The 57671-nt window shown below is 66.6% G+C and carries 46 protein-coding genes and 1 pseudogene (2 of these 47 cut by a window edge); 40 read left to right on the top strand and 7 right to left on the bottom strand.

Annotated features, from left to right (window positions below):
- Window positions 1-569, bottom strand: the beginning of a protein-coding gene (gene recD2 / locus ACWPN7_RS33285; RefSeq protein ID WP_443623239.1) for an SF1B family DNA helicase RecD2. 1165 nt of this gene lie to the left of the window's left edge; the window shows 569 of its 1734 coding nt (coding positions 1-569); the start codon lies at window positions 567-569; its stop codon lies beyond the left edge, outside the window.
- A 146-nt stretch (window positions 570-715) separates the two neighbouring features.
- Between recD2 and ACWPN7_RS33290 the strand changes: the two genes are divergently transcribed.
- The 4 genes from ACWPN7_RS33290 (at window position 716) to ACWPN7_RS33305 (ending at window position 3657) form a co-directional block, all read left to right on the top strand.
- Window positions 716-1216: a DUF6878 family protein gene (locus ACWPN7_RS33290; protein WP_247891898.1), complete on the top strand. Its 501-nt coding sequence runs from the start codon at window positions 716-718 to the stop codon at window positions 1214-1216.
- 11 nt (window positions 1217-1227) lie between these two features.
- Window positions 1228-1587 (top strand): DUF6915 family protein, encoded by a 360-nt coding sequence (locus ACWPN7_RS33295; protein ID WP_200526768.1) that lies wholly within the window; start codon window positions 1228-1230, stop codon window positions 1585-1587.
- Window positions 1588-1765: 178 nt separating this feature from the next.
- Entirely contained in the window at window positions 1766-2713 is a 948-nt protein-coding gene (locus tag ACWPN7_RS33300) for an ArdC family protein (protein WP_200526769.1), read from the top strand.
- The gene (locus ACWPN7_RS33305; RefSeq protein WP_200776479.1) at window positions 2713-3657 is read left to right on the top strand and encodes a hypothetical protein; all 945 of its coding nucleotides are present in this window, start codon (window positions 2713-2715) and stop codon (window positions 3655-3657) included. The genes ACWPN7_RS33300 and ACWPN7_RS33305 overlap by 1 nt, the downstream gene beginning before the upstream one ends.
- A 319-nt stretch (window positions 3658-3976) precedes the next feature.
- Here ACWPN7_RS33305 and ACWPN7_RS33310 read toward each other — a convergent pair whose 3' ends face one another.
- Window positions 3977-4165, bottom strand: coding sequence for a hypothetical protein (locus tag ACWPN7_RS33310; protein ID WP_372441632.1), 189 nt, complete (start codon window positions 4163-4165; stop codon window positions 3977-3979).
- Between the two features lie 210 nt (window positions 4166-4375).
- On the opposite strand from ACWPN7_RS33310, the gene ACWPN7_RS33315 reads away from it, so the two are divergent.
- From ACWPN7_RS33315 to ACWPN7_RS33390, 16 genes and pseudogenes are all read left to right on the top strand, one after another.
- Window positions 4376-6460, top strand: a complete 2085-nt coding sequence (locus ACWPN7_RS33315) for a ParB/RepB/Spo0J family partition protein (protein WP_200776480.1) — start codon at window positions 4376-4378, stop codon at window positions 6458-6460.
- A 61-nt stretch (window positions 6461-6521) separates the two neighbouring features.
- The gene (locus ACWPN7_RS33320; RefSeq protein ID WP_200526772.1) at window positions 6522-6911 is read left to right on the top strand and encodes a hypothetical protein; all 390 of its coding nucleotides are present in this window, start codon (window positions 6522-6524) and stop codon (window positions 6909-6911) included.
- Between the two features lie 71 nt (window positions 6912-6982).
- A complete protein-coding gene (locus tag ACWPN7_RS33325) occupies window positions 6983-7213 on the top strand; it encodes a DUF6117 family protein (RefSeq protein WP_200526773.1) in 231 nt (76 codons plus the stop codon).
- Between the two features lie 92 nt (window positions 7214-7305).
- Window positions 7306-11679, top strand: coding sequence for a strawberry notch-like NTP hydrolase domain-containing protein (locus ACWPN7_RS33330; protein ID WP_459197891.1), 4374 nt, complete (start codon window positions 7306-7308; stop codon window positions 11677-11679).
- A 13-nt stretch (window positions 11680-11692) separates the two neighbouring features.
- A complete protein-coding gene (locus tag ACWPN7_RS33335) occupies window positions 11693-12718 on the top strand; it encodes a DUF7146 domain-containing protein (protein WP_200526775.1) in 1026 nt (341 codons plus the stop codon).
- Window positions 12719-13018: 300 nt separating this feature from the next.
- A complete protein-coding gene (locus tag ACWPN7_RS33340; RefSeq protein WP_200474794.1) occupies window positions 13019-13951 on the top strand; it encodes a DUF2493 domain-containing protein in 933 nt (310 codons plus the stop codon).
- A gap of 354 nt (window positions 13952-14305) precedes the next feature.
- Complete coding sequence (locus ACWPN7_RS33345) at window positions 14306-14956, top strand: DUF3732 domain-containing protein (RefSeq protein ID WP_200474795.1); 651 nt, start codon at window positions 14306-14308, stop codon at window positions 14954-14956.
- Between the two features lie 223 nt (window positions 14957-15179).
- Window positions 15180-15309 (top strand): annotated as a pseudogene (locus ACWPN7_RS33350) (IS256 family transposase); the annotation flags it as partial.
- 513 nt (window positions 15310-15822) lie between these two features.
- Window positions 15823-16899, top strand: a complete 1077-nt coding sequence (locus tag ACWPN7_RS33355; protein ID WP_200777155.1) for an IS5 family transposase — start codon at window positions 15823-15825, stop codon at window positions 16897-16899.
- 259 nt (window positions 16900-17158) lie between these two features.
- Window positions 17159-17353, top strand: coding sequence for a hypothetical protein (locus ACWPN7_RS33360; RefSeq protein WP_200474797.1), 195 nt, complete (start codon window positions 17159-17161; stop codon window positions 17351-17353).
- A 265-nt stretch (window positions 17354-17618) separates the two neighbouring features.
- Window positions 17619-18455 carry a protein NO VEIN domain-containing protein gene (locus tag ACWPN7_RS33365; RefSeq protein ID WP_200474798.1) on the top strand — a complete coding sequence of 279 codons (837 nt, stop codon included), beginning with the start codon at window positions 17619-17621 and terminating at the stop codon, window positions 18453-18455.
- A gap of 54 nt (window positions 18456-18509) precedes the next feature.
- Complete coding sequence (locus ACWPN7_RS33370) at window positions 18510-19652, top strand: hypothetical protein (protein ID WP_456525975.1); 1143 nt, start codon at window positions 18510-18512, stop codon at window positions 19650-19652.
- Between the two features lie 345 nt (window positions 19653-19997).
- A complete protein-coding gene (locus tag ACWPN7_RS33375) occupies window positions 19998-21812 on the top strand; it encodes an ATP-dependent nuclease (RefSeq protein WP_200474800.1) in 1815 nt (604 codons plus the stop codon).
- Window positions 21805-23295, top strand: coding sequence for an ATP-binding domain-containing protein (locus tag ACWPN7_RS33380; RefSeq protein WP_200474801.1), 1491 nt, complete (start codon window positions 21805-21807; stop codon window positions 23293-23295). The genes ACWPN7_RS33375 and ACWPN7_RS33380 overlap by 8 nt, the downstream gene beginning before the upstream one ends.
- A 137-nt stretch (window positions 23296-23432) precedes the next feature.
- On the top strand, window positions 23433-24815 hold the full coding sequence (locus tag ACWPN7_RS33385) for a transposase (protein WP_200474802.1): 1383 nt from the start codon (window positions 23433-23435) through the stop codon (window positions 24813-24815).
- 498 nt (window positions 24816-25313) lie between these two features.
- Window positions 25314-31472: an ATP-binding protein gene (locus ACWPN7_RS33390; protein ID WP_200474803.1), complete on the top strand. Its 6159-nt coding sequence runs from the start codon at window positions 25314-25316 to the stop codon at window positions 31470-31472.
- Window positions 31473-31614: 142 nt separating this feature from the next.
- Here ACWPN7_RS33390 and ACWPN7_RS33395 read toward each other — a convergent pair whose 3' ends face one another.
- On the bottom strand, window positions 31615-33216 hold the full coding sequence (locus ACWPN7_RS33395; RefSeq protein WP_247891427.1) for a winged helix-turn-helix domain-containing tetratricopeptide repeat protein: 1602 nt from the start codon (window positions 33214-33216) through the stop codon (window positions 31615-31617).
- 223 nt (window positions 33217-33439) lie between these two features.
- On the opposite strand from ACWPN7_RS33395, the gene ACWPN7_RS33400 reads away from it, so the two are divergent.
- The 11 genes from ACWPN7_RS33400 (at window position 33440) to ACWPN7_RS33450 (ending at window position 45006) form a co-directional block, all read left to right on the top strand.
- Complete coding sequence (locus ACWPN7_RS33400; protein ID WP_200474805.1) at window positions 33440-34180, top strand: SDR family oxidoreductase; 741 nt, start codon at window positions 33440-33442, stop codon at window positions 34178-34180.
- 94 nt (window positions 34181-34274) lie between these two features.
- Window positions 34275-34721 (top strand): carboxymuconolactone decarboxylase family protein, encoded by a 447-nt coding sequence (locus ACWPN7_RS33405; protein ID WP_200474806.1) that lies wholly within the window; start codon window positions 34275-34277, stop codon window positions 34719-34721.
- A 70-nt stretch (window positions 34722-34791) separates the two neighbouring features.
- A complete protein-coding gene (locus ACWPN7_RS33410; RefSeq protein ID WP_200474807.1) occupies window positions 34792-35904 on the top strand; it encodes an HlyD family secretion protein in 1113 nt (370 codons plus the stop codon).
- Window positions 35901-37505, top strand: a complete 1605-nt coding sequence (locus ACWPN7_RS33415; protein ID WP_247891423.1) for an MFS transporter — start codon at window positions 35901-35903, stop codon at window positions 37503-37505. Before ACWPN7_RS33410 ends, ACWPN7_RS33415 begins: the two co-directional genes overlap by 4 nt.
- A gap of 237 nt (window positions 37506-37742) precedes the next feature.
- The gene (locus tag ACWPN7_RS33420) at window positions 37743-38069 is read left to right on the top strand and encodes a site-specific integrase (RefSeq protein ID WP_247891424.1); all 327 of its coding nucleotides are present in this window, start codon (window positions 37743-37745) and stop codon (window positions 38067-38069) included.
- Complete coding sequence (locus ACWPN7_RS33425) at window positions 38066-38365, top strand: tyrosine-type recombinase/integrase (RefSeq protein ID WP_443623216.1); 300 nt, start codon at window positions 38066-38068, stop codon at window positions 38363-38365. Before ACWPN7_RS33420 ends, ACWPN7_RS33425 begins: the two co-directional genes overlap by 4 nt.
- Window positions 38366-38619: 254 nt before the next feature.
- Complete coding sequence (locus ACWPN7_RS33430) at window positions 38620-40755, top strand: AAA family ATPase (protein WP_200474808.1); 2136 nt, start codon at window positions 38620-38622, stop codon at window positions 40753-40755.
- Entirely contained in the window at window positions 40755-42560 is a 1806-nt protein-coding gene (locus tag ACWPN7_RS33435) for a UvrD-helicase domain-containing protein (RefSeq protein ID WP_456525969.1), read from the top strand. Before ACWPN7_RS33430 ends, ACWPN7_RS33435 begins: the two co-directional genes overlap by 1 nt.
- Window positions 42561-42761: 201 nt before the next feature.
- A complete protein-coding gene (locus ACWPN7_RS33440) occupies window positions 42762-42944 on the top strand; it encodes a GNAT family N-acetyltransferase (RefSeq protein ID WP_200474809.1) in 183 nt (60 codons plus the stop codon).
- Window positions 42920-43288, top strand: coding sequence for a GNAT family N-acetyltransferase (locus ACWPN7_RS33445; protein WP_200474837.1), 369 nt, complete (start codon window positions 42920-42922; stop codon window positions 43286-43288). The genes ACWPN7_RS33440 and ACWPN7_RS33445 overlap by 25 nt, the downstream gene beginning before the upstream one ends.
- Before the next feature lie 335 nt (window positions 43289-43623).
- Window positions 43624-45006, top strand: coding sequence for a transposase (locus tag ACWPN7_RS33450; RefSeq protein ID WP_200474802.1), 1383 nt, complete (start codon window positions 43624-43626; stop codon window positions 45004-45006).
- A 137-nt stretch (window positions 45007-45143) separates the two neighbouring features.
- On the opposite strand, the gene ACWPN7_RS33455 is transcribed toward ACWPN7_RS33450, so the two are convergent.
- Window positions 45144-50378, bottom strand: coding sequence for a RecQ family ATP-dependent DNA helicase (locus ACWPN7_RS33455; RefSeq protein WP_200474810.1), 5235 nt, complete (start codon window positions 50376-50378; stop codon window positions 45144-45146).
- A 281-nt stretch (window positions 50379-50659) separates the two neighbouring features.
- Window positions 50660-50929 carry a helix-turn-helix domain-containing protein gene (locus tag ACWPN7_RS33460; protein WP_200474811.1) on the bottom strand — a complete coding sequence of 90 codons (270 nt, stop codon included), beginning with the start codon at window positions 50927-50929 and terminating at the stop codon, window positions 50660-50662.
- Between the two features lie 247 nt (window positions 50930-51176).
- On the opposite strand from ACWPN7_RS33460, the gene ACWPN7_RS33465 reads away from it, so the two are divergent.
- Window positions 51177-51791, top strand: coding sequence for a hypothetical protein (locus ACWPN7_RS33465; protein WP_459197892.1), 615 nt, complete (start codon window positions 51177-51179; stop codon window positions 51789-51791).
- A gap of 345 nt (window positions 51792-52136) precedes the next feature.
- Window positions 52137-52679 carry a flavin reductase family protein gene (locus ACWPN7_RS33470; RefSeq protein ID WP_200474813.1) on the top strand — a complete coding sequence of 181 codons (543 nt, stop codon included), beginning with the start codon at window positions 52137-52139 and terminating at the stop codon, window positions 52677-52679.
- Between the two features lie 487 nt (window positions 52680-53166).
- On the opposite strand, the gene ACWPN7_RS33475 is transcribed toward ACWPN7_RS33470, so the two are convergent.
- Window positions 53167-53367 carry a helix-turn-helix domain-containing protein gene (locus ACWPN7_RS33475; protein WP_200474814.1) on the bottom strand — a complete coding sequence of 67 codons (201 nt, stop codon included), beginning with the start codon at window positions 53365-53367 and terminating at the stop codon, window positions 53167-53169.
- 455 nt (window positions 53368-53822) lie between these two features.
- On the opposite strand from ACWPN7_RS33475, the gene ACWPN7_RS33480 reads away from it, so the two are divergent.
- Both ACWPN7_RS33480 and ACWPN7_RS33485 read left to right on the top strand, forming a co-directional pair.
- A complete protein-coding gene (locus ACWPN7_RS33480) occupies window positions 53823-54119 on the top strand; it encodes a DUF736 domain-containing protein (RefSeq protein ID WP_200474815.1) in 297 nt (98 codons plus the stop codon).
- Between the two features lie 356 nt (window positions 54120-54475).
- Window positions 54476-54652 (top strand): hypothetical protein, encoded by a 177-nt coding sequence (locus ACWPN7_RS33485; protein ID WP_200474816.1) that lies wholly within the window; start codon window positions 54476-54478, stop codon window positions 54650-54652.
- A gap of 494 nt (window positions 54653-55146) precedes the next feature.
- Here ACWPN7_RS33485 and ACWPN7_RS33490 read toward each other — a convergent pair whose 3' ends face one another.
- Window positions 55147-55419 (bottom strand): helix-turn-helix domain-containing protein, encoded by a 273-nt coding sequence (locus tag ACWPN7_RS33490; protein WP_200474817.1) that lies wholly within the window; start codon window positions 55417-55419, stop codon window positions 55147-55149.
- Between the two features lie 113 nt (window positions 55420-55532).
- Between ACWPN7_RS33490 and ACWPN7_RS33495 the strand changes: the two genes are divergently transcribed.
- The 5 genes from ACWPN7_RS33495 to ACWPN7_RS33515 form a co-directional block, all read left to right on the top strand.
- Window positions 55533-55802, top strand: a complete 270-nt coding sequence (locus ACWPN7_RS33495; protein ID WP_200474818.1) for a DNA -binding domain-containing protein — start codon at window positions 55533-55535, stop codon at window positions 55800-55802.
- Window positions 55803-56016: 214 nt separating this feature from the next.
- Complete coding sequence (locus ACWPN7_RS33500) at window positions 56017-56319, top strand: transcriptional regulator domain-containing protein (RefSeq protein WP_200474819.1); 303 nt, start codon at window positions 56017-56019, stop codon at window positions 56317-56319.
- Entirely contained in the window at window positions 56303-56791 is a 489-nt protein-coding gene (locus tag ACWPN7_RS33505) for a DUF2285 domain-containing protein (RefSeq protein WP_307832509.1), read from the top strand. Before ACWPN7_RS33500 ends, ACWPN7_RS33505 begins: the two co-directional genes overlap by 17 nt.
- A 136-nt stretch (window positions 56792-56927) precedes the next feature.
- Window positions 56928-57170, top strand: coding sequence for a helix-turn-helix transcriptional regulator (locus ACWPN7_RS33510; RefSeq protein WP_200474820.1), 243 nt, complete (start codon window positions 56928-56930; stop codon window positions 57168-57170).
- 12 nt (window positions 57171-57182) lie between these two features.
- Window positions 57183-57671, top strand: the 5' portion of a protein-coding gene (locus ACWPN7_RS33515) for a replication initiator protein A (protein WP_247891425.1). The gene runs 528 nt beyond the window's last position; only the first 489 of its 1017 coding nucleotides appear in the window; its start codon is at window positions 57183-57185; its stop codon lies off the right edge, out of view.

A 57671-nucleotide genomic window follows, 5' to 3' on the forward strand; every position in this document is an offset into this window, starting at 1 on the left:
GGGATGGCGTCGGCGCCGTAGGTCTTGAAGATGCGCACGGCGCGCGACGTGCCGACGCCGTGGCTCTGCAGGAAGACCATGATCTCCCGCACGATCTTCTGCTCGGCCCAGGCGCGGGTGATCTTCGCGATGCGCTTGGGGCCGATGCCGGGCACCTCGATCAGGCGCTGCGGCTGGGTCTCGATGACGTCGAACACCGCCTCGCCGAAGGTGCGGGCCAGCTTGCGGCCATAGACCGGGCCGATGCCCTTGATGAGACCGGAGCCGAGGTACTTCTCGATGCCCTCCAGAGTGGTCGGCGGGGCGGCGCGCAGGAAGGCGGCGCGGAACTGCGGGCCGTGCTCGCGGTGCTGCTCCCAGCGGCCCGACGCCTGGATGTATTCGCCGGGGGAGACGGAGGCGGCGTGCCCGACCAGGGTGACGAGGTCCTTGTGGCCGCGCACCTTGACCCGCAGCACGCAGTAGCCGTTCTCGGGGTTGTGGTAGGTGACGCGCTCCACCAGCCCGGACAGCGGTTCGCGCTCCTCGGCGGCAGGGTGGGGCGGGGTGGTGTGTGAAGGCCTCGGCATGGTCCTCAAGGATGGGGCAGCGGCGGTGCGCTGTCATCCGTTCCCGCCGGCGGCCGGGGAAAGAGAGAGGGCCGAGGCGGTGTTTGCGACGGGTTGAAGGGCGGGAAGAGAGGCTTCCGGCCGGCCTGTCGCGGAGACCAGAAGATATGTCCGCTTCCAACCACGACGACATCGGCGGGGTGCCCGCCGCATCACCGGCCGAAGCCGAACCGGCCTTGTGGCAGGCTCGGGCCGAGGCGCACGGCCGCCTCGCCGCCGAGGCCCGCATCCTCAACAAGGACGCCGTCCTGGCGGCGCTGGCCGTGGCGGGGCTCTCCATCGTCACCGTCACCTTCGACGGCTATGGCGATTCCGGCCAGATCGAGGCCATCCACGCCCAGGCCGGCGAGACCGAGGTGCCGCTGCCCGACGGCACCGCCGAGATCGCCACCCCGCTCTGGGACGGTTCGGCCCTGGAGCGGCGGCCCCTGCCGCTGGGCGAGGCCGTCGAGGCGCTGACCTACGACCTGCTCGCCGCCACCCACGACGGCTGGGAAGACGGCGACGGCGCGTTCGGCACCCTCGTCCTCGACGTTGCCGGGCGGGCGGTCCGCCTGGAATACAACGAGCGCTATACCGCCAACGACTACTACGAGCATGATTTCTAAGGGAGGTCGCCATGGCGCACGCGTATCATCATGCCCTGTCGTCGGCGCGCACCTGGGGAGGGACGGCGGACGAGTACATGGCTCTGCACCAGTGGATCGACGGCTCGAAAGCCATAACCGCTGATTTCCGCCATCGGGCCTTGCGCCATCACGCCGAGGGCATTTTTCTGCTGGAGACGCTGTACGGCGTCACGCTGACGCTGTCCACCGGCCGCGTCGTGCCGGTGCGGCTGATCGGGGAGCAACACGTCCGCGAAGATCTCGGCTTCATCCCCAGCTTCGCCGACTGGGTGCGCTGCATCCGGCCGGAGCCCTGGATGGGCCGGGCCCAGCCCCTGCACCCCGGCGTCGATCCCGGCGACGGCAGCTGACGGCTCGTCCCCTTTCCATCTCGACCGGCCCGGCGTCAGCGCCGGGCCATTTTTTTGTTTGGCCGTCCTGTCGGCCGGGAGGGGGCGGGCGCGAAGAGGGAGAGGACCGAGACGGTGTTCGCGACGGGCTTGAGGGCTGGAGGACAGGCTTCCGGCCAGCCCGTCGCGGAGACCCGCCATGCCCGACACCGTACCAACCGCCCGCGCCGGCGCCGACCGGACCAGTCTCTACGCCGAGATCACCGCCCGCATCATCGCCGAGCTGGAAGCCGGCCGGCTGCCCTGGGTCCAGCCCTGGGGAACCCCGGCCACTTCCGCCCCGCTCGGCCTGCCGCGCAACGCCGCCACCGGCCGCGCCTACACCGGCGTGAACGTGCTGATCTTGTGGGGCGCCGTCGTCGCCCGCGGCTTCTCCGGCCAGGGCTGGCTGACGTTCCGTCAGTCCCTGGCTCTGGGCGGCCACGTCCGCAAGGGCGAGCGCGGCACCACCGTCGTCTACGCCGACCGCTTCATCCCCGACGACGAGCGCCGCCGGGCACGGGACACCGGGGACGAGCCCCAGGCGGTCCCCTTCCTGAAACGCTTCACGGTCTTCAACTGTGACCAGTGCGAGAGCCTGCCCGAGGGCATCGCCGTGGCGCCGCCGCCGATCCCGGAGGGGCTGATCCTGCCGCGGGCCGAGGCGCTGATCCGGGCCAGCGGCATCGAGTTCCGCATCGGCGGCACCCGGGCCTTCTACAGCCCCCAGCACGATTACGTGCAGGTGCCGCCTCCGCAGGCCTTCTTCGAGCCCGTGAACTGGCACCGCACCGCCCTCCATGAGGGTGCCCACGCGACAGGACACTCGTCAAGGTTGAACCGCGATCTGTCCGGGTCCTTCGGCTCCCGCAAGTACGCCTTCGAGGAACTGATTGCCGAAATTTCAGCCGCCTTTCTCTGCGCGGCGCTCGGCATCGTCCCCACCGTGCGCCACGCCGATTACCTTGGGGCGTGGTTGGACGTCCTTCGCGCGGACGATCATGCCATCGTCCGCGCCGCCAGCCAAGCCAGCAAGGCGGCCGACTATCTGCTCGGCTTCCTGCCCGAAACCGTTCCCGCAGCCGGTGACGAGCGGGAGTCCGTGTGATGGGCGCGCTCTCCTCATGGTGCCCGCCGCCTGAACTGGCGGTGGAGGCAATCCGGCTGCGCGTCCTCAGCCTGGGGGCCGGCGTCCAGTCCACCACCCTCGCCCTGATGGCCGCCCACGGCGCCGTCGGCCCGATGCCCGACTGTGCCGTCTTCGCCGACACCGGCTGGGAATCGCAGGCGGTCTACCGCCACCTCGCCTGGCTGATGGCGCCGGGCGTGCTGCCCTTCCCGGTCCACGTCGTCTCGGCCGGCGACCTCCGGGCCGACCTCCTGGCCGGGGCGCGGGGGCAACGCCGGGTGTCCATCCCCGCCTACACCCGCACCGTCATCCCGCCCGGGACCGTGATCCCGCTCGTCGGCGAGGACGGCCAGGGCGGGACCGTCGTCGTCGGCACGCGCGTCCTGCCGGCCGGCCGCGTCACCATCGGCATGATCCGCAGACAGTGCACCGGCGACTTCAAGGTGGTGCCGATCCGCCGCAAGGTGCGCGACCTGGCCGGGATCGCCGGCCGGCGCTCGCCCAAGACCCCGGTGGTGGAGGCGTGGCTGGGGATTTCGCTCGATGAGGCGGCGCGCATGAAGCCGTCGGCCGAGGGCTGGCAGGTCAACCGCTGGCCGCTGGTCGAGCAGCGGATGACCCGGCGCGACTGCCTGCTCTGGCTGGCCCGGCACGGCTATCCGGAGCCGCCCCGCAGCGCCTGCATCGGCTGCCCCTTCCACGCCGACGCCCACTGGCGGCGGCTGCGCGATGGCGACCCCGACGCCTGGGCCGACGCCGTGGCGGTGGACCGGGCCATCCGCACCGGTTTCCGCGGCATCCGCGGCGAGGTCTATCTCCATCGCTCCGCCGTGCCGCTCGACGAGGCGGACTTGGCGACCGATGCCGACCGCGGCCAGCTCGATCTCTGGCCCAACGAATGCGAGGGCCTGTGCGGTGTGTAGGCGCCCGCTGCCGATCCTTCACCGACAGCCGGCCCGGCCTTCTTCCCCGACGCAACCCTTGCCGGAGGATGTGTGATGACCCCTCTGAAACAGCCTGTCGCGCCTCGTTTCGTGGTCGAGGTCGTGTTCTCGAACGCCGGTACGATGTACGGGATCGAGACCTATGTGGTCGAAGCGGCCGGTCGCGCCGAGGCGCGCGGGATCGCCCTGCGGCAATCGGAAGACAGCCCCTACGACGACACCCGCATGCATCCCCGATCGCCGGCGCACGGCGCGGGTGAGGCGGTCCATCACGACAGCGCGGTGACGGATCGGGCGTTCAGGCGGGTGGCCGCCTGGACGCCTCCGGAGAGCGGCGCCACGAGGCGATGGTCCGCACCACCCGCAGGGCCTCGGCGTTGTCGTCGATGCACACGTGGCGCCGCAGTTCCGTCACCGCCGGCCATTCGCCTCGTTCGTCGAAAGCCCGGCGCACCGCCGCGGCCATCGCCTCGTCCACCATGAACACCAAAAACCCTCCCCGGACGGCTCCGCCGAACCTGGCCGGGATGATGCGCGTGGCGGGGCTCTCCGGCAAGCGGCCGTTCGGGCAGGAGAGGGAGCGCCGGCCGCTTGCGGAACTGTGCCGCAGGAAGAGGGAGAGGAGGGCGGACATCGGGATGACGGATGAGGAGGTTGGGAGAGAGGCTCCCGGCCGTCCGTCGCGGAGAAGTTCGATATGGCCACGCCCAAGATCGTCCTCAACACCTCGCGCGACATCCCCTTCAACAAGCTGGTGCTGTCCCAAGCCAACGTCCGCAGGGTCAAGGCCGGCGTCTCCATCGAGGAGCTCGCCGAGGACATCGCCCGGCGCACCCTGCTGCACAGCCTCGCCGTCCGCCCGGTGCTCGACGCCGAGGGCAACGAGACCGGCGTCTTCGAGGTGCCGGTCGGCGGTCGCCGCTTCCGGGCGCTGGAGCTTCTGGTCAAGCAGAAGCGCATGAGCAAGACCCAGCCGGTGCCCTGCGTCGTGCGCACCGCCGGCCTCGCCGAGGAGGACTCGCTGGCCGAGAACGTCCAGCGCGCCCCGCTGCACCCGCTCGACCAGTTCCGCGCCTTCCAGACCCTGCGCGAGGCGGGGCTCGGCGAGGAGGAGATCGCCGCCCGCTTCTTCGTCGCCCCCGGCGTGGTGAAGCAGCGCCTGAAGCTGGCCGCCGTCGCGCCGGCGCTGCTCGACGCCTACGCCGAGGACCGCATGACGCTGGAGCAGCTGATGGCCTTCACCGTCAGCGGCGACCACGCCCGCCAGGAGCAGGTGTGGGAGGCGCTGTCGCGCGCCTACAGCCGCGAGCCCTACCAGATCCGCCGGCTGCTCACCGAAGGCGCGGTGCGGGCGTCGGACAAGCGGGCGCTGTTCGTCGGCGTGGAGGCCTACGAGGCGGCCGGCGGGGCGGTGATGCGCGACCTGTTCCAGCACGACGACGGCGGCTGGCTGCAGGACCCGGCCCTGCTCGACCGGCTGGTGGCGGAGAAGCTGGAGGCCGAGGCCGCCACCGTCCGCACCGAGGGCTGGAAGTGGGTGGAGGTGGCTCTGGCCTTTCCCTACGGTCACAGCCGCGGGCTGCGCCGTCTGGCCGGCGAGCCGGTGCCGCTGAGCGAAGCGGAGCAGGCGACCTACGACGCGCTGCACGCCGAGGAGCTGGATCGGGTGGCGCGGCGTCTGTCCGAGATCGACGTGGAGCTGCGGGGGCTGGAGGAGCGGCCGCTGGTCTACGAGACCGCCGAGGTGGCGCGGGCCGGGGTGTTCGTCAGCGTCGATGTCGAGGGCCAGCTCCAGGTCGACCGCGGTTACGTGCGGCCGGAGGACGAGGCGCCGGTCGAGCCGGTGGTTTCGGCCGGTGGCGAGGAGACGTCCGCCGGCCCGGCCAACGGCGGGGGCGGGGCGGTGGCCGCCCAGCCGGCCGCCATCGCCGGCGGTGCCAGCGTGTCGGCCCCGGTGCCGGTCGCCGGGGCCGCGACCTCGGAGGACGACGAGGGGCTGCGGCCCTTGCCCGAGCGGCTGCTGATCGAGCTGAGCGTGCACCGCACCTTGGCGTTGCGCGACGCGCTGGCCAAGGATCCCGACACCGCCTTTCTGGCTATGTTGCACACGCTGTGCCTGCGTACCTTCACCCAGCGCCCCGGCGCCTCCTGCCTGGAGCTGGAGCTGAAGAGCGCCGGCTTCGGGGTGCAGCCGCCCGACCTCGCCGCCAGCGCCGCGGCCCGGGCGATCGATGCCCGCCAGCGCGCCTGGAGCACCCAGCTGCCGAGCGGACCGGCCGCCCTGTGGGAGACGCTGGTGGGGTTCGACGGCGACAGCCGGGCCGCCCTGTTCGCCCATTGCGTCTCCTTCGGCGTCAACGCCGTGCACGAGCCGTGGAACCGGGCGCCGCAGCGCGCCGCCCATGCCGACCTGCTGGCCGAGGCGGTCAGCCTCGACATGGCGGCAGCCGGCTGGACGGCGACGGTGGACAGCTACCTCGGCCGGGTGCCGAAGGCGCGCATCCTGGAGGCGGTGCGCGAGGCCCGCGGTCCGGAGGCGGCGCAGCTGATCGACCATTTGCGCAAGCCGGACATGGCCAAGGAGGCCGAGCGGCTGCTGGCCGGCAGCGGCTGGCTGCCCGAGCCGCTGCGCCGGCCGCTGGAGCCGGCGGCCGGCGGTGATGCCGGCGCGGCGGGCGATGCGGAGGGGGAGGGCGCCTCCCTGCCGGCCTTCCTGACCGGTGACGGGGAGATCCCGGACGCCGGGGGCGACGCGGACCGCACCGAGGCGGCCGCCGCCTGACGCGCACGCTGCGGAGCGGCTCCGGCCGCTCCGTCTCCGTCCTCGTTTCTGGAGGTTCGTCATGACCGAGCCCGTCGTCACCATGGTCGTGCGTCTGCCGGCCGCCGCTCTCGCCCACGGCGTCCCGGTTCTCGTGATCACCGCCGAGGCCGCCTTCGTCGTGATCCCGGCCAGCCAGGGAGCCGTTCTCCTCGACCCGGACGTCCCGCGGGAGCACGTCCTGCTCCGCCTGGCCGAAGAGGAGGTCCGGGAGGAGATCCGCACCGTGATCGAAACCGACGGCACGCTGACCCGGCTGGCGCCGGAGATGGTCGGCGATGCCGACATCCACGCCGCCTGCCGGGCCGTGGCTTTGAGCACCGACCTCGGCGAGGAACACGGTGCCGTGCGGTTCCGGGCGGCGCTGGCCGCCATCCGCGCGGCGGAACGCCGCCTCGGCTCCTCCGCCTGATCCGTGCTCGCCATCCCATCCTTCGTCGAGCCCGGCCACCGCGCCGGGCTCCTGTCTTTAGGAGCCTCCCCATGTCGATTCCCGATTTCGTGAAGGCGAATTTCGCGACGCTGCTGCGCGCCGCGGTGGCCGGCGACCTGGCGCTGGTGCAGGGCACCGACGCCCACACCGGCGAGACCCGCTTCATTCTGTGCGCTGTCGCGCAACGCAGTGGCGAGGTGGTGCTCACCCCCTTCGGGCATCTGGCCGACGGCAACCCCTATGAGCTCTACGACCCGCCGTTCGATCCCGGCGGCGGGTAGAGGGCGAGGAGGGCGGGGGCCGGGGTGAGCCGGAGCGGATCGAGAGAGCGTCCGCCGGCCGCTGGTCTCCCCGCTCTCCCGGATCCTCCGCCATGACCCTGACCGCCGACCTCCGAACCGATGCCGCCGCCCCCTGTTCTCCGCCCCTGGTGGACACCGCGGCGGCCCTGCTCGCCGCCGCGGAGCGGCCGCTGCCCGGCCTCGAACGCGGCCGGGCCATCGACGCCGGCACGCTGCGCGCCGCGATGGCCGCGGCGTTCGGCGGCTCCGACGCCGAGGGCGCCTGGAGCTGGAAGCTGGCCTACGACGCCGGCGAGGCGGCGCAGGTGCTGTTCCTGCGCCGCTTCGGCCCGGCCATGCTGGCCCGCGCCGCCAGCCCGGCGGCGTTCCTGGCCATGCTGGAGCGGCTGGCGGCGCTGCTGCCCAGCCAGACCCGCCGCTCCGAGGAGAGCAAGGCCCGGCAGCAGTTCTCCACCCCGCTGCCGCTGGCCGGCGTGGTGGCCGCCGCCGCGGCGCTCACCCCGGCCGACCGGGTGCTGGAGCCCTCCGCCGGCACCGGCCTGCTCGCCGTCTTCGCCGAACAGGCGGGGGCGGGTCTCGCCCTCAACGAGTTGGCGGACACCCGCGCCGGCCTGCTGGAGCGCCTGTTCTCCGGTGTCCCGGTGGCCCGCTTCGACGCCGCCAACATCCACGACCATCTCGACCCCACCATCCGGCCGACGGTGGTGCTGATGAACCCGCCCTTCTCGGCGCTGGCGGCGGTGGACGGCCGCGTCGCCGACACCGCTCTCCGGCACGTCACGTCGGCCCTGGCCCGCTTGGCGGAGGGCGGGCGCCTTGTCGCCGTCACCAGTGCCGGGCTGGCGCCCGAGCATCCGGCATGGCGCGATGCCCTCGTGCGCCTGCAGGAGCGGGGCCGCGTCGTCTTCTCCGCCGCCATCGACGGCCGGGTCTACACCCGCCACGGTACCACGGTGGACACCCGGCTGATCGTCATCGACCGCGTGCCCGCCGCCGACCCGGCGGTCTTCCCGGCCTCGCCGGGCACAGCCCCGGACGCCGCCACGCTGCTGGATTGGGTCCGGCGCGACGTGCCGCCGCGCGCTTCTGTTTCCGCCTCGGCAGCGGCTCCGCTGCCGGTGCTGGCCCGCGCCATGATGGCACGGCCCGTGCGCCGGGCGGCGGCTGCGCCGACGGTGTGCACGCCAGCGTCCGGCCCGGCGGTCGCCGAGTTGGAATACGAGCCGCGCGACTGGGCGCCGGAGGTCGGGGCCCGCCTCACCGCCGCGCTCTACGAGCCCTACACGCTCCAGTCCATCATGATCCCCGGCGTCCGGTCGCACCCGACGCCGTTGGTGCAGTCCGCCGCCATGGCCGCGGTCGCCCCGCCCAAGCCCCGCTACCGCCCGCACCTGCCCGCCGTCCTGGTCACAGGCGGCATCCTCTCCGACGCCCAACTGGAGAGCGTCATCCTCGCCGGCGAGGCGCACGCCGGCTACCTTGCCGGCGCCTGGACGGTGGACGAGACCTTCGACGTCGTCTCGGCAGCCTCGGAAGGGGCTGAAGATGCGGTGCGCTTCCGCCGCGGCTGGTTCCTCGGCGACGGCACCGGTGCCGGCAAGGGCCGGCAGGTTGCCGGCATCCTGCTCGACAACTGGCTCAAGGGCCGCCAGCGGGCGCTGTGGATCTCCAAGTCCGACACCCTGATCGAGGACGCCCGGCGCGACTGGTCGGCGCTGGGCCAGGAGCCCCTGCTGGTCACCCCGCTGTCGCGCTTCCGCCCCGGAACGCCGATCACCCTGGAGCGCGGCGTTCTCTTCACCACTTACGCCACCCTGCGCGGCGACGGCGGCGAGGGCGCCGTGCCCCGCGTCCGGCAGATCGTCGACTGGCTCGGCCGGGACTTCGACGGCGTGATCGTCTTCGACGAGTCCCACGCCCTGCGCAACGCCGGCGGCATCGCCGGCTTCGGCCGCGACGGCGGTCCCGTCACCCCCTCGCAGCAGGGCCGCGCCGGCCTGCGCCTCCAGCACGCCCTGCCGGATGCCCGCGTGCTCTACGTCTCCGCCACCGGCGCCACCACCGTGCACAACCTCGCCTACGCCCAGCGCCTCGGCCTGTGGGGCGGGGCGGACTTCCCTTTCGCCACCCGCGCCGAGTTCGTCCAGGCCATTGAGGCCGGCGGGGTGGCGGCCATGGAGGTGCTGGCCCGCGACCTCAAGGCCCTCGGCCTCTACAGCGCCCGCTCGCTCTCCTTCGAGGGGGTCCGCTACGAGATGGTCGAGCACCGGCTGACGCCGGGGCAGGTCGCCATCTACGACGCCTACGCCGCGGCCTTCCAGGTCATCCACACCAACCTGACCGCGGCGCTGGAAGCCGCCAACGTCACCGGGGCCGGCGGCACCCTGAACCGCGCCGCCAAGGCCGCCGCCCGCTCCGCCTTCGAGGGCGCGAAGCAACGATTTTTCAACCATCTGATCTCGGCGATGAAAACGCCGACCGTGCTCAAGTCCATCGAACGTGACCTTGCCGCCGGCCACGCCGTGGTGGTGCAGCTCGTCTCCACCGGCGAAGCATTGATGGAACGCCGCCTGTCCGACATCCCCACCGAGGAGTGGGATGATTTGTCGATCGACGTCACGCAGCGCGAACTCGTCCTCGAGTACCTCGCCCACTCCTTCCCGACCCAGCTGCACGAACCCTTCACCGACGCCGACGGCACCCTGTCCTCCCGGCCGGTGTGGCGGGACGGCCAGCCGGTGCCGTGCCGCGAGGCGGTGGAGCGGCGCGCCCGCATGATCGAGCGGCTGGCGGCGCTGGAGCCGGTGCCGGGGGCGCTCGACCAGATCGTCCAGCGCTTCGGCGCCGCCATGGTCGCCGAGGTCACCGGCCGCTCGCGCCGCATCGTGCGCAAGACCGATCCCGGCGGGGACGACCGGCTGGCGGTGGAGAGCCGCCCCGGCTCGGCCAACCTGGCCGAAACCCAGGCCTTCCTCGACGACGACAAGCGCATCCTGGTCTTCTCCGACGCCGGCGGCACCGGCCGCAGCTACCACGCCGATCTCGGGGCGAAGAACCAACGGCTGCGGGTGCACTACCTGCTGGAGGCCGGCTGGAAGGCCGACGCCGCCATCCAGGGACTGGGCCGCTCCAACCGGACCAACCAGGCGCAGCCGCCGCTGTTCCGCCCGGTCGCCACCGACGTGCGGGCGGAGAAGCGCTTTCTCTCCACCATCGCCCGCCGGCTCGACACGCTGGGCGCCATCACCCGCGGCCAGCGCCAGACCGGCGGGCAGGGCCTGTTCCGCGCCGACGACAACCTCGAATCCATCTACGCCCGCGCCGCCCTGCGCCAGCTCTACGGCCTGCTGCATGCCAGCAAGGTGGAAGGCTGCTCGCTGGGCGACTTCGAGGCGGCGACCGGCTTGGCGCTCTGTGACCGCGACGGGACCTTGCGCGAGGAGCTGCCGCCGATCACCACCTTCCTCAACCGGCTGCTGGCCCTGACCATCGGCTTGCAGAACACGCTGTTCACCGTGTTCGAGCAGCTGCTCGCCGCGAAGATCGAAGGCGCCATCGCCTCGGGCACCTACGACCGCGGCGTCGAGACGTTGGTGGCCGACAGCTTCACGGTGACGAACCGGCGCACCCTCTACACCCACCCGGCGACCGGAGCGGAGACCCGGCTGTTCACCCTGGCACGGCGCGACCGCAACCAGCCGATGGGCCTGGAGGAGGCGCTGGAGAAAGGATCCGCGCCGCAGGCACGGCTGCTGGTCAACGCCCGCTCCAGCCGGGCGGCGGTGGCGGTGCCAGCCGCCGGGCTGATGCTGGACGACGGCACGGTGGGGCGCCGGGTGCGGCTGCTGCGGCCGCTGGAGCGCCTGACCGTGACGGTGGCCGAGCTGGCGCAGAGCCACTGGCGCCCGGCTGAACAGGAGGCTTTTACCGCCGCCTGGGAGGCGGAGGTCGCGGCGGTGCCGGAATTCGCCACCAGCACCCTGCATCTGGTGACTGGGCTGCTGCTGCCGGTGTGGCAGCATCTGCCGGACACGAACCCGCGGGTGGTGCGGTTGCAGACCGACGACGGCGAACGGGTCATCGGCCGGGTGGTGGCGCCGGACGCCCTGGCCGAGGTGGAACGCAATTTCGGTGCCGGCGCCGGTGCCGCGCCGGTGCCGTCGGCGGAGCAGGCCTGGGCCTCGGTGTTGGAGGGGCGGGCGGTGCTGCATCTGGCCGACGGACTGCGGCTGCGCCGGGTCACGGTGATGGGCACCCACCGGATCGAGCTGTCCGGCTTCAGCGAAGGGATGGTGGAGCGGCTGAAGGCGCTGGGGCTGATGTCCGAGATCATCGCCTGGACGTTGCGTCTGTTCGTGCCGGTGGGCGAGCGCGGGCCGGCGGTGTTCGCCGCCCTGCTGGCCCGCCACCCGCTGCTCCGTGCTGTCGACCGGACGGGGCCGTGAAGGGGCCGGCGCCATGTCCGTTGCATCGGAGATGGCGCAGCGCCTCGCGCGGGAGGCCGAGGCGGTGTGCCGCCATTACCTGCCGCATGGGCGGCGGGAGGGGCGTTACTGGCGGGTCGGTGACGTCCACGGCACGCCGGGGGAGAGCCTCTACGTCCGGCTGCATGGGGGTGCTATCGGTAGATGGGCCGACGCTGCCACCGGCGAGCACGGCGACCTGCTCGACCTCATCGGGCTTAACCGCGGTCTCGGCCGGCTGGCCGCGGTGCTCGACGAGGCCCGTGTTTTCCTCGGTTCGTCGCGGGCGCCGCCGGAGCCGCGGTGGGAGCCTCCAGCCCCCATCGGATCGCCGGAGGCCGCCCGCCGCCTGTTCGCCCGCTCCCGGCCGCTCGCCGGCACGTTGGCCGAAGCGTATCTGCGCAACCGCGGCATTCCGGATGCCCGGAAAGACGGCTCCCTGCGCTTCCAGCCGCGCTGCTGGTACCGCGACGCCAATGACCGGCTCGCCCAAGGCCCGGCGCTGATCGCCGCGGTCACCGGTCTGGATGGCGGCCTCACCGGCGTGCAGCGCACCTGGCTCGACCCATCCGGTTGCGGCAAGGCGGCGATGCCGTCGCCGCGCCGGGCGCTGGGCCACCTGCTCGGCAACGGCGTCCGCTTCGGCGTGGCCCGCGACGTCCTGGCGGCGGGGGAGGGTGTCGAGACCATGCTGGCGCTGTGCACCGTCCTGCCGGCCCTGCCCATGGTCGCCGCGCTCTCGGCCGGCCACCTCGCCGCTCTGTACCTGCCGCCGTCGCTGCGCCGCCTCTACGTCGCCCGCGACAACGACGCCGCCGGACGCCGGGCGACGGAGCGCTTGGGGCTCCGTGCCGAGGCCCTCGGCATCGAGGCGCTGGTCCTGGCACCGGTGCTGGGCGACCTCAACGACGACCTGCTGGCGTTCGCCGTGCCGGCGCTGCGGGCGCATCTGCGGGCCCAGCTCGCCCCGGAGGATGTGGCGCGCTTCTGGACGGGAGGCGGCTGGCCGTGGGGAGCCTGAGCCTCGGCGCACGGGCGCCGGTCGGAGCGGGCGGATGCCGGTCCGGCCAGCGGGAGGCCGCGGCCACGGCCTTCCAGCGGGCGATCGGGCGGCAGCCGGGCCGGTTCCGCAACGGCGGAGAGCACCTTTCTTCCCCGGCCGGCCAAGCCGGCCTTCCTCGCGAAACAAGAAAGCCGCCCCCCGCCGTCCTCCGCTGGCGCTGCGGCCCAAGAGGGTGCGGACCCGCCCCGCCCGCCGCTGGGAGATCGCCACGAAGGCCGCGGTGGGCGCGGCCGATCCTCCAGCTAAAGGGCAACCGCCATGATCGCCGACACCGACGCCGCCGCGCTCCACCACGCCGCCTCCCCCACCGACCATGCCCTGATCGAACTCCAGCTCTACGGCCACCGGCCCTTCGAGGACGACCCCGATCCTCGCCCGCTGCCCGACGAGACCGCCATCCGCGCCGCCCTGGCCGACGTCTTCGACGCCCTGGTGGTCACGCTGACGGACACCCGCCTGGAACCCGACCTGGCCGACCTGCTGTGGTCCACCGTCAACCTGTTCCACCGCGCCGCCGACCGCGTGCAGCGCGAGCTCGACGACAACGAGGACGCCCAGAAGCGCAGCCAACGTGAGCAGGACGGCTCGGAGATCCGCTCGGTCGAGCTGGAACGGCTGCTGGCCGAAGGACTGACGCTGATCGAGCGCCGCACCGCCATGGAGGCCTTCCGCGACCACGCCGCCGAGCTGTTCGAGGTCCACACCGGCTCCGGCTGGCGACCGCGCGCCGGCTCGCTGGTCAGCCACCGCACCCTGACCGCCGCGCTGATCGACAGCCGGGATTTCCTCGCCGCCAAACGCCGGGCCGAGACCGAGCCGCTGCTGCCGGCCGGCCCGCGCATCGCCTTCACCGGCGGGGTGGAGTGCAACGATCACCATCGTATCTGGGCGGCGCTCGACAAGGTGCGCGCCAAGCACCCCGACATGGTGCTGCTGCATGGCGGCAGCCCGAAGGGGGCCGAGCGCATCGCCGCCTGCTGGGCCGAGCACCGCAAGGTGACACAGGTGCTGTTCCGTCCCGACTGGGCCCGCCATGCCAAGGCGGCCCCGTTCAAGCGCAACGACCGTCTGCTGGAGGCGCTGCCCATCGGCATCGTCGCCTTCCCCGGTTCGGGCATCGCCGCCAACCTTGCCGACAAGGCCCGGCGCCTGGGCATTCCGGTCTGGCGCTTCGGCGACGGCGGCGCTTGAGCACCGCCATTCCGGCGATCCGCAGCGGCGGATCGCCGGCTTTCCGTAAATCCGTTACCCTGGACAGCCGGATCGGCGCCAAGAGCTGCCGTTCAGCCTACTCCAATACCTAGACAGTAGCGCATTCGATGTTCACCAGTTTGCGGTGCCAATGCGAAGCGGCAAAATGGCGCCGCCTGAACCGCAACCGATAGTGGACACAGCGCTTCCAGTTGGTCACAATGCGTACCGCCCATCTCGTCTGGGTATCAGTGCAAGGCCAAGACACTCTGATATTACAATCAGATAAGCGTGGTTAGCGTTGCTTAACTCAGGATCTCTAGGCTCTTTGCACCGAGGCTGGTTGGGATAGGGATGACAGTCGCGCAGATCAATAAGCCGAAAACGTCGGTCCCGGGGCAATACCTCGGCTATGCGCTGCAACCCGTACGTCTCTGCTTTCATCTGCTCGACGCCCCTCTCGACGCCCAAGTCTCTATGGAGCATCTCGACGACGTCGCGGTCCACTATGCCGACGGCACACACTTGCTAGAGCAAACCAAGAGTGCACTATCCGGGAATCCTGCCTCGGACCGCTCAGTTGAGCTCTGGAAGGCGATGGCCAATTGGGCGGACCTTTGCGTCGCCAATACGGTCAGCCCTCAGTCGACTCGCTTTCGCTACTATGTGACCCCTTCAGCTGGCGGCGCTCTTGTCAAGCGGCTGCATAGCGCCCACGACAAGACGGCGGTTGTGGACCTCTTGAAGGAGATTGCCAGCGCGAAGATCAAAGGCAAGCCGGAGTCGACGGCCTATCCGCATATCGCACGCTTCCTTGCGGCCGGCGACGAGATCTTCCAAGCCATCGGCGACGAAGTGGTGGCGGCTAAAGGCAATCTCCAGGTCATCATCCTGGACCACGCTGGCTTGGATGTATGGGGCGAAATCCCAGGTGTCGTTTTGACCGAGGAGTGGCGCGACAATGATGCGCTCGTACCGCTGCACTGGCTGACGCGGCGCAGCTAGGCCGGCCAAGTTGGCTCGCTGAGAGCGTCAGGCAATGACTGTAAAAGACGGCGAAGAATGTTTGGTTTGCACCAACTGCTTCGCCGAAGACTACCTATGCGGCGAGGGCAAGAAGACCGAAGCGACTCTCTCCTGCGAGTTCTGCTCGAGTGCCAGTCCAGCGATCACGGTGGAGGAGTTGGCGGCCTGGGGCGACGGCGCTTTTGAGACCCTTGAGAAGGGCATGGATGCCGACGTGCTGCGCGAGATGATCGGCTTTGCGGCCGAACGGCTGATGGAGTTGGAGGTGCAGGGCCTGATCGGCGCCGTGCACGGAGTGCTCGGGCGAGCGGCTGGTCCAGCACAATAGCTATCCGTACAAGGCAGGCCTCAACATCAATCCAAGCGCATATCGAGAGCGGACATTGCTGTGTGAATCCTTCTTCTCTGGCCGTTTTGTTTTCTAGATATTCCTTGTTAGTTCTGATATTTTGCCTTACTTATTGATGATCAAAGGGAGGTGTGCGTGACTACAAGTCGCCCTTTTCTCGGCGAAACCACGGATCGGGAGAAAGCCTTTCCCGACATAGAGTCGCTGGAATTAAATGTCGTTCAGGATCCGTACGAGCAGTATGCTCGCCAAGCATGGCAACGGGAGGGGCGGTACACTAAGGCAAACATCCCGCGTCACCTCGCCTGTCTGAACCCACGTTGCCAGCAAGGTGGGCTCGACCTGCAACAGGCCGTCCTGTTCTCGTCTCCCGGTCAGCACAGCTACTACTGCAATGGCCATGAGGGCACGCCTAACAGGCCGCGGAAAAAGGCTGTGCCCGGCCGTCTGGTCGTGATTCTCTCTGGTGGAAGAGAAAGCGGCCGGCGAGGGGACGATGCGGGGATCGGACGAGCACAGCGATGGTCTGTTCAGCTATGTGAGCTGCGAGGCTCGGGTTCCGGCCGATCATCCGCTGCGGCCGATCCGTGCCATCGTTGATGAAGCGCTGGAGGTGATGTCGCCGGCGTTCGAGGGTCTGTACTCGACGCTCGGCCGGCCGTCGATCCCGCCGGAGAAGCTGCTGCGGGCTTTGCTGCTCCAGGCCTTCTTCTCGGTGCGCTCGGAACGCCAGCTGATGGAGCAGCTCGACTACAACCTGCTGTTCCGCTGGTTCGTCGGCTTGTCGATGGACGCCCCGGTGTGGGACGTCACTGTGTTCACCAAGAACCGTGAGCGCCTGCTGGCCGGCGATGTGGCGGCCAAGTTCCTGGCCGCCATGCTGGGTCAACCCCGGGTCAAGGCGCTGCTGTCGGACGAGCATTTCTCGGTGGACGGCACGCTGATCGAAGCCTGGGCCTCGGTGAAGAGCTTCCGGCCCAAGGATGGCAGCGGCGAGCCGCCGGGGCCGGGGCGCAACGGCGAGCGCGACTTCCATGGTGAGAGGCGGTCCAACGAGACCCATGCCTCGACCAGCGATCCCGAGGCGCGGCTGTACCGCAAGGGCAACGGGCAGCCGGCGAAGCTGGCCTTCATGGGCCATGCATTGATGGAGAACCGCCACGCCCTGGTGGTCGATGTCCGGCTGACGGCGGCCACCGGTCTGGCCGAACGCGAAGCGGCGGTTTCCATGGTCGAGGCCATCCCCGGCCGTCACCGCATCACGGTGGGCGCCGACAAGGCTTACGACACCAGGGATTTCGTGGCGACCATGCGCGAGTTGGGCGCCGCTGCGCATGTCGCGCAGAACACGAGCAACCGCCGCTCGGCGATCGACGGCCGGACCACCCGTCACCCCGGCTACGCCGTCAGCCTGAGAATCCGCAAACGGATCGAGGAGCTGTTCGGCTGGATCAAGGGAGCCGGCTTGCGCAAAACACGTCATCGCGGCACGGCCCGCGTCGGTTGGATGTTCACCCTGACCGCCGCCGCCTACAACCTGATCCGCCTGCCCAAGCTGCTGGCGGCGGCATAATCACGCCCGGAATCCGCCTGAATGGCGGTTCCAGGAGCCGCGCAGCGCGAAAAACCGCTCCATTCCGATAAAAACGGGCTTCAGAACCCCCATTCTCAAGCCTCAGCGGAGGCAAAAAGCCAGAATATGTTCGTTTTTCCGCGACCTGCTAAGGGCCGTCATAAAGGCGATCCGTGCGACAACCGCTTCGACGTGACGCTCACCATCGTCCGCCGCCCAGTGGGAGAGCGCTGACGTGGTCCGATCTAGGGAACAGCGGTTGGGCTATCTGCGCGGCAACGCTGCCGACGGCACTGCGGCCGTGGTTAGCGTCTCGAAGATTGGACGCGACTATCAGATCGGCTACGGTAACCGGGATCACCTGTGTCATCCCTCGGTGCGCGATATCGAGGGGGTGAAGCGCGAGGCGCTTCTCGTCTTCCATATCCAAAACCCAGTCTTCGAGCCGCTTTGACGCCAGAGGTTCGGGAGCCATGAGCGACCTGGCGGCAGATCTCGGGCAGGCAAGAACGTCCACTTAGGGTCACGAGTACCGCCACACTCGCGGACTCGCACGGTCGCCGGCGGGCATCGGCGTCACGGCCAAGGGGCGACTCTGCGTCCAAGGGCGCGCCGGCTCGACTGTCGAAAACTCGTCACCGTTGAATCCCACGGATAGATTCGCGGCCGAGAAGTTGGCATAGTGTTGTCATCTCTATGGAAGCATGCGGCAGCAAGGGATGGCCGACGAGGCGAAGATCGGGACAACTTGGCAGGCCGACGAGCTGGATGCCATCGTCGCCGACTACTTCGCCATGCTTGAGGCCGACCTTGCGGGAAAGCCCTATGTGAAGAGTCGCCACAGCGCCGTGCTGGTGGCGCGGATCGGCCGGACCCACCGGTCCGTCGAGTTCAAGCACCAGAACATCTCGGCCGTCCTCGACGAGCTCGGGATGCCGTGGATCCCCGGGTACAAGCCCAAGCGCAACCATCAGAACGCCATCTTCGACGCCATCGACCGCTATCTCACCGCGCGGCCGGCCGTCCTGGATGCCCTTCCCGCGACAACTCCGGCGATCGTCGGTCCCGCCTCCGTCTTCGTGCAGCCCCCGGTCCTGATGGCCGCCGATGGGACGTTGCCCGAGCGCGTGAGGCGCTTGGTCAGGAAGTTCGATCCCGTGGAGCGGGACCACAGGAACCGCGCCCTGGGGAAGGCCGGGGAGGCCTTCGTCCTCGACCTGGAGCGGCGTCGGCTAGCTGACGCCGACCGCCTGGACCTCGCTCGGAAGGTCCGGTGGGTCGCCGCCGAGGACGGCGACGGTGCTGGGTACGACATCCTCTCCTTCGACCCCCAGGGCCGCGAGCGGCTGATCGAGGTGAAGACCACCAATGGGTCAGCCATGACGCCGTTCTACCTGACCCGCAACGAGCACGACGTGGCCTGCGAGAGGCTCGCGGACTGGCGGATCTATCGCGTCCACCTGTTCGCGAAGACCCCCCGGATCTTCACCCTTGCGCCTTCTCTGGAGCAGGTGGTCAACCTGCGCACCGAAAGCTGGTGCGCGTCGTTCGCCTGAGTGCCGCTTGGGCAGCAGCATTAGGAACTTTGCCTCCAGGGAGGACGCATAAACGTGTTTATTTCGGTCACTTTCCCTTTTGCGGATTACCGGAGCTTGTGCGAGGAAAGCGCGGGCCGACTGGAACGACCTTGCTGGGGTAGCGCTGACCCAAGAGCTACATTTGCCAGAGGGTTTGGAAGCATTCACACACGAACCAAATCGGCAAACGGATTTGTAGGTGAGAATTATTACGCAGATTGCGATAACCTGATCAGATATCCAGCGCAGCTGTTTTTGCAGCCATTGTGCGGCGGATCTCGCCGCATACTTTCATATCCATTCTACCGGAGATTTTTTTTTGACGGCGAGATGTCTGGGCGCTTTGAGCTCGGCTTTCGCCTTAACGAAGCGTCAATACACGAGATTGCCCAATCTTCACCCGCGGCTGAGTACGATGTAGTCACGCTGGCAAAGCAAATTCTCACATCAGAAGCAGAAATAAATCTTCTGGATGGGAGAATCTTCAAAGGCCCACTACACAAAGCGCCAATCGCCCTCAGAGACGGTTATATCCTGAGCAGCACAAGGAACAACAAGCTCAACATATATGATATCGAAACCGTTGGATCAAATTACGTCAGCGTTGGAGCGCCATTTGTATTTATCCGATCTAGCCAAGCAACGAAAATTTCCAGAATACAGCAGAAGAGAATGCTGATAGATGAACATAACCTCTCCTTGATTGCTACTCGATCTGGCGTGCGCAATCAACATTTCGATACCGTGGTCATGCAATCAAGAGAAGATTTGGATGCAGAGACTGCACGCGAGCGCTTTGCCAGACTTTTCTACACTCAGATTCGAGCCTTGAGCTTCGCGCATTCATTCTACTTGAAACAAGTTGATGGAGGAAGGATTGCGGGCTCAAGCCGCTTGGAACCAGCGATCGAAGCGTTGATCGAGCGCCTGAAAGGCTTGGTCCCCATGGAGAACGACACGAGAGATAAGAGCACCTGCAGCACAATGCGAGAGATAATAAGCAACATGGACATCGACCCCTCGGGCCTGTCCAAAGAAATACAGAAGCGGCTCAAGCCGGGCTGGATTCGGAAGCAGTTGTCCCGCGTTTTTTCATACGTTGACAAGAAGGCCGACAAAGCAATTGAAGCCGCCGCCAGCACCGCTACAAAGCACGTGCTGACCGGCGGCTCCTAAAGATATAGGGCAGCACCGAATGCTCAGCCCGTCTATGCCGTTGGGAAGTACGCTTCCCGTAGCGATGAAGGTAGGCGAAAGGGGTAAAGTTGTCAAGGTTGGGTCGGGCGAGGGAGTGTCCGGAATTTCGTGCTCGGCGGGGTTATCCTGAACCATCGGACCGGGCCGCCATGGTCGACCAGAGAGTGCTGCAAACGACATAGTCGGTCGCAAGCTTGCTTCGCGCTGGCGCTCCCCGCAGGGCGGCCATCGGCGTCTTGTGTAACGTGCAGCTTGAGCTTAGCATCACAGCGCGATCGGCATGATAATTGGAAGCCGGATCAGGCGGAACCTGAGATTCGGTGGATGGACGCGATGGCGCGGAATGCTACGAACACTTCGGTCGGCGCCAGCGGCGCGACGATCCTCCGTTTGAAGATCGACCGGTTTCGCGCCTTTCAGAAGTTCGACTGGTTCCCGAAGGCGGGCCTGAACGTCGTCCTGGGTGGCGGCGACGCCGGCAAGACCACCATCCTTGAAGCGATCGCCCTGTTGCTGAACCCGAGCAACGCCGCCCTCGTCTCCGACAACGACTACTGGCGGCGCCAACGCAAGGACGGCTTCTTCATCGGCGCGATCATCAGCCTGCCACCGGATAGCAGCATCAGCACTCAGACGCGTCCGGCATTTCCGTGGGAATGGGACGGCAAGCAGGCCAGGGCACCGCAGGACCCTGAGGACGGCGAACCTGTCCTCCCGGTCGGGCCGCCCGTCTACAAGGTGTCGGTCAGCGGCTCCGAGGAACTCGACCTCACCTATGCGATCCATAATCCGAACGGGACGACCGATATCTTCTCGCCCGCCCTGCGCCGGGAAATCGGCTTGGTCCGGCTGGGCGGAGATGATCGGCATGATCGCGACCTTCGCCTGGTCCAGGGCTCCGCGCTCGACCGCCTGCTCGGTGACAAGGCTCTTCGGTCGCGTCTGACCGCGAAGTTCTCTGATGTCGACGTCAAGGCGGAGCTGCAGAGCGAAGCCCAGAAGGAGATCAACCAGCTGAACACCACATTCGGCGAACGCGCCCTGCCGCATGACCTTGGGCTCGGATTAAGCGCCGCCCAAGGCCAATCAATCAGTGCGCTAATCGGTTTGACCGCCGCCATCGAGGAGAGCCGGCTGCCGCTGTCGAGCTGGGGATCGGGGACCCGGCGCCTGGCCTCTCTGGCGGTGACCCAGGCCTGCCGCTCAGGCTGCCCAATCACCCTGGTGGATGAAGCCGAGCGAGGGCTTGAACCTTACCGCCAACGCAAGCTGGTCACCGAGCTTGCCGAAGGGCCGTCGCAGGTCGTCATGACGACACACAGCGCGCCCGCCCTGGCCGCAGCCGAGCCGGCGACAATCTGGTATCTCAGCCAGGGCCATGTCATTGCCGAGCTGTCCAGCGCCCGGGTCGTCCAACTCCAGCAGCGGGACCCCGAGGCGTTCCTGTCGCGCCTGACCCTGGTCGGGGAGGGTCCGACCGAGGTCGGGTTCATTCAGGAGGTCCTTGCCCGGGAGGTCGGGACCGACCTTCTCGACCTTGGCGTTCGCCTCTGCGACGGGCAGGGTAACACCTTCACGCTCGAGCTGCTGGAGGAGTTCAACAAGGCCAAACTCGGCCTAGCCGCGTTCGTCGATTGCGAGGGCGACAACACCAAGCGCTGGGCCGACCTCAAGGCCACCATGAGCGACTTTCTGTTCCAATGGCCGACCGGCTGCACCGAGGCCAACGTCATCGCACACATCGACGACGACAGGTTGGAAGCCCTGCTCGTCGATCCCGAAGAGACCCAAACGCAACCTCGCTTGGCCAGCCTAGTCGAACGGCTGAGGGTTCTCGAACCCGAGACGACCTTCCCCAAGCACGATTTCACCACCATTGCCGCGGTAGCCGGTGATCGTTTGCGAGCCCTCATCGTCGCCGCTGCCAGTGGCGACTCCGACGGTGCGCCGGAAGGACAGGCTAAAACCTGGAAAAAACACGGCAGGCGCTGGTTCAAGAGCCTTGAAGGGGGCCGAGAGCTGGCGGACAAGGCTTACGCCTTGGGCGCGATGATGGCGGTGAAGCCTCAGCTCCAACCCTTCATCAACGCGCTCGCCGCCTTGACCGCGACGACGCCCAAGGCGACCCAAAATGGCTGACGCGGCGGTGGCCGCCGCCTTGCGCTCGACCGCGAAACTGGTTGTCATCGAGGCTCCCGGTGGCTGCGGAAAAACCTACCAGGGCGCATCGTTCGCCGCCGATGTCTGCCCGACCCTGGGTTCTGGGCGGTTGCTGATCCTGACCCATACCCACGCCGCCTGCGACGTCTTCCGCGACCGCACCCGCGGCTTGACGGGTCTGGAAATCCGCACCATCGACAGCCTGATCGGACAGATTGCCGAAGCCTATCCCGAGCCGGGCGTCATCCTTGGCGTGATGCCGGACTATGACCGCAACGGCCGGTGGGCGGCGGGCCTCCTTAGGCGCCGCCCCTTCATCGCCGACATGCTGGCCCGCCGCTATCCGATGGTGATCTGCGACGAGCATCAGGACGCCAGTCCCGAGCAGCATGCAGTGGTCGAGGCGCTGCACGGCGCTGGTGCGAAGGTGCGCGCCTTCTTCGATCCGATGCAGCGCATCTATGGCGTGGGGGCCACGACCGCCAAGGGCCAGGCCGATGACGAACGGCTGGCCGCTTTTCGGGCCGCCGCCGATGTTTCGGAGCCGCTCAACGTGCCACACCGGTGGAGTGGCGGCGGCGAAGACCTCGGCGCCTGGATCCTGGAAAACCGGGCACGCCTAGCCGCCGACGGCAAGCTGCGCCTGACCGGCGCGCTTCCGCGCGGCCTAAGCGTCGTGATCGCCGACAACACCGCGCAACGGAACCTTGGATTTCAGCTCGACGACCGTGGGCGTCGCGCCCTCAATGCCGATCTCAAGGGCGTCCAACCCTTGCTGATCTTGTCGCACCATAACGAGACGGTGCAGGCCATTCGCGCCGCCCTAGGGCGCTCCATGCCGATCTGGGAGGGCCACACGCGCTCTGCCCTGCCGGCACTCGCGGAGCGGCTGGCCAACTGCACCGACGCCATGGCGGTCGCTGAGGCTGCGATTGCCTTTGTGCAGGAAACCTGCACCGGTTTTTCCGACAGCCAGTTCGCCACGCGGCTGCGTAGCGAGGTGGCTGGCGGCTGCGCCAAGCCGGCGCGGGGAAAGCCGGCGCTGATTCAGGCCTTGGCGCGCCGGATCATCGACCAGCCCGACCATACGGGCGTTGGCACCTTCCTCCAGGCCTTGCACGGCGCGATCAAAGGGCAAGCGGACTTCACCGGCGTCCACATCGACTATCCCCGGGAGTACTGGGAGGCCGTGCGCCTAGGCGCTGCGACGGACCCGCGGTCCGGCCTCGCGGAGCAGGCGCGCCACAATACGCATACCCGTCGGCTGCCGCCGCCGCGCGCGATCAGCACGATCCACAAGGCCAAGGGCTTGGAAGCACCGAATGTCATAATCATGCCGTGCGATAGCACTACCTTTCGCGAGAAGGATCGCCGCCTGCTCTACGTCGCGATCAGCCGCGCGAGCCGGCGCCTTACCCTCGTGGTTTCCCACTCGAATCCGAGTCCGATCATAGAGATTTGAAACGGCTGCGGCCGCTCCCTTCGTCATGAAAACGGACATGCCGAACGTCAGCCAAGCGCCGATAGTGTTGAAAAAGTCGGTGTTGCCAGCCGCTTGAAGTCCTGATTCAGTTCTCCTGGGCAGAGGAGGACGCAGCGATGATGGGCGAGCGGACGGTGATGCAGGAGGCGCTGTTCTATGAGTTCAGCCTCGAACGCCACGTCCCGTCGGACCACCTGCTTCGCTCCATCGACCGGTTCGTCGACCTGTCCGGTATCCGTGCGCATCTGCAACCCTTCTACAGCGCACTCGGACGCCCCTCGATCGATCCGGAACTGATGATCCGGATGCTCATCATCGGCTACTGCTTCGGCATCCGCTCGGAGCGCCGGCTGTGCGAGGAGGTGCATCTGAACCTCGCCTACCGCTGGTTTTGCCGGCTCGGCCTGGAGGGCGACGTGCCGGATCACTCGACCTTCTCAAAGAACCGTCACGGCCGCTTCCGCGACAGCGATCTCCTGCGCAAGCTGTTCGAAACGACAGTGCAGCGCTGCATGGAAGCCGGGCTCGTGGGCGGCGATGGCTTCGCGGTCGATGCCAGCCTTATCCGGGCCGACGCGAACAAGCAGCGCTCGGCGGCGGGATCGGACGCCGTCGATTGGGAGGCGATGGCAGCGACCCGCCGTTCGGTCCGGGAGTATCTCGACACGCTGGACGAGGCTGCCTGGGGCGCTGCCAGTGAGGTGACGCCAAAGTTCGTCTCGCGTTCGGATCCGGCCGCGCAGTGGACGGGGGCACAGAAGGGTCATGCGTTCTTTGCCTATGCCACCAACTACCTGATCGACCTCGACCACGCCGTCATCGTCGATGTCGAGGCGAGCCGGGCCATCCGCCAGGCGGAGGTCGGCGCCGCCCGCACCATGCTGGATCGCACCCAGGACGGCTTCGGGCTGTATCCCGAGCGGCTGGCCGCCGACAGCGCCTACGGCTCGGCCGAGATGCTTGGCTGGCTGGTTCATGAGTGCGGGATCGAGCCGCACATCCCGGTCTTCGACAAATCCGAGCGGCGCGACGGGACCTTCGAACGGGCCGACTTCACCTACAATCGCGAGGCCGACGCCTATGTCTGCCCGGCCGGCAAGGAGCTCCGGCCGCGGCAGAAGACCTATCGGACGCCGCGCCCGCTTGCCGACGAGGACGGCCTGATCCGCTATCGCGCCAGCACGCTGGACTGCGCCCCTTGCCCGCTCAAGCCGCGCTGCTGCCCGAACACGCCCGCCCGCAAGGTCCCGCGCTCCATCCACGAAGGGGCCCGCGACCTGGCGCGCGCCATCGCCGCCACCGAGGCCTACGCCACCTCACGGCGTGAGCGGAAGAAGGTCGAGATGCTGTTCGCCCACCTCAAGCGCATCCTGAGGCTCGACCGGCTGCGATTGAGGGGGCCACAGGGTGCTCGCGACGAGTTCCACCTCGCAGCCGCCGCCCAGAACCTCCGCAAACTCGCCAAGCTCATCCCGATGCCGGAGCCCAGGCCGGCATGAGGGAGCCTCTGCCCGTTCGGTCCTTACGATCGGCGCAGCAGCACTCGATCAGCACCTGACTTTTTCAACGATATCCGCCAGGAGCGGACTTTCTGCGACAATGGTTTAAAATTATCCGGGCGCATGCTGAACCAATGGCACATCTGAACGGCGTCTATGTGGATTTTCGCACGCGAAGTAAACAGACAGACAATACCTTCATTGATTTGTTCCACGCGAGACCACGTCAAGAATGCCCGAATGCATCCTATTCGCGACCGATTCGCTAGAGCTGTCTACGCTCGGCTCACGCCCGACCTAATGCTAATCTTGTACTTTACCCTGCCTGACGCCGAATCATCAATAATGCTGTTGACGCCTACTGCTGATTTTAAGTTGAAGCACGGACCGACGGTTCCGCCGACTGCGGTACACGCTTGGGCGGTGCCGTTCCCCTGTTGTTGTGATCGGTGTATATTGGACCATCTAAAACAAGCGCGCTGATGGGTGAGAGAGCCGATGTCGAGCAATGCCCCTTCTCAAGGTGAGCGCAACGCTGCCCGAGGCTTGTCCGCACAGTACCGGGTAGCAGCAGACCTAATCTATGCGCGCTTGCTCGAAGGAACGCTCGAGTGGATACGTGTTGCCGATCCCGAAGCTGGACGCGTCGATGACATCCAGATCGCGACGCCAAGCCGTATTGACGCCTACCAAGTCAAATGGAGTGAGTTCTCGGAGAACATTACGTTCGCAGCTCTCCGGGCCGAAGAGATCGCGGACGGCAAGGTGAAAAAGCCGAATCTTGTTAAACAACTCGCCGATGGTTGGCGCGCGATATCGACTCTTCATCCTGGGTCGGAGGTTCATGTTCACCTCACGACCAACTGGGTTCCGTCCACCAATGATGGTGCTAGCGTTCCCAAGGACGATACACCGCCGCCTGGCAAGCTACATTTCCAGCGTTTTCTGCGTGATGCATGGGGTCCCTTCGCTGCCGGAGCCGCCTCGCCGCCCGGATGGGTAAGCGCCGTCGATGCCCTTCGTCAAGCCGCCGGGCTGGACCCAAACGATTTCCGACGCTTCGCTTCTCGTTGCCACTTCGACTTTGAATGGCGGCTTCCACCGACTGTGGACGACACACGCGAGGAGCGACGACGGGCAAAGGACATTCAGGCGCTTGCTGATTTTCTTTTCCGACATGTCGCCGATGGCGGCTCCATTGTCGAGCTTCCTCGCGACGACCTTCTGCGCCGGCTTGGTTGGGAGGATCGGTTCCGACTTCGCTTTGTTCATGAATTTCCAGTGGACGATGCGCTGTACCAGCCGATCGCAGAAACCGTCGCCGAGCTTGAGGTCCTGTTGGAGCGCATCGACAGTGGCTACGTTGCGCTCGTCGGTTCCCCAGGTTCGGGGAAGTCAACGACTCTTACCAAGACGTTCCGTTATCGCAAAGGCTTCCGGATAGTGCGCTATTATGCCTTTGTCCCCGACGGTGGTGTGGGACGTGGCGAGGCGCTGAATTTTCTGCACGATTTGGTCCTCCAGTTGCGTCGCCACGGCATCCGCGGGGCCGGTCGGAGCTTGGGGGAGACACGCGAAGAGTTGCTTTCCCACCTTGCGGAGCAATTCCGAGAGCTTCACAGCCGTTATCAAGATGACGGGGTGAAAACCCTGATTCTCGTCGACGGTCTTGACCACATCGAGCGCGAACAAGCGCCAGAGCGGACGCTGCTGTCGGACTTGCCAGCCCCACAGTCCGTGCCAGCAGGCGTCATTTTCATACTCGGTTCGCAAAAACTACAACTCACTGGTTTGCCGACTGGCATCTCTGTCCAGCTTCGACCAGAGAACCACAGGACATTGACCGTTCGGCCCTTACCGCGCGCGGCGGTACGCGCAGTTGCTGCCAAGGTGTGCGCTGCCCGGCCGCTGAGCGAAAAGCAGATCGACACGGTCTGCGCTCTTTCGGGTGGGCACCCGTTGGCACTTGCGTACCTGTTGAAACGACTACAGGTCGCTCCCGACGCAGAGTCTATCGACGCCATCCTGTCGTCCGCCGACGTATATGGCGGAAGCATCGAGGAGCTATATCAGCATCATTGGCAGGTGTTCGAAGATCAAGAGGATCTGCGTGGACTGCTCGCACTGCTAGCGCGCTTGAGGGGGCCGTTCAATCCAAAGATCGCCCAGACATGGGCTACCCTAGAAACGTTCAAGAGATTCTTGAAACAGGCTCGTCACTATTTCCGAGAAGATTCGTCCGATTCCTGGAGGTTCTTCCACAATAGCTTTCGACAATTCATCCTGCATGAGACTGGCCGCGACCTATTCGGCGACATAGACCCGGAGGCGCACCGGCGTCACCATGCACGTCTTGCCGATCTCGCGATTGCGGCGTCGCCATGCAGCCCATTTGCATGGGAGGAATTGTATCATCGCGCGCAAGCCGGCGATTATGAAGCGGTGCTTCGTCTCGGCACCCAGACGCATTTTCGTCGGCAGTTCTTCAATTGGCGCTCGCTCGATGATATCTCGGAAGACCTTACGCTCTGCTTCCGCGCGGTGGCAGAGCGGTTGGACCCACTCGCCATCGTGCGCCTCCTGCTGATCGAACACGAACTGGATGAAAGGGATGAACATCTCCGCGAAGCCGACCTTTGGAAGGTTGTGCTGGCGCTCGACGGCCCGGAAGCGCTCGAACGATATGTGCTCCGGGATGGAAGGCTCCTTATTTCCTTGGAGGCGCTGGAGCTGGCTGGGGAACTCGCAGAGATGCAGGCGGAGCCGGTTGCAAGGCGTATTTTTGAAGCGGCGGAACCGTTGGAGGTCCTGAGTGGATCGAAGCCGGTTGGTGGTTTTCATGACGAACATCGTGGGCTGAAACGTTGGGCGCGTGCCGCCCCTAGGTTCCGTCCTCTCAGCGAAATTCTAACCGTTATTGCGAATCTCGAGCCGGATTCGCAGGATCTCCTTCCGCAGGAGGGGGTGGACGACGCGCGGCAAAAGCTTCGGATGTCGCTGCTCACCGCGGTCGTCGACGCTGTTTATGCTATGGCGGACCCTAAGCTTCTTGAGCAACTGCGGCAGCAATGCATTGTGGAAGGAGCCGACGCGGTGATTGCCGGGCGGATCGATTGGCTCGACGTTCTGCTCGGTGACGAGAAGGCCGAACATACTCACGCCGCCTTTAACCGCCTAAACACCGCTCACCAGAAAGCGCCGTTTGCGGCGGTTGATCGGCTGGTTTTGGCCCGGTTCGCGCTGATGGGGCGTCAAGATAAACAGCTTGCCGAGGATCTGCTCGAGGGAATCGAGCAACCGGAGTGCGTTGACGCTCTTGGCCTTAGCGACCGAGCCGGTTTGTGGGCCTTTTCTTACCGCATCCGCTTCAATCGGCTGCTGGCCGCCTTGGGAAGGCCGGTTGCGCCGGCGCAGGCCGTGCCTAACGCCGAGAACGAGCGGGACCAGGGAAGTGTCCTGTTCGAACGGGTGCTCGTGCTTCTTGCAACCATCCAGGGGCGGCAGTGGTTTGGCGCATCAGTTTCGCCCACCGAGTTCCTGCGGACGATCCGCCCCGTCCTGCACCTCTACTGCCGCGAGTGGCGCGAAACGCAGAGCTGGACTTCGTGGCACGTGTTCCAACGGCTAGCACCTGAGCTGTTCGATTTCGCTATCGATATCGCCGCGGGGCTCGGCGCCGAAACCGTTGCGCTTCTTGCTGATGTGTTCGACGCGGAATGGGACAGTGCCGAGCGTGGCCGATACTGGAGGCTATCCCTGCGTCGGCACATCGCACTTAGCCTCTTCGGTCATAACAACGATGCTGACGCATTGCGCCGACGACTGGAAGCGATCGAAGCGTGGCTCGCGGAAGATGATGATCTTCACGATCGTGTTAATGGCTTGGTCGAGCAGATCGTCTCGTGGGGCAAAGCTGGAGATATCGCTCGCGGTCGGGCGCTGGTTGCTCGGCTCTTCGAAACGTCGTTTGGCGTCTACCATGACAAGGACTATCAGATCGAGAACTGGGCCGAATGGCTGGGGAGAGTGAATGAGGTTGCTCCGGTCGGCGCGGTGAACCGAATACAACGTTTCGTCGGAGCCCTCGCCATCCTCAAATCGGCGCACCGGGGGAATGGAGTTTCCGAAGCCACGCGACTGGTTCTGGAATCGGCGGCAAGGTTGAACCCAGGGCTGGGCGTGGTGCTGCGCCGATGGCTGCTCGACCAGCATGGCGCCGATTTCGACACGTCGTTGGAGGGTCTCCTGAGAGGTTTGGTCGTTCGACCGGATGCTTCGTCCGAAATGGCGGCCATGGTGGCCGGAGACCTTCTGATTCCGTTCCAGGGATCGGTCGATGAAATCAGTGCTTGCCGGTTGGCTGAGGCGGCGTATCTCAAGCTCCCCGTTGACAAGGCGGACGCCGTGCTACGGCAGTTGTCCGCAGTGGTCGCCACTGAAGCCTGCCCCTCCAACCGGTTCGCTTGGCGGTCGGCACTGGCGGATGGATGCCGGAAAGTAGGAGCTGTTCCGGCGTGGCTCAATGAACTGCTTTCCTCGACGCCGCCACACCGTGATACGGCGACCCGCCCCTCAATCACGCTTCGTTCCGGCGAAACGCTGACAGACGAGAATGTGATGGAGCGTGTTCATTCATACCGGGACCTCGTTGCCTTGCTCGAGGAGGTGGTTGAGGACGCATCGTTCCCATGGCACAAGGCCGTCGATGTGATCGTAAGCAACCTTTCGGCCGACGAAGCACGCGATCTCGCACAGCGGCTCAACGCAGCCGCCAAGGGCCGTGTTTCGCGGGCGTTGCTGGCCCGCAGACTTGCCATATTAGGTCATGGTGAGGAGGCTTGGCGCATCGCCGAACCCCTGCTCGCGAAGTCCAAACCTGGCGGATGGGATCCGCGGTACGACGGCGGTTCGCGAGTAACGGCGTTTGAAGCGCTGGTTGCCGTCGATCCCGTTGCCGGGCGCGCCCGGGCGATCCGGCAGTTCGTCGCCGACTTTATCGGCGAGTACAGATACCCGCGGGAGCTGATTTGGCGCTTAGACCGGATCGCCCCGCTGCTTTTTGAGGAGGTACCGGTCGCCAGCATATGGAAGGAGTTCGAGGAGCACATCTACCAACTCCATGAATTTTCCATGGCGACACCGATCCCCGATGTTCCGGCCGATTTGTCAATGACTTCTGAGCAGGCTCTGGTTGCGATCACCTTTGATGCCCTGGCGCTACCCGTCCCGGATGTCCGCGATCGGGCCTTCCGAACTCTCTGCACAATGCTGGGCGAAGGAACGGCGAGCGCCGAGATCGACGCGCACCTGGACCGACTGTTGAACGGCGCTTCCAACGACGAAATGATGGCCTTCGCCATGATTGACGCCGTTCAGCCGTTGCGTCCGGATGTTGTCAGTCGGTTCGCCGACCGCATCGTCAATGCCTGCATCGCTCCATCGATGTCCGTGCGTATCATTGCGCGCCGACTTGCTCAATGCATCAATATTACCCCCATGGAAATTCCTGCGGAACATGGAACCCTGCCAGCGGTTTACAGTCTCCGGCTACCCGATCTGGCGGGGTCCGTCACCCGACCGCACCGGCTTCTCAAGCCGGGAGAAGTCTTGTCCGACACCGACGATCCTCAAGAACTCCTGCGCCCGTTCGTGGGGCTGTTCGCGTTCCTGTCAAGATGTAGCAACATCCCGGTTCACAACCTGCTATCGCGCGCCGCGACCTTCATGCGACAGGAAGGGGGGACGGACCACTGGGGCAAAGCGGCAGAGAAGACTTTTCAGGACTGGCTTAGTGGTGCCGACTTGGAGATCACTTACACCCGCCTGCGACCCGCAGCCGCACTTCGGGCTTTTGACCGGGTAGTGGCAGAAATGCTCGATGCCGGCGCACTAGACGATCAAGTCTTGCGAGTTTTAGGTGATGATCTGCTCATCCATGAAAGGGTTTTGTCTCTGCGCCGGGCGGAGGAACGTCCCCACGCGATCGCCTTGCCAGCCGTTGACGGAATGCGCTCTTACCCGCGCAAGGACTGGGTCGATGCCAGCGCGGAAGCCGCACATCATCTGGCGCGCCGCCTGGCGGACGGGCGGATCGTTCTCGGTGAAATGTCGGCATTCAAGAAACTGGACTGGGAGCAACCAAGGGAAATCCGACTATCCATGATGGCGATGAGCGGTTCTGAGTGCCCTGCCAACCTGGGCGATGCGCCATGGGAGTTTTTCCCGGGTAGGACGTGGTGGTCCGCATGTGACTATCCTCGACTGGGCGGCTCCGAAGATATTCCCGCCACCGTGGTCAAGGGGCGCGCATGGCGGGCGATCGGTGGCACAGCATGGCTGGCGCTGAATCCAGCGCTCGGGTTCCACCTGGGCTGGCGTTTCGACCGTAACGGTTTGTTCCGCTGGATGGACAAACGGGACCGGGTAATGGTGGAAAGCCACTTCTGGCGCGACGGTCCGCTGTTCCGCCAGAAGCCGAACCATCGTGACATCTGTGGCGAGGGCTGGCTTGTCGTTGCAGCTCCCGCCGCAGCGGAAGCCATACTCGGTGCGATGCACGGCGGCTTCCGAGCCATCGCCATCGCGCGTGCGTACACGGATCAGGAAACCAAGGTAGTTCGCACCTCCGTCCACGCCGCAGAGATCGCACCGTTATAGATACGCCTCACAGCTAGAGAGTTCCCCCACTCCCAACAGAGCGAGGTGATGTATGCCCCCTTGTCTTGTTCGACGGTCACGACATCAGCTTTCAGAACACGGTATAGGGCCGCTCTTGGCGCGCTTCAGACAACGGCTGCGCTCACTCGGGCAACCCAGCCAGCCGCAGCCCCTCCGCAAACCGCGCGAGATCCTCAGTACGATGGATCGGCAGCCACTCCTTGAGGGTGGAGACGCGCAAGGACGGGTCGAGCGCGCGCAGCTGCCGCATCGCCTGCCGCGCCTCCTCCGTCCGCCCACCGAGCGCGTGGCTCGCCGCCGTCAGGGCCATGGCGGACAGGAGGATAGGCAGGTTCCCCAGCGCCTTGTCCGCCCAGGCCACGGCGGCGTCGAAGCGCCCGGCGAAGAAATGCGCCAGCGCCGTCCCCGCCTGCATCCGGAACATCTCCGGGTCTAGCGGGCTCAGGCGGGCGGCATGGGCGAAATGCTCGGCCGCGCTTTCCGCTTCACCGCGGAAGACGCGCAGGTAGCCGCCGAGGAACCAGGCGGGGGCGAAGTTGGGGTTGAGCAGCACCGCCCGGTCGATGAGCGCGATGCCTCCGTCGAGATCACCGACGAAGTGACCGAGCGCGTGCCCGGCCCTCGTCAGCGCGACCGCGTCGTCGCGGCCGAATTCCACCGCCAGCCGCGCCAACCGCACCCCCTCGCCGATCTCCCGGGGCCGGTCGGTCATCCAACCGTTCACCTTGCGCCAGAGATGGCACCAGGCCGCCCCGCCATAGGCCGAGGCGAATTCCGGATCGAGTTCGGTCGCCTTATGGAACAGGGGCAGCGCCGCGTCGATCGCCTCGCGGGTTCCGCTGTGCAGCTTTGCCATGCCGCGCAGGTAGTAGTCGTAGGCACCCAGGCTTTCCGTCGGCTTGCGCTTGGCGCGCTCGATCTCCGCCCGCTCGAGCTGCGGTGCGATGGCACCGACGACGCTTTCGGCGATCCGGTCCTGCAGTTCGAAGAGGTCGTCGAGCGTGCCCTCGAAACGCTCCGCCCAGAGATGCGTCCCGGTGGTCGCGTCGATCAGCTGCCCGGTGATGCGCACCTTGTTCCCGGACTTGCGCACGCTGCCTTCGAGCACGTAGCGGACGCCCAGCTCGCGGCCCACCTCTGTCACGTCCACCGCCCGGCCCTTGTAGGCGAAGCTCGAGTTGCGCGCGATGACGAACAGCCAGCGGAGGCGCGACAGGGCGGCGATGATGTCCTCCACCACCCCGTCGGCAAAATAGTCCTGCTCCGGATCGCCGCTCAGGTTCTGGAAGGGCAGCACGGTGATGGAGGGCTTGTCCGGCAGGACCGGCCCGGACGGTGTCTCCCTGCCTTCGCTGGAGGCGCGGCTGGCGATGCCTGACCCGCCGGGCTGGGGTGTCTCCCCGATCGCACCGACCCCGGCCGCCCCGACTTCGATCGCCCCGACGAAGCGGAAACCTTTGCGGGGGACCGTGCGGATCAGCCGCTGTTCCTCGCCGTTGTCGCCGATGGCCTTGCGGACCGCGTTGATGTGGCTGGTGATGGTCGATTCCGAGACGATCCGTCCGTTCCACACCGCCTCCAGCAGATCGTCCTTGCTGACGACGCGGTCGCGGTTGCGGACGAGATGCAGCAACAGGTCGAAGACCTGCGGGCCGACGCCCACGATCCGACCGCGCAGGGTCAGTTCCCGGCGCTCCTGATCGAGCTGATAGTCTCCAAACATGAAGCGCAAGGCCGGCTTCCCCCTGGGCCGTGCGCTCTCGGCTCCCTGTGTCCGGGACGACGGGCGAACGGTGCGCGCCCTTGATAGCACGGCAGCGCGTGGACGGAAAACCAAGCATCCTTGGAGGGCAATTCAAGCCCGCCGCAAGGACTTCCCCGGCGCGCCCGGGCACTCTCCCTTCCATCGGCGGCGCTGGTTTCCGTCGAGAGAAACGGAGAGCCCCATGAAGATCGTCGTCATCGGAGGCACCGGCCTCATCGGATCGAAGCTGGTGAAGACCCTCCGCGAGCACGGCCACGAGGCGCTCGCGGCCTCCCCGAACACGGGCGTGAACACCATCACCCGCGAGGGCCTGGTCCAGGCGATGGATGGAGCCGCCGTCGTCGTCGACGTGGCGAACGCGCCGGTCTGGGAGGACAAGGCCGTCCTCGACTTCTTCGAGACCTCGGGCCGCAACCTGCTCGCCGCCGAAGCGGCCGCCGGTGTCCGCCATCACGTCGCCCTCTCGATCGTCGGCAGCGAACGGCTTCCCGACAACGGCTATTTCCGGGCGAAGGTCGCCCAGGAGAATCTCATCAAGGCGTCCGGCATCCCCCACAGCATCCTGCGCGCCACCCAATTCTTCGAATTTGTCGGCGGCATCGCGCAGTCGGCCACCGTCGGCGAGGAGATCCGCCTGTCGCCGGCGCTGATCCAGCCGATCGCCTCCGACGACGTGGTGGCGGCGCTCGCCGACGTCACGCTCGCACCGCCGATCGACGGCACGCTCGAAGTCGCCGGTCCGGAGGCGATCCCGCTCGACGAGCTGGTCCGGCGCTTCCTGCAAGCGACGAAGGACACGCGCAAGGTCGTGCCGGACATCCACGCGCGCTACTTCGGCGACGTTCTCAACGATCAATCGCTGACCCCCGGCCAGAACCCGCGCCTCGGCGCCATCCGGTTCGCGGACTGGCTCGGCCGGTAGGCCGCGCCCTGAAGGGCTTTGAAACCACCCGACGCCGGCCATGGGCCGGTGACGCGGAAACCGTCCTCCTTTGTTGTCTGGAAAGGCAAACATCATGACACGCATGGCTTGGCACGAGGTCGCGCCCGACGGCGCGAAGGCTCTGTTCGGCGTCCATCATTACGTCACGACGCGCACCAGCCTGCCCGAGGAACTCATCCATCTCGTGTTCCTCCGGGTCTCGCAGATCAACGGCTGCGCCCACTGCATCGACCTGCACAGCCGCGACCTCCGGAAGACCATGTCGGTCGACAAGGTCACGCTGGTGCCGGTGTGGGAGGAGGTGCCGCACCTGTTCTCCGACACGGAGCGCGCGGCCCTGGCCTGGGCCGAGGAGGTGACCCGCGTCAGCGAAACCCACGCGTCCGACGCCGCCTACGCGACGGCGGCGGCCGCGTTCGAGCCGAAGGATCTGGTCGATCTCACCATCGCTATCGCCGCGATGAACGCCTTCAACCGGCTGGGTGCCCCCTTCCGTCTCCCGGTGGCCGCCAAGGCATGAGCGGATGCCGACGGGAGCTGTGGCGATCGGCGGCGGCGACGCTGGGACACCCCCAATAGGGAATGAGGGAATGGACACGCTCGAGGACAGGGGGGCCGTCATCGCCGGAGCGAACGTCACCGGCGAACGCTCCACGGTCGGCGCCGCTGCGGCGCCCCCCAACAAAAGAAGGACGGCCGGCGTGCTGCTGTGCCTCGGCGCCGTGCTGGCCGCGGCGGGCGGGTGGAACTGGGCCCGTTCAAACGGCGGGACGGCGACCGACAACGCCTATGTCCGCGGTGACGTCACCTCGCTCGCCCCGAAGGTCGCCGGCTACGTCACGGCCGTCGAGGTCGCGGACAACCAGACCGTCAGGGCCGGCGATGTCCTGTTCCGGATCGACGATCGCGATTATCGCGCGCGGCTTGCCCAAGCGGTGGCCAATGTCGAGGCGGCCCAAGCCCGGCTTACCAACGTTGATGCGGAGACCCGGCTTCAGCATGTCCTGATCCGGCAGGCCGACGCCCAGAGGCGGTCGGCCATGGCCGAGATGACGCTCGCGGCCAAGGCCTACGACCGCCGCCGTGAGCTGATCCGCGGCAACGCCGTCAGCCAGGCCCACCTGGATGAAAGCGACGCGGCGCGCTTGAAAGCGGAGGCGGGCGTATCGGCCGCCTCGGCGACGGTCGAGGCCCAGCAGCAACGCCTCGCCGTCCTTGCCGCGCAACGCGACGCGGCCGTCGCCGCCGTGGCGCAGGCCGAAGCCGCGCGCGACCTCGCCCGGATCGATCTCGAGAGCACCGTGGTGCGCGCGCCGGTCGGCGGCGCGGTCGGCAACCGTCAGGTCCGCGTCGGCCGCCTCGTCGCGCCGGGCGCCTCCCTGCTCGACATCGTTCCTCTCGACACTGTGTGGGTGGTGGCGAATTACAAGGAAACCCAGCTCGAGCACATCCGGCCCGGCCAGCGCGCCCGCGTCACCGTCGACGGCTATCCGGGCGGGACGCTCGACGGTGTGGTCGACAGCCTTGCGCCCGGCAGCGGGTCCGCCTTCAGCCTGTTGCCCGCAGACAACGCGACGGGCAACTTCGTTCGCGTCGTCCAGCGCGTACCGGTGAAGATCCGGCTCGCCAGCAACCCCTTGCCCGGCCGCCTCGTGCCCGGCCTGTCGGCGCGTGTCGAGATCGCCCAAGGAGGCAGCCAATGACCGCCACCTCCACCGCCACGCCGGGCCGTGACGGGATCGCGGCCGACATCCTCCTCGTCGCCGGCATCTTGCTCGCCGCGCTGACGGAGGCGGTCGCCGGCACCATCCTGTCGCTCGGGCGCGGCGGCATCATGGGCGACACGCACGCGACCCCCGACGAATTCGCCTGGCTGGACATCGGGTACACCACGCTCAAGCTCCTCGGCTTCCTGGCCGCCCCCTGGCTGATGAGCCGCCTGCCTCCGCGCGGTCTGGTCGTCGGCTCGACCCTGGCCATGGGCCTGGCGTGCGGCATCGCCGCCGTGACCGATCGGCTGGACCTGCTGGTGCTCCTTCGGACCGTCCAAGGCTTCGCCGGCGGCACCCTGCTCGTCGGCGGGCAGGCGATGCTTTTTCTCGCCGGGCCGCGCTCCCGCCAGCCCGCCCTGCAAGCCCTGTTCGCCATGGGGGCCGTCGTCGCTCCCGCGACGATCGCACCGGCCTTCCAGGGGGCGCTGCTCGACAGCCAATCCTGGAACTGGATCTTCTTCAGCGTCGCTCCGCTGGCCCTGGCGGCAACGGGACTTCTGCTGATCGCCGACGGACCGATGCCCGCCAAGGCCGCCTCCTGTCCTTTTGATGGAATTGGTTTCGCCCTGATCGCTATCGCGGTCTTCTGCGTCACCTGCGTCCTCAGCCAGGGCAGCCGGTGGGACTGGTTCGAGGAGCCCCGCATCCTGTGGCTGACCGTGACCGGCGCAGCCGCTCTGCTGGCCTTTCTTGGCCAACAGGCGTTGATGAAGGGCCAGGGCCTGCTCGACGCTTCCCTGTTCGAATCAGACGCCTTTTCCTTCGCCTTCATCGTCAGCTTCGTCGCCGGCGCCGCTCTGTCCGGAAGCGCATTCCTGATTCCGTCGTTCGCCCTGTCCGTCCTCGCCTTCACGCCCACCGAGGCTGGCCTGCTGCTGTTGCCGAGCGGCGCGCTGTTCATCGGCTCGCTCCTGATGGCCGCCTTTCTGATTCAGGTGCGCCGCGTCCCCCCATTCACCACGGTGCCCTTCGGCATCCTGACCATCACGGGCGCCATGTGGATGCTGTCCGGCTCGACCGCCGAGAGTGGTGCCGACGACATGATGGCGGCGATTCTGCTGCGCGGTCTGGGCCTCGGCTTCCTATTCCTGTCGATCACCCTCATCGCCTTCGGCAGCCTCGACCGCCGGACTTTGGCAGCCGGAATCGGCCTTTTCAACACGGGTCGACAGCTTGGCGGCCTGATGGGAGTCGCGGCACTCCAGACCCTGATCGACCACAACGTCGCCGCCAACGTTGTGGCCCTCGGCGCCAACGTCACTGCGGGAGGTTCCATGCCCCTCGAGCGGCTGATGACCACCGCAGCCACGCTAACGGTGAAGGGGCTGGAGGCGGCGGCCGCGAGCCGGGCCGCGACGAGCCTTCTGAGCCGGACCGTGACGGGTCAGTCCACGGTGATCGCCTACGACACGGCGTTCACCGCAATCGCCCTGCTCTTCGTCATCGCCGCGCCCGTGCTGATCGGCATCAAGATCGGCCTCTCCCGCCGCAGGATGGCGCGCGCCGTGCGTCACCGTGGCGGTTGGCCGTGAACACCGGTAGCCGATGCGCCAAGGGGTTGGGCAGGATGTGCGGCCGTGAAAACAGCGCGCAGGAAGGCAAGGCGTCGCACACCCTGCTGCAGCATCCATCGACCATGAAAAGACTCAACGCCGGCCACATGCGAGGAAGGAAGAAGCGCATCCATGGATCGTCAACGGTCTCATCCGACCCTTATGGACGCTGCCTCTGCTGATCGGAGGAGGCACATGTTCATAAGGAGACCGAGGATGAGCCATGACACTCAGGTTGGACGGGTCCCGTGGAACAAAGGCCGCCTGATCGGACCGAAACCTCTACTGAAGCCCAAGCATGTCTGGGAAATCCGCATCCGCCTTCAACTGGCGGGCGCCACACGCGACCTCGCGATGTTCGATCTGGCCATCGACAGCAAGCTGCGTGGATGCGATCTCGTCCGTCTCAAGATCGGCGATGTCGCGCTGAACGGCACGGTGCGCTCCCGCGCGACCGTGGTGCAGCAGAAGACGGGCCATCCGGTCCAGTTCGAGATCACCGAGCAGACCCGGGAGTCGGTCGGCCGATATGGATCCGGCTGAGAAGCGGACACAACAGCGACTACCTGTTCCCGAGCCGCGTGCGACCGGACCGACCGATCTCGACGCGCCAATATGCGCGGCTGGTCGATCACTGGGTCGGTGAGATCGGCCTGGATGCTGCGACCTACGGCACGCATTCTATGCGCCGGACTAAGGCGACCCTGATCTACCGGCGAACCGGAAACTTGCGGGCCATCCAACTCCTGCTCGGCCACACCAAGCTGGAGAGCATGGCCCGCTATCTGGGGATAGAGGTCGAGGACGTTTTGGCGCTGGCCGAGCAGACCGAGATTTGAGGAGCATGAGGAGAGTGCCTCCAGCAACGGGGGCACTTCCCGGCTCGCCCTGATCCGAAGCGGACCGTTGAAAGGTTCCTCCGAAGGCGACACGGTCGGTCGGCCGCTTGGTTGAGGATAGCGTAGATCTAGGCCGCGCCCGGTTCGCGCTGATCCTGCGCCTTCCCTCAAAGTTGCAGACAATTTGTCTAAAGCTGAGTAAGCTTGACCTAGGGCGGCAGTGCTCTGAGGAAAGCGAGCGGAAAACCGGCGTCATGCACATCTCCCGTGTCCAACTGGTTAATTATCGAAACTTCGAGCGAGCCAACGCCGTCTTCAACAAGGGCGTTAACACGATCATCGGTGAGAACGGTTCGGGCAAAACGAACCTGTTTCGCGCCATTCGGCTCCTTCTTGATGCCGATCAGCTCCGTTGGGCCTATCGGTTGGACGAGACCGATTTCTATCGTGGTCTCAAAAATTGGCGCGGTCACTGGATCGTAATCAGCTTGGAGTTCAGTGAGGTTTCCCAAGACGAGGCGATCCAGGCGCTCTTCCTGCATGGGGCCGGCGCCATCGAGGGCGCCGCTGTCGGCCGCGCGACCTATAATCTGATCTTCCGCCCAAGCACCGCCATACGGTCTAAACTGGGCGAGCTTGAGCAAGGCGACCAAGCCGGACTCGCCGAGTTGCTAAAGGGCCTTACGACAGATGATTACGAAACCGTCCTAACCGGGAAAAGCACCGCCGACTTCACCGATCCCGGGGTTTATACAGCGCTGGTGGGCGACTTCGACGAGGTTCGGTTTCCGAAAGAACTAAATCCGCCGGAGATTGGCGGCCCAATTCCAAGGGCTTTGTCGGTTACTAAGGAAATCTGCTTCACCTTCGTCCAGGCCTTGCGCGATGTCGTCAGCGAGTTCCAGGGCCAACGGACCAATCCGCTCCTGACCTTGCTCCGCAGCAAGAGCGGCGAAGTTGACCCGGTCGCGCTGGAGCCGATCACTGAGAAGGTCAAAGACCTGAATGCAGCCATTGAAGGCCTGCCCGATGTTGGCGAGATTAGGGCCGACATTCGCCAAACCATCCGTGATGCCGCAGGTGAAACTTATGCTCCGGCCAATTTGGCAGTGCGTTCGGCGGTCCCCGCAGAGGCCGAGCGCCTGTTTCAATCCCTTCGATTGTTCGTGGGCGAGACGGAAGATGACTACGAGGGCGCGATTCACGAACTGAGTCTTGGCGGCGCCAACCTTATCTACCTCACGCTTAAACTGCTGGAGTTCAAATACCAAAAGGCTAAGCAGGCCTGTGCCAACTTCCTCCTGATCGAAGAGCCGGAAGCTCACATCCATACCCACATTCAGAAGACGCTCTTCGATCGACTAACCTACACCGATACTCAAGTTATCTATTCGACACACTCAACCCAAATCTCCGAGGTCAGTAACGTTGAGAACGTCAACATCCTCGCCCGCAACGGCGCACGATGTGAGGTCTACCAGCCGGCAACCGGTCTAAACGCGAGCGACATTCGCAACATTCAGCGCTACCTCGACGCGGTGCGAAGCAATCTGCTGTTCGCCAAGAGCGTCATACTCGTCGAAGGCGATGCCGAGGAAATTTTAGTCCCAGCTCTGGTAAAGGAAGTGCTTGGTGTCAGCCTCGACGAACTCGGCATCAGCCTCATCAACATTCGGAGCACCGGCTTTGAGAACGTCGCCGTGCTCTTCCATGACGACCGCATCCGCAAGCGCTGCGCCATCGTGACAGACCTCGACGCTTGTTTCTTCGACACGACACCCAACGCGGCCGATTCCAAGCAACTCGCCAAGCAGAAGGTTAAGGCCATCAACTCGGCGGCGGCTGGCGTTGCACGCCAAGCACGGCTCAACCTCTTTAAGGTCGACAATCCGTGGCTATCGACCCACTTCGCTCAGTGCACCTTCGAGGTCGAGTTCGTGCGGACCGGCAACGTGGAGGTCGCGGTCGATAGCCTCGGGGCGGTCTATGTCGATCCCGAGATGATCCAGACGGCTACTGAAGAACTTCGATCGGCCGATCCTGGGCGTTTTGGTCGCCGGATCCTCGCAATGGCGAACTACGCCGGGAAAGGGTGGCTGGCGATACAGCTTGCCAAGCGGGTGACCGCCCGATCGCGCATCCCGTCCTATCTGCTGGAAGCAATTTTTACAGCACACCGACCGCTTAGCCGCGCCGTGCTGGCAAACATGATCGACTATCGACTTAAGAGGCACAACGACCCCGCGCTGCTGCCACCAAACGTCGCGGCCGAAATCCGGGTGCACACGGGGCAGTATCAGCGGGGCGAAATTGACACGCCCGCACTGCTCACCGCTCTTGCCCCGGTACTCCCCGGCGACGTTATTATTGAAATTCTCGGGTATACCTGATGGTGTTCGTCTGGAATAAAGATGACTTGAACGACGAGCAAGTCGACGCCGTCGAGCACGACGGCAGCGTTTTCCTCATCGCTTGCCCCGGCAGTGGCAAGACGCGAGCGCTTACCTACAAGATTGCGCTTGAACTGTCTCGCCTTGAATCCGACCGGCACTGGATCGTGGCAATTACCTACACCCACCGGGCGGCGGAAGAGATTGAAGAGCGCATCGAGCGGCTTGGCGTCGATACGGAGCGCCTGTGGATTGGTACCATACACTCGTTCTGCCTCGACTGGATCTTACGGCCTTACGCGATCTATCACAACAAGCTGAGATTCGGCTTTCGGGTCGCCGACCAGCACGAGACAGAACGGCGGTTGGAAAAGCTGTGCCAGGGGCGTCACCCACGTATTCGGCCGTTCGATTGCAACTACTACTTCTCGTCACGAGGGTGTCAGCTCGAAGCTCCGAACCCGGCCCGCCGAGACCAAATTCTTAGGGTGTTGGAAGAATATTGGGCGTGCCTCGAAGCTGAGCGAATGATCGACTTTGAGATGATCCTGAACTGCGCTTACGAGTTGATCGCTAACGAGCCGTCGATTTCGATCCTGCTCAGTTCAATCTTCAAGTTCGTCCTCGTCGACGAGTTTCAGGATACTAGGGAGATTCAGTACGCCATCCTCGCCGCGATCCTGCGGGCTGGCGCCGGCCGGACCCGCACCTTTCTGGTCGGTGACCCAAACCAAGCGATTTACGGCTCACTCGGCGGCTACGCAATGACCCGCGACGATTTCGCCGCGCTTTGCGGCCTCGAATTGGCCCACAAGAGCCTATCTATCAACTACCGGTCGTCAAGCCGGATCGTGGAGTATTTCTCGAACTACCACCTGCTTGCCGCCAACGTTAGGGCGGAAGGCAAGGATCGCGATTATGCAAGCCTCGTGTCATTCGACGAGGAGACGACGCACCAGAATGTGGAGGACGAGATCGTTCGCCTCATCCGCTATAACTGCGAGCAACTGGGAATCGCCGCGCACGAGATATGCGTCGTGGGCCCCCGGTGGATCCAGTTAGCAGCTCTGACACGGCGACTAATGAGCGCCTTGCCGGAATACAGCTTCGATGGGCCAGGTATGGCACCGTTTGCCCGCGACCAAGACAATTTTTGGTTCAAGGTGGCCCGTATCGCGCTCACGGAACCGTCCCCACAACTCTATGTGCGTCGAACGCGGTGGGCGGGGGAAATCCTTGCCGAACTGTGCCATGCTGGCATCCGGGTCAGCGGTTTATCAAAACGCGAGTTGCTGCGCTGCTGCAATAGCATCCAGATCGATCAGGACGACGGGCTAGCGTTCCTGCGGCTGTTCTTCGACAAATTCTGCCTCGCGGTAGGCTTCGAATTAACGGATTCGGCTGCGCTCGTTGAGCACTACGAGACATTCTTCGCCCGGTCGGAGGCTCAGATCGCACGGCTCGAAGAGGCAGGTATCCAGGGCGTTTCCACGATCGGGGTATTCCGCCGCGTGTTCGCCAGCCGGACAGGGATCACCATTTCGACGATCCACGGCGTGAAAGGCGCTGAGTTCGACACGGTTATCGCCTTCGCCATGCTGGAAGGGATGGTCCCGCACTTTGCCGACCCTGAAGGCGGAGCAAGCGCCAAGAAGCTGCTCTACGTCGTTTGCTCCCGTCCTCGGAAAAACCTGCACTTGATCGCCGAAACCGGCCGTCTAGATGGTCGGCGTTTGCCCTACAGGACAACGGACATTCTTAGTGATTGCGTGTTTGACTATGACGCGCTGCTGGAGATTGCCTGACCGGGACCTTCTAGTAGAGTGCGCCAGACGAAGCTTAACATATGTAGAACAAAATGTTTCTCTTAGAGCGCGGATCAAAACCTCGGTTTCCTGGCCCCAAGCCATTGATTTAGCTCGACCCAAGGGAGGTTTTGATCCGCGCTCTTAGTTATACTCAGCAAGATCCGGTGCCATGATAGCGCCTCAAGGGAGGATGCAAAGATGGTGGATGTGATTGAAACCGAAAGGTTGACTCTTCGCTCCCGAAATGAGTCCGATTTAGAAGCCAACTTGATGATGGAACTCGATCCTGAGGTGCATCATTATATCTTCAGTTCCGCACCAGACCCAGTAGAGCACAAGGCGGAGTCCTTTCTCGGATTGCAACGGGTTGGCCTCAAGTAGGTGGGCTATGGGTTGTCGAATGGCGCGACCGCCCAGGATTTCTTGGTTGGTGCGCATTGTTTCCCTTTGACAATAATGATCAACTGGAAATGGGTTATCGCCTTCTTCCGCAAGCTTGGGGGCAGGGGATCGCTACTGAAGCAGGGCAAGCAATCCTAAATTATGGATTCAGCCGACTAGAACTTGATACGGTCATTGCTGTTACTCACCCGAATAATGGTCGATCACAGAATGTACTTAAAAAGCTCGGTTTTTGCGCCACCGGAGCTGTCACCTATCATGGCCAATCCGTAGTATCATTCCTTTTAACTCGCACGAATTTTGAAACGCTGACAATCGCTTGATGCCTTGTAGAACGTAACCCTCCGTCAGGCGCAGACCACTAGGATGATAGCATCCTTAGCGGCTTCATTGGATGAGCGTTATGCACCAGCCCTGACTATGGCTAGGTGCATGCCTACCATATGCATGCTCAATAGTGGAACCAGAAGCCGCTTTGGCGAGCACGCCGATTTTGATCGACTTTGATACAGCGAATACTGATCCCTCTAGAATTTGAAAAGGTTCGATCTCTGGCTGACCACCAACGTCCGCTGTTGGCGGATAGTGTTGAAAAAGTCGGTGTTGCCAGCCGCTTGAAGTCCTGATTCAGTTCTCCTGGGCAGAGGAGGACGCAGCGATGATGGGCGAGCGGACGGTGATGCAGGAGGCGCTGTTCTATGAGTTCAGCCTCGAACGCCACGTCCCGTCGGACCACCTGCTTCGCTCCATCGACCGGTTCGTCGACCTGTCCGGTATCCGTGCGCATCTGCAACCCTTCTACAGCGCACTCGGACGCCCCTCGATCGATCCGGAACTGATGATCCGGATGCTCATCATCGGCTACTGCTTCGGCATCCGCTCGGAGCGCCGGCTGTGCGAGGAGGTGCATCTGAACCTCGCCTACCGCTGGTTTTGCCGGCTCGGCCTGGAGGGCGACGTGCCGGATCACTCGACCTTCTCAAAGAACCGTCACGGCCGCTTCCGCGACAGCGATCTCCTGCGCAAGCTGTTCGAAACGACAGTGCAGCGCTGCATGGAAGCCGGGCTCGTGGGCGGCGATGGCTTCGCGGTCGATGCCAGCCTTATCCGGGCCGACGCGAACAAGCAGCGCTCGGCGGCGGGATCGGACGCCGTCGATTGGGAGGCGATGGCAGCGACCCGCCGTTCGGTCCGGGAGTATCTCGACACGCTGGACGAGGCTGCCTGGGGCGCTGCCAGTGAGGTGACGCCAAAGTTCGTCTCGCGTTCGGATCCGGCCGCGCAGTGGACGGGGGCACAGAAGGGTCATGCGTTCTTTGCCTATGCCACCAACTACCTGATCGACCTCGACCACGCCGTCATCGTCGATGTCGAGGCGAGCCGGGCCATCCGCCAGGCGGAGGTCGGCGCCGCCCGCACCATGCTGGATCGCACCCAGGACGGCTTCGGGCTGTATCCCGAGCGGCTGGCCGCCGACAGCGCCTACGGCTCGGCCGAGATGCTTGGCTGGCTGGTTCATGAGTGCGGGATCGAGCCGCACATCCCGGTCTTCGACAAATCCGAGCGGCGCGACGGGACCTTCGAACGGGCCGACTTCACCTACAATCGCGAGGCCGACGCCTATGTCTGCCCGGCCGGCAAGGAGCTCCGGCCGCGGCAGAAGACCTATCGGACGCCGCGCCCGCTTGCCGACGAGGACGGCCTGATCCGCTATCGCGCCAGCACGCTGGACTGCGCCCCTTGCCCGCTCAAGCCGCGCTGCTGCCCGAACACGCCCGCCCGCAAGGTCCCGCGCTCCATCCACGAAGGGGCCCGCGACCTGGCGCGCGCCATCGCCGCCACCGAGGCCTACGCCACCTCACGGCGTGAGCGGAAGAAGGTCGAGATGCTGTTCGCCCACCTCAAGCGCATCCTGAGGCTCGACCGGCTGCGATTGAGGGGGCCACAGGGTGCTCGCGACGAGTTCCACCTCGCAGCCGCCGCCCAGAACCTCCGCAAACTCGCCAAGCTCATCCCGATGCCGGAGCCCAGGCCGGCATGAGGGAGCCTCTGCCCGTTCGGTCCTTACGATCGGCGCAGCAGCACTCGATCAGCACCTGACTTTTTCAACGATATCGGCGCATTGCGGAAGCTCACCAATCTGGATGCCAGAAATGAGAGCTTTCTTGCAAAGTGATGTCAACGGACAGAGCGTGTCCAGATTTCAATCACCGGGAGCTCCCAGCTTTCAGTCTTGATCTGGCCGCGCCAAGCCTCTGCGCAGTCCTTCCGATGCCGGCGAACCACGGCATGCACACGGGCTTGTTCAACCGCGGAGATCAGATAGGACCAGTGCCGGCTGGCCGCCTCCGAAAGGCGCGCAATCACCGTGCCGTCAGCACTCAGCACCGACACCCGGTCCGTCGGCGAGCGTGCCGCCCGCAAGGTCATCGCATCACCCGGCCGCAGGGCCGCCATCACCCGGTGAACGGCCGCCGTTGCCGGCTGGCGGCCGGCAAAGTCGATGTGCAGGTCGCCAAGCCCGAGCACGGTGCGCTGACGGTGGAGCACTCTCCGGTCGGCGCGCCCGGTATCGGCGCAGGCAACATGGTCGACGCCATCGAGCAGCGGCAGATGCGGATTCCTCACATCCGCACGGCGCATCAGGCACAACGTCTCCCTCGCTCGCGTCATGCCGACGTAGAACAACCGCCGCTCCTCCTCGCTGTCCGCGGCAGCCCTGTCCGATGGCCGTCCGTCCCATCCCCCGTCAAGGAGGATGACGTGCCGGAACTCCAGCCCCTTTGCGCCGTGCAGCGTCCCGATGTGGATGCCGGCGCCGGTCGCGCGCTCGCGGCGCAGCTGGGACAGCCCTTCATACAGGGCCTCGCGCACCGCTTCTGGTTCCGCCGCCCGCCCGGCGCTCGTCGTCGCCCAGCCGCCAAGCAGTTGCTCCACCAGCCCCCACCAGGGCGAGGCGCCCATCTCCTGGCGCAGGGCGGCCAGCTGTGCCTGCAACCATGTCCCGTCAACCCGTGCGGTCGCCCGCTTCAGCCGGTCGAGGAAGGCCACCACCTCGCGCAGCCGGTGCGGGGGAAACCGATCGGACGTGGTGTCGTAGGCGGGATCGCACGGAATGCCGGCCTGGTCGCACAACGCGTGGAACGGCGCCAGAACGTGGCGTTGACGCGCCAGCACGGCGAAGTCGCTCCACGACGTGCCGGAATGTCGAGCCCGCCGCTGCTCGATGACGTCCAGCACCGCGCCGATCTGATGCGCGATGGTCTCCACCGCCAGAACCCGCACGGGTTCGCCCGCCGGGTCCTCGGCCCGCGCCCGGTCGATGCGGATGGGGTGCTCGGTCTTCATCCGGTCGGTGTTGTGCCGGATCAGCGTGTTCGATGCGGCGATCACGGCGGCGGTGGAGCGGTAGTTCTCCACCAGATGGTGAACCTCCGCCGCGTAGTCGGCCTGGTACCGGCGGATGAACGCGACGTCGGCGTGACGGAAGCCGTACACCGCCTGGTCGTCGTCCCCGACGGCCATCAGCGCGATCCGCGCTTCGGCGTCCTTCTCCTGGCGGCCGGCGATGGCGGAGACGAGGTCGTACTGCTCCTCGTCGATGTCCTGGTATTCGTCGATCAGGATGTAGCGGTAGCGCGCCAGCAGCCGTTCCCGCACGTCCTCGGCGTCGAGGCCGGGAAAGGCGCTTTCCCCGCGCAGAAGTGCCGTGGCGTCGCCGATTACACCGGAGAAGGGATCGGCGGGCGCGCTGTCCGGCCGGTGCTCCAGGCGCTCGGCGATGCTCGCCCCGACCAGACGCATGGCCAGCGCGTGGTAGGTGTAGGCGTCGATCCAGCCGGCCTCGTCGCCGATCAGGGCGCGCAGCCGTCGGCGGATCGACAGTGCGGCCGCGTGGTTGTAGCACAGCACCAGGATTGCCTGTGCCGGCACCCGCAGCACCCGCATCAGGTAGGCACAGCGGTGGACGATGACGCGGGTCTTCCCCGACCCCGGTCCGGCCAGAACCAGCAGGTTGCGCCCGACCGGCGCGGTCACGATCGCCTGCTGCGCCGGATTGGCGAGATCGGTGACGATGCGGGCATAGCTGTCCGCCGACACCGGGCGGGCCAACTCGGCGCGCCGGCCCGGGAAGTGGCGGGCGAGCAGCCGGTCTTCCGGCAGGGCGAAGTAATCGGCGGCGAAGGCCGCCGCCCGCTCCGGGCTGGTGAGCCCCAGACGGGCGTATTCGCCCATGGCGTGGATCTGGAAGGTGCGGCCGGCGTAATGGCGGGCCAGCGGTTCATGGTCCTCGTTGGTGTAGCGCCGTCCCCGCGCCGCCTCCGGCAGCCGCAAGCTCAGACCCTGGCGGAACACCGACAGGCCGCCTTGCAGCAGGATCACCTTCCAGTCGTGCAGCATCAGCAGCGCCGCCTGGACCGCGGCGATAGGATCGGACACCTCGGCGGCCAGCGTCAGGTCATCGGTCACCGCCCGGGCCAGCTCCTCGATGGCGAAGGGCACCACCGTCTTGCCCGCGCCGTCCGCGGCCCGGCCGGTCGCCAGCAGACGGTCGAGCACCAGGGAGGCGACCGCTTCCTGCCGGCGCAGGCCATCCTCCAGGCCCTGCCACGTTCCCGCCAGCGTCAGGCTGTACCGCCAGCGTGCCACCGTGGCGAGACGCAGGCGTGCGTTGCCCCCACGGTTGGTGTCGGACAGCGTTTTCAGCAGCCGCAGAACCACTTCGGGCTGGCACTCGGCGCAGCCCCGGTCGCGCAGCCGCTGGGTGGCCGCCGTCAGCGACAGGCACAGCTCCTCCCCATCCGGCGCCTCCTCCCGCAGCATCGCCAGCAGAGTGCGGGCGGCACCGGAAAACTGGGCCAGGACACGGCGCGAGGCGTTGACGCCCAACGGCCTCACCTGTGCGGTCAGCACGGTCCCGCTCTCGATCAGGCCGTGGCCGGCCATCGCGGTCAGCACCGTCAGCACCTTGGCGGTCGCCTCCTGCGGCGGGCCGGCGGTGTCGGCCGCCAGGGGATCGAGAGCGGCCAGCGTGTCGACGGTCAGCGGGTACTCCTCGCTGGGATCGGCGGCGACCGCCACCAGCGTGCGGAAGATGGCCATCCACTGCGCCACCGTCGCCGTGGGCAGACCCAGACGCTCGATGGCGGTGCGCGCCTGCTCCAGCGACAGCGGCTTGGGCCGCGCGGTGATGACGGAGGTCCGGTTCTCGGACCGGATGACCAGCCCGGCGCGCTCCAGCCAGGACAGCGCCGTCTTCACCTTGGTGTCGGCGTCCGAATCGTCGGCCGCGAAGCCGAGGTCGAGTTCCGGATCGGCCACCAGCTCGCCCGCGGTGGCCACCACCTCGTCCTTTCCCAACCGCTGCGACAGCCGCCGCACGCCCCGCAGGATCTGCCCGATGTCGCGCCGCCGCAGCTCCGACCGGGCGGCGAGGCGAAACTGCTCCTCCAGATCGTCGGGATCGAACAGCAGCACGCAGGTTGCCGGCAGCCCGTCCCGTCCGGCGCGTCCGGCCTCCTGCGTGTACGCTTCCAGGGAGCCGGGCACATCGGCGTGCACCACCAGCCGCACGCTGTCCTTGTCGATGCCCATGCCGAAGGCGTTGGTGGCGCACACCACGGAAATGGAGCCGCCGATGAAGCCCGCCAGAACCTCCGCCTTGTCGGCGGCCTTCATGCCGGCATGGAAGGCGGCGGCCGGCCAGCCGTATCCGGTCAGCGCGTCCCGCAGATCCTGGGTGCCGCGCCGGGTGGCGGCGTAGACCACGGCGCAGGCCGACGCGCCGTCCTGCCGGACATGCTGCTCGAGCAGGGCGGCGATGCGCTCGACCTTTTCCGCCGGCGTGATGCTCTCGACGGCGAAGGTCAGGTTGGAGCGCTCGGCGCCCCCGGCATACAGGTCGAGCTCCTGCCCCAGCCGGTCACGGATGTGGCCGCGGATCTCCTCGACGACCTCGTGCTTGGCGGTGGCGGTCAGGCAGGTGACGGGCGGCGGCGGCGTGCCCTGGCGTTCGGCCAGTTCGGCGATGAAGCGCGCGGTGTAGAGATAGTCGGGGCGGAAGTCATGGCCCCACTTGGACAGGCAGTGCGCCTCGTCGAACACCCAGGCACCGATCTCCCGCTGCTCGATGGTGCGGACGACGGACGGGTTGCGCAGCTGTTCGGGGGACACATAGAGGAGGGCGACGTCGCCCTGGCGCACCCGGTCCATCACCGCGCCTCGCTCCGGCAGGGTGAGCGCTCCGTAGAGCGCGGCCGCCGCCGCCGGCCGGCCGGTCTTGGTGCGGAAATTGTCCACCTGATCCTTCATCAGCGCCTGCAGTGGCGACACCACCACGGTCAACGCCCCGGTGCGCTGGTGGCGGGCCAGGGCCGGCACCTGGAAGCACAGCGACTTGCCGCCGCCGGTGGGCAGCACCGCCAGCGCCGGCCGCCCGGCGAGGCCGGCCTCGACGATGCGTTGTTGCAGGCTCCCGCCGTCGGGCGCGGCCGGCCACGGTCGGAAGGCGTCGAACCCGAAGGTCTCCCGCAGCCAATGCGTCGCGCTGAAGGCGGTGCGGCACCACGCGCACGCGGGGTCGTCGCACGGCGTGTCGCGCAGGTCGCACAGCAGCGGCCCGACCGCCGGGTGCTGATGGCGCACCCAGGCCGGCAACACCGAGGCGCCGCCCGCCACACCGAGCCACGCCAGCGTGTGGGCGAAGGCGAGGCGCGCTGCGGGCGGTTCCAGCCCAGCCGCAGCGAGGCGGGCGGACGCGGTCGTGCAGACGCGTGCCGTCGCGCACCGCATCCACAGCGCGAGGGCCGCGGACGCCGTCGGCGGCAGGGCCGCGCCGCACAGGCCGAGCAGGTCGGCCATGCCGCTTTGGCCTGGGCCGGACAGTGCGAAGCGGTGGAACGCGGCGGCGTCCGGCGTCTGCCGCGCCAGCCGGGCGAAGGCATCGATCTCGTCGCGCAGCACCGCCCGGCACAGCCGGGCGTCGGCGACCGGATCGTTCACCGCATCCTTCGCGAGCTTGTAGCCCTTGATCAGCCGGTGATAGGGGTTGGCCGGGAAGGCCAGCGGCGACAGCACCAGCGTGTCCACCACCGGCAACGTCCATGCGCCCAGCCCCGGCAACGCGTCGCGCAGAATCGGCAGATCGTGTGCCAGGATGTTGTGGCCGGCGATGCGCTCGGCGCCTCGGACGAATCCGTCCAGTCCAGCGAAGGCGAAGGGCCTGGAACCCTGCTTCTCCCATCGGAAGATCCGGTCGTCCAGCACCGCGCCGACCGCATTCGGGCGCCCGCTACGGTCGGCTTCGACGTCGATGAACAGCGTCTTTGCCAGATAGGTGTCCACGCTCGCATCGGACAGCGGGGCGCGGCATTGCCGTTTCCTGAGGAGCGCGTCGAGGGCTTGGGACAGCAAGGAGGAAGTTCACTTCAAAGGCGATGCAACCGTCGCGAAAACTTCTACAGCGTGCGGATGCACAACCACAACGACGTTTTTCCGCTTTGTCTTTTCGGCGGCGATCCGGATACCCGGAATGACGGATTTACGGAAAACCGGCGGCCTGTGAAAACGAACCGCCGGATCATGCCTCAGGGCGTGGTCCGTGTGGGCAATGGCACCGGTGGCGACCGGGGCGATCCGACCGGCCGGTAGGTCCGACGGGGTGACGGCGGGAATGGGCGCGCGTTTGGCGCGCCTCAATTCCCACCATGGTTCAGCCCCGCCGGTGGCTCGGTGCCTTTGCGCAGGCGGACGCCGACACCTTCGCCATTGCTGGGGATGAAGATGACGCCGGCCGCCTCGAGCGCGTCCTTCAGCGCCCGCAGAATGGCTGGTATGGGGGTGCGCCCGCCTTTCTCGAAATGCGTGATGGTGCGCAAGCTCACGCCGCTCGCCTCGGCGAGCTGCTGCTGAGTCATGTTCACCAGACCGCGGGCGGCGCGGCATTGAGCGGGCGTCAGATTCATGTGCCGGATGGTAGGCGGGTACGCAGAAAGCGCAAGGAGACGGAAAATACGATTGCGCTTTATACGCACAAGTGCGAAAAATACGTACTCATCTGAACCGTCAGGAACTCGGCTTCGCGTGGGTATGCCCCTGGTGTCCTGGCCGACAGGCCCAAGCCCCTATCCGAGTCGGACCCTGAAGCGACGCTAACTGACCCAGCCGGAATGGAGGGGACCGATCATGCCACGGGAGACGCGCACGCCAAGATTGAGGACCAGCAAAGCATCACGTCACGCGGCCTTGTCCGCGGCGATCCGGGTGCTGGACGCCGCCCCGGATGGGAATGATGCGGAGCCCCTCCTCGTTCTCTGGAAGGAATGGCGGGCTGCCTTTCCTCTGTCGGAGCATCTCTGCCGTGAGGCGCAACAGCTGGAACGTTACCTGATCGGCCGCATCGGCTTGCCGGCCGTCGAGATCCCGATGAGCGATCCCGAACGGCCGATGGTCCGGGCAACGGATCCGCGCCAGATCGACCGGGTGCTGGGCACGGCCCCGGCGAGATTGGCGCAACGCCGCCGCCTGAAACGCGCTCTGAGGGTGGCGCGTGCCCGTTGGAACGCCGAAGCCGCCGCCTGTGGGCTCACCGCGGCCATCCGGTCGGAGGTTGCCGCCGACCACCGCGTCGATGAGCTGCTGCGCATCGCCGCCGTGACGCCGGCCCACTCGCTGATGGGCGCGATTGCCAAGCTCGTCGTCATCGAGCAATGGGGAGAGCGGGAACCGGAGGGCGACGACCTTCCCTGGCCGTTTCTGCGCAGCGTGCTGTCCGACCTCGTCACCTTGGCGGCGGAGCAGCAGCAGCGTCCGACACTGTCCGGCTGAGCCGGTCGCCGACTCTTTTCCTGAACTGCGGCAAAACACCCGTGGCGCCATTTGGACACACGCTCCGTTTCCTTCCGGACGGATGGTGCGTCTGTCGGGTCGCGCCCTGTCGGTCCTGTGCACCGATGATGGCGCCCGTCGGCCGAGGCGCGGGCGCCTTTCCCTACCCGGTTGCCCCCGCGGCGGCGGAAAGGCTGTGGGCGTTGAGCAAGGCGTTGACCGGCGTGCATCTGCCGGCGTAATCAGGGGGGCGTGCGCAGCGGGCCTCTCATGTCCACCGGGCCTGCCGCCTTCTCCACCTCACGGCTTTCGCAGGAACGCATCGTTTGCGGGAGGGAGGCAGGGTTGGAAGAGCTGCCGATCGGCAAGGCGTTCACGCTGATCGAGCCGGGGCCGGTCGTCCTGGTGACGACGAGCGACGGCCGCACGGATAACGTGATGACCATCTCCTGGACGATGGTGCTGGATTTCACGGCGAAATTCGCCATCACCACCGGGGCCTGGAACCACTCCTACGCCGCGCTCACCAAGATGAAGGAGTGTGTGATCGCGGTCCCCACGGTGGATCTCCTCGACACTGTCATCGGGGTTGGAACCTGTTCGGGGAGGGACACGGACAAGTTCGCGAGGTTCGGGCTGAGCCGTGTGACGGCGCAGCACGTCCGGGCGCCGCTCATCGCCGAGTGCCTCGCCAACATCGAATGCCGCGTCGCCGAGATCATCGGGCATCACGACATCGTGGTGCTCCAGGGTGTGGCCGCCCATGTCGATGGCAGCCGCAAGGAGAAGAGGCTGATCCACGCCGTCGGCGACGGCACGTTCGTGGCGGATGGCCGGCGTTTCGACCGGAGAGAGGCGATGCGGTCCAAGCTCCCGGGCGGTGTATAGGTCCACCGGCGGGTCCGGTCCATGCCCATCCTGTGCCGCGGATGCTGGTGTCCGTCGGCCGAAGGCAGTGCCGCGGAAAGGGGCATCTTCACAAATGCGCGCCCTGCGGACGTTCCCATATGATGGTGCAAAGCCGCCGCTCCCGTTGTCCACCGAAGGGTAACCGGGGTCCTTCGTGAGCGAGGCGATATGGCGCCCGCGCGAGCAAGCCCGCGCGCCGGGCTCTCGTGAATCGAGCCTCCTGCGGAGTCTCGAACCTGACGGTCCTCGATCCCTGGCGCATCTCCCGCGACGTGCCTTCCTCCTGCAAGGGTGGCGGCGGCAGGAACCGGTTCTCCGGACGCAGGGTGATTCCAACCGCAGCGGGAACGTCAGGGGCCCCCGACGACGATCATCACCGTCAATCCTTGGCGCTTTCCCGTGGCGATCACCGGCCGCCGGCCGTCTCCCGTGCCAGAAAGTTTCAACGCCTGATCGCTGCAGTGGTTCATGGTGCTTCGTCGCTGTCCATGCGGACGCCCGCGCCTTCAAAGGCCCGCCGGAGGCTGCCCGGCACGTAGCCCCGCGACGAGCCCCTGCCGAGTTCGAAGGAACGCACCCCCGACACCGACAGCATCGCCTTCTCGGCGAGGGCTTCCTGCGACCATCCCAGTTGACGCCGGAGGAACCGGCACCGCTCCGGGGGCATGCATCCATCTCCGATCAACCGCTCCATCGGGCGACGCTACCACGGCGGGCGGGAGCCGTTCATGGTCCTTCTCCCAGGCCGAGGCCATGTGAGCGGGGAACTGCGCCGTTTCCGGCACGATTGCATCCGGCGTTGCGTTGTGACGCCGTGAGCGAGGTCGTCTCCGGCGGAACGGCTCGCGGCTCGACCACGGCGGCCTTTCCTGCTGGCGACCCTGACGCCGGGTGCGGCTGCGGGGCAGCCCGACCTCGATCCCACAACCGGCGGGAGCCGACCTTCTTCCCCGCCGTGCTCGGCCAAGGCCTGCGCGCGGCTTCCTCGCGCGACAAGAAGCTTGGCTCCCGCCGGTCCTCCGCTGCGCTGTGGCCCTTCGGGTGCGGGCCGGTCGCCCGGCGCCCTTGTGATCGCCATCAAGGCCGCGGTGGTCGCGGCCGAACCCAGCGACGGAGGCGACTATGGCTCAGATCGGCACCTTCACCCGCAACGACGATGGCTCCTTCACCGGCACCATCAAGACGCTCACCCTCAACATCAAGGCCCGCTTCGTCCCGGCCGCGAAGGACAGCGACAAGGCTCCCAACCTGCGCGCCCAGAGCAATGGGATCGAGATCGGCGCGGGGTGGCGCAAGACCGCCAAGGAGACCGGCCGCGACTACCACTCGGTCAAGCTGGACGATCCGAGCTTCCCCGCCCCGATCTATGCCAGTCTGGTCGAGGTCGACGGCGGCTACGCCCTGATCTGGTCCCGCTGAGGCCGGCCACCGGGTGCGGCGCATCCCCGGGCGCCGCACCCGGCTCCGGGCCATAACGGACCTGCTCGAACGCGACGAGCGGTTGGTGCCGCCGTTCGTGATGGCCGTGATCGCCACGCGACCGGTCGCGGGCCGAGATGGGGAGGCCCTGTGCTCCCGAAAGTCCGTCTGTCTCTTCGGACGTCCCAGCCTACCATGCCGGAGCGGTCCGCCTCGAGGACGAGCGGTCCCCCCCAAAAGGCTGGCGCCTTTTGGCTCCCCCGCTCGCCGGCACGCCGGTCGCCTGCGGCGATCCTCGACCCGGACCGCTCCGGCATCGTGACGCCCCCTCGTCTTCAAAACCAGAGGAGGGGACGATGCTCACCATCCATGACCAGATCCGGGAACTGCGGGCCGAGCTGGCATCCTGCGCCCTGACTCGCCGTGAACGCGCCCAGGCCCGGGCCGAACTGGACCGCCTCCTCGCTCGGCAGGCGAGGATGGACCGCGCCACCGACGCGCTGCTGTTCATCAAGGAGGCGCCGCCTGCCTGAGGCGGCGCCGTGCGTCGCGGCCAGGAGCCTCGTCTTGTGGCGGGAGGACGCCTGCCGACGCGCTCTTCCCGTCACCGCCGGTCGCCACGATCGGGCGCACGGCCCCCCAAATCGTGGACCCGTGTCCCTTTAATCGTTGAACGGGATTTTCTTTTATTCGTGGACTCGCGCATCGGTGCGCCGTCATCAACAAGGGTCTGTCCGGTGGTGTGCCGGTGATCACCCTCGGTCGCTGCTCAGGAGCACGGCCCCTTCCACACCCGGATTTACGGAAAACCGGCGATCCGGATATCCGGCTGTCCGTCGATCCGGACATCCGCCAATCCGGGACTCCGGATCGCCGTGAACACGGGAATGCACCCCTGGCCACCGCCCCGATTGGCCGGCATACGCCTAAAAAGTCACGCACCTCTCCCGGAAACCGTTGGCATTGCCAACCCTTTCACCCCAAAAGCAATGGTGGCGGAAACGTGGCGTCCTACCCACGTATGTCGTCACACACCGCCGTCACCGTCCCGAACGGGGCCGGCCAGTTCGGAGAGGAAGGGGTGATCGGGGGGCAGCGTCAGCAGATCGCCGGGGAGCACCTTCAGCGCCCGCGCCAGCCGGCCGAGCGTCACCACGCTCGCCTTGTGCTCGGCCCGCTCGATCTGCCCGACGTAGCTGCGGTCGATGCCCGAGATATGCGCGAGCTCCTCCTGCGTGATGCCGCGCTCACGCCGCAGGCGCCGGATGTTCACGGCCAGGATGTCGGGCAGGTCCTCCATCGCCAGGATGGAGCCCCATTGCGGGAAAAGTCTCCACGGGATACATCTCCCATTCGGACGCCAGCCCATGGCCAACGGGCGGTCTCCAACACCGAAGGGAAAGGAGCCTGCGCATGAGGAAGCCGCGCATCGACACGCCGGTGTTCGACGTGGCGCCCACCGGCGAGACGCTCACCGACTACGACCGGCTGCATCTGGTCACCTACCTGCGCCTGCTCGACGCCGCGGCGGACGGCGCCGACCCCGACGAAGTCGCCCGGATCGTCCTGCGCATCGACCCGGACGAGGAGCCCGAGCGCGCCCGGCGTGCCCACGCCAGCCACCTTGCCCGCGCCCGTTGGATGACCGAAAGCGGCTACCGCCACCTGCTCGTTTCGAATTAAGCCGCCATTGCCGCACGGCCCTTCCGGCATCGCCGAACGCCGGCTGGGCGGCTCTTTTCCTGTCCGGTCAAGCGCTTCCTCCCCTTTCGATCGGGGTGTGCCGGTTGCATCGATCCCCCGATACGCCGCACCGGCCTACCGGTGCGCTCGGCGATTCGCAACCTGAGCGTTCGGATGCGCATCCGTCCCTTCATCCCTGACGAGGACGGTAACCATGACGAACACGAGAGACTGGCGGTCCGCCACCGCCTACGCCGACACGGCATCGCTGCCGGTGGCGGGCTGGGCGTGGGAGTTCCTGCGCCGCAATCCCGAGTACAGGGCCGCGACGCGGGCCGCCGCGCCGCGCTCGCCCGAGTACGCCGCCGTCGGCCGGCGCTGGGGGTTGTCCTTTCGCCGAGGACCCGGACCGGACCGCCCACGACACGGCGATCTTCTGGACGCCCGACCTGCTGCCGGACCTGGTGCGGCTGATCCCAGCCCCCACGCAGCCGATCCCCGTGGCTCCCGCGGCTGATCCGTTGGCCGGGCCGGGGCGGCGGGCGGTGCTGGCGACGCCGGACGGCCTCCACGTGGTGATCGCCGACGGCGCCCGCGAGCGGCGCTTCCTGGTCCTGGCGCCCGACCTGCCGGCACCGGGAACGCCGCTGTGGGCCGCCGTGGCGTTCGACCGGCCGCGGGCGCCACAGGTCGTCGGGATCGAGCGGCTGGCGGCGCTGATGGCCGGCCGGCCGCCGCCGCCCGAGCTGACGCCCACCCAGACCGGCCTGCTGCGCCACGCCCTGCAGGCGCTCGACGCCGCCCTGGCCGGCGCCAGCCTGCGCGACACCGCCGAGGCGGTGTTCGGCGAGCGGCGGGTGGCGGCCGACTGGTTCCGCTCCAGCCCCCTGCGCGACCAGGTCCGCTACCTGGTCCGCCGGGGCCGGCGGCTGATGGCCGGCGGCTACCGCGACCTGCTGGCCGGCCGCCTCGGACGCGGCCAGCGGTAGACCGCTCTGGGGAGGGGCCGGGGGACTCCGGCCCCTCCGGTCTTTCCCCTCCCCGGCGCTTTCGTGTTTCCGCGAGCCTTCCGCCATCGCGCCCCGCCGCTCCCGGCGGCGCGCTCCGGAACACGGAGGCTCGACCATGCACGACACCGCCGACGACCTGCCGCAACGTTTCCTGCGCACGGCCGAGGCCGGGCGCTTCCTCGGCCTGTCCGGCCGGACGCTGGAGAAGCACCGCGTCTACGGCACCGGACCGCGCTACCGCAAGATCGGCGGGCGCGTCGTCTACGCGCTCGACGACTTGAAGGCCTGGGCCGACCGCGGCCTGCGCACCTCCACCTCCGACCCCGGCGGCGCCACCGTGCGGCCGGCCCGCCGCTGAGGGGAGGCGAGCATGGACGACCCTCGCTTTTCCGCCCGCCGCGCCGACATCGCGGTGCGCGACGTCGCCGACCTGATGGTCTGGCCGTGGTTCAGCCTCGCCAAATCCCCGCGCCGGGCGCCCATCGTCTTCGAGCAGGGGGCGGTGCGCATCCGGGTCGAGCCGGCCGGCGACCTCGGCATCGCCACCCTCTGGGACGCCGACGTGCTGGTCTGGGCGGTCAGCCAGCTGACCGAGGCCCTCGACGCCGGCCGGACGCCCGGCCGGCATCTGGAAACCCCGGCGTACCCGCTTCTGCGCTTCCTCGGCCGCGGCGTCGGCCGGCACGACTACGTGTTGCTGCGCGCCGCCTTCGACCGGCTGGCGGCCACCCGCGTCGAGACCACGCTGCGCGCCGGGCCGCAAGGACTGGCTCGTTTTTGCTGGCTGGAGGGGTGGGAACCGACCGCGGCCGGGGTCCGCCTGACGCTGCCGGACTGGCTGTTCACGGCGGTGCACGAC

It is taken from the genome of Azospirillum sp. UENF 312511 (assembly GCF_058780635.1).

What these genes read in the sequence shown, in the direction of transcription:
- ACWPN7_RS33305 (WP_200776479.1), top strand. Translation starts at nt 2,713, where the DNA reads ATGGGCGCGCTCTCCTCATGGTGCCCGCCGCCTGAACTGGCGGTGGAG.
- ACWPN7_RS33375 (WP_200474800.1), top strand. Translation starts at nt 19,998, where the DNA reads ATGGACGCGATGGCGCGGAATGCTACGAACACTTCGGTCGGCGCCAGC.
- ACWPN7_RS33430 (WP_200474808.1), top strand. Translation starts at nt 38,620, where the DNA reads ATGCACATCTCCCGTGTCCAACTGGTTAATTATCGAAACTTCGAGCGA.
- ACWPN7_RS33500 (WP_200474819.1), top strand. Translation starts at nt 56,017, where the DNA reads ATGACGAACACGAGAGACTGGCGGTCCGCCACCGCCTACGCCGACACG.
- ACWPN7_RS33295 (WP_200526768.1), top strand. Translation starts at nt 1,228, where the DNA reads ATGGCGCACGCGTATCATCATGCCCTGTCGTCGGCGCGCACCTGGGGA.
- ACWPN7_RS33490 (WP_200474817.1), bottom strand. Translation starts at nt 55,419, where the DNA reads ATGGAGGACCTGCCCGACATCCTGGCCGTGAACATCCGGCGCCTGCGG.
- ACWPN7_RS33440 (WP_200474809.1), top strand. Translation starts at nt 42,762, where the DNA reads ATGGTGGATGTGATTGAAACCGAAAGGTTGACTCTTCGCTCCCGAAAT.
- ACWPN7_RS33380 (WP_200474801.1), top strand. Translation starts at nt 21,805, where the DNA reads ATGGCTGACGCGGCGGTGGCCGCCGCCTTGCGCTCGACCGCGAAACTG.
- ACWPN7_RS33315 (WP_200776480.1), top strand. Translation starts at nt 4,376, where the DNA reads ATGGCCACGCCCAAGATCGTCCTCAACACCTCGCGCGACATCCCCTTC.
- ACWPN7_RS33400 (WP_200474805.1), top strand. Translation starts at nt 33,440, where the DNA reads ATGAAGATCGTCGTCATCGGAGGCACCGGCCTCATCGGATCGAAGCTG.
- ACWPN7_RS33485 (WP_200474816.1), top strand. Translation starts at nt 54,476, where the DNA reads ATGCTCACCATCCATGACCAGATCCGGGAACTGCGGGCCGAGCTGGCA.
- ACWPN7_RS33395 (WP_247891427.1), bottom strand. Translation starts at nt 33,216, where the DNA reads ATGTTTGGAGACTATCAGCTCGATCAGGAGCGCCGGGAACTGACCCTG.
- ACWPN7_RS33435 (WP_456525969.1), top strand. Translation starts at nt 40,755, where the DNA reads ATGGTGTTCGTCTGGAATAAAGATGACTTGAACGACGAGCAAGTCGAC.
- ACWPN7_RS33335 (WP_200526775.1), top strand. Translation starts at nt 11,693, where the DNA reads ATGTCCGTTGCATCGGAGATGGCGCAGCGCCTCGCGCGGGAGGCCGAG.
- ACWPN7_RS33475 (WP_200474814.1), bottom strand. Translation starts at nt 53,367, where the DNA reads ATGCCCCCGGAGCGGTGCCGGTTCCTCCGGCGTCAACTGGGATGGTCG.
- ACWPN7_RS33495 (WP_200474818.1), top strand. Translation starts at nt 55,533, where the DNA reads ATGAGGAAGCCGCGCATCGACACGCCGGTGTTCGACGTGGCGCCCACC.
- ACWPN7_RS33330 (WP_459197891.1), top strand. Translation starts at nt 7,306, where the DNA reads ATGACCCTGACCGCCGACCTCCGAACCGATGCCGCCGCCCCCTGTTCT.
- ACWPN7_RS33510 (WP_200474820.1), top strand. Translation starts at nt 56,928, where the DNA reads ATGCACGACACCGCCGACGACCTGCCGCAACGTTTCCTGCGCACGGCC.
- ACWPN7_RS33325 (WP_200526773.1), top strand. Translation starts at nt 6,983, where the DNA reads ATGTCGATTCCCGATTTCGTGAAGGCGAATTTCGCGACGCTGCTGCGC.
- ACWPN7_RS33300 (WP_200526769.1), top strand. Translation starts at nt 1,766, where the DNA reads ATGCCCGACACCGTACCAACCGCCCGCGCCGGCGCCGACCGGACCAGT.
- ACWPN7_RS33410 (WP_200474807.1), top strand. Translation starts at nt 34,792, where the DNA reads ATGGACACGCTCGAGGACAGGGGGGCCGTCATCGCCGGAGCGAACGTC.
- ACWPN7_RS33385 (WP_200474802.1), top strand. Translation starts at nt 23,433, where the DNA reads ATGATGGGCGAGCGGACGGTGATGCAGGAGGCGCTGTTCTATGAGTTC.
- ACWPN7_RS33340 (WP_200474794.1), top strand. Translation starts at nt 13,019, where the DNA reads ATGATCGCCGACACCGACGCCGCCGCGCTCCACCACGCCGCCTCCCCC.
- ACWPN7_RS33390 (WP_200474803.1), top strand. Translation starts at nt 25,314, where the DNA reads ATGTCGAGCAATGCCCCTTCTCAAGGTGAGCGCAACGCTGCCCGAGGC.
- ACWPN7_RS33415 (WP_247891423.1), top strand. Translation starts at nt 35,901, where the DNA reads ATGACCGCCACCTCCACCGCCACGCCGGGCCGTGACGGGATCGCGGCC.
- ACWPN7_RS33320 (WP_200526772.1), top strand. Translation starts at nt 6,522, where the DNA reads ATGACCGAGCCCGTCGTCACCATGGTCGTGCGTCTGCCGGCCGCCGCT.
- ACWPN7_RS33480 (WP_200474815.1), top strand. Translation starts at nt 53,823, where the DNA reads ATGGCTCAGATCGGCACCTTCACCCGCAACGACGATGGCTCCTTCACC.
- ACWPN7_RS33450 (WP_200474802.1), top strand. Translation starts at nt 43,624, where the DNA reads ATGATGGGCGAGCGGACGGTGATGCAGGAGGCGCTGTTCTATGAGTTC.
- ACWPN7_RS33420 (WP_247891424.1), top strand. Translation starts at nt 37,743, where the DNA reads ATGAGCCATGACACTCAGGTTGGACGGGTCCCGTGGAACAAAGGCCGC.
- ACWPN7_RS33345 (WP_200474795.1), top strand. Translation starts at nt 14,306, where the DNA reads ATGACAGTCGCGCAGATCAATAAGCCGAAAACGTCGGTCCCGGGGCAA.
- ACWPN7_RS33355 (WP_200777155.1), top strand. Translation starts at nt 15,823, where the DNA reads ATGCGGGGATCGGACGAGCACAGCGATGGTCTGTTCAGCTATGTGAGC.
- ACWPN7_RS33290 (WP_247891898.1), top strand. Translation starts at nt 716, where the DNA reads ATGTCCGCTTCCAACCACGACGACATCGGCGGGGTGCCCGCCGCATCA.
- ACWPN7_RS33365 (WP_200474798.1), top strand. Translation starts at nt 17,619, where the DNA reads ATGGCCGACGAGGCGAAGATCGGGACAACTTGGCAGGCCGACGAGCTG.
- ACWPN7_RS33405 (WP_200474806.1), top strand. Translation starts at nt 34,275, where the DNA reads ATGACACGCATGGCTTGGCACGAGGTCGCGCCCGACGGCGCGAAGGCT.
- ACWPN7_RS33460 (WP_200474811.1), bottom strand. Translation starts at nt 50,929, where the DNA reads ATGAATCTGACGCCCGCTCAATGCCGCGCCGCCCGCGGTCTGGTGAAC.